Origin of the sequence: Streptomyces sp. NPDC059524 (assembly GCF_042749255.1) — a bacterium.
Classification (GTDB): Bacteria; Actinomycetota; Actinomycetes; order Streptomycetales; family Streptomycetaceae; genus Streptomyces; species Streptomyces xanthii.
In genome coordinates, this window is record NZ_JBHYTK010000054.1 from 1 (window position 1) to 46692 (window position 46692).

34 protein-coding genes, 1 tRNA gene and 2 pseudogenes are annotated in these 46692 nt (G+C 70.1%); 18 read left to right on the forward strand and 19 right to left on the reverse strand.

Features of this window, described 5'->3' with window-relative positions:
• Positions 1-48 precede the first annotated feature (48 nt).
• The 3 genes from ACFW9D_RS17385 to ACFW9D_RS17395 all read right to left on the reverse strand — a co-directional run bounded on the left by ACFW9D_RS17385 (position 49) and on the right by ACFW9D_RS17395 (position 1402).
• Complete coding sequence (locus tag ACFW9D_RS17385; protein WP_384622883.1) at positions 49-345, reverse strand: TM2 domain-containing protein; 297 nt, start codon at positions 343-345, stop codon at positions 49-51.
• A gap of 225 nt (positions 346-570) precedes the next feature.
• Entirely contained in the window at positions 571-978 is a 408-nt protein-coding gene (locus ACFW9D_RS17390) for a DUF2752 domain-containing protein (protein ID WP_384622885.1), read from the reverse strand.
• On the reverse strand, positions 962-1402 hold the full coding sequence (locus ACFW9D_RS17395) for a TM2 domain-containing protein (protein ID WP_188338234.1): 441 nt from the start codon (positions 1400-1402) through the stop codon (positions 962-964). The genes ACFW9D_RS17390 and ACFW9D_RS17395 overlap by 17 nt, the downstream gene beginning before the upstream one ends.
• Before the next feature lie 435 nt (positions 1403-1837).
• Between ACFW9D_RS17395 and topA the strand changes: the two genes are divergently transcribed.
• Positions 1838-4660, forward strand: coding sequence for a type I DNA topoisomerase (gene topA / locus ACFW9D_RS17400; protein ID WP_188338235.1), 2823 nt, complete (start codon positions 1838-1840; stop codon positions 4658-4660).
• Positions 4661-4793: 133 nt separating this feature from the next.
• Positions 4794-7916 carry a dTMP kinase gene (gene tmk / locus ACFW9D_RS17405; protein WP_384622887.1) on the forward strand — a complete coding sequence of 1041 codons (3123 nt, stop codon included), beginning with the start codon at positions 4794-4796 and terminating at the stop codon, positions 7914-7916.
• A gap of 26 nt (positions 7917-7942) precedes the next feature.
• Here the strand turns inward: tmk and ACFW9D_RS17410 are convergent, their stop codons facing one another.
• Entirely contained in the window at positions 7943-8413 is a 471-nt protein-coding gene (locus tag ACFW9D_RS17410) for a GNAT family N-acetyltransferase (RefSeq protein ID WP_384622889.1), read from the reverse strand.
• A 116-nt stretch (positions 8414-8529) separates the two neighbouring features.
• On the opposite strand from ACFW9D_RS17410, the gene ACFW9D_RS17415 reads away from it, so the two are divergent.
• The 7 genes and pseudogenes from ACFW9D_RS17415 (at position 8530) to ACFW9D_RS17445 (ending at position 15644) form a co-directional block, all read left to right on the forward strand.
• A complete protein-coding gene (locus ACFW9D_RS17415) occupies positions 8530-9735 on the forward strand; it encodes a DNA polymerase III subunit delta' (protein ID WP_188338238.1) in 1206 nt (401 codons plus the stop codon).
• 199 nt (positions 9736-9934) lie between these two features.
• Complete coding sequence (locus ACFW9D_RS17420; RefSeq protein WP_384622891.1) at positions 9935-11512, forward strand: alpha/beta hydrolase; 1578 nt, start codon at positions 9935-9937, stop codon at positions 11510-11512.
• 75 nt (positions 11513-11587) lie between these two features.
• A tRNA-Thr gene (locus ACFW9D_RS17425) sits at positions 11588-11661 on the forward strand.
• Positions 11662-12039: 378 nt separating this feature from the next.
• Positions 12040-12504: pseudogene (locus ACFW9D_RS17430) on the forward strand (mobilization protein); the annotation flags it as partial.
• Positions 12505-12664: 160 nt separating this feature from the next.
• Positions 12665-14263 carry a restriction endonuclease fold toxin-2 domain-containing protein gene (locus ACFW9D_RS17435; RefSeq protein ID WP_384622893.1) on the forward strand — a complete coding sequence of 533 codons (1599 nt, stop codon included), beginning with the start codon at positions 12665-12667 and terminating at the stop codon, positions 14261-14263.
• An 18-nt stretch (positions 14264-14281) separates the two neighbouring features.
• Positions 14282-14719 carry a hypothetical protein gene (locus ACFW9D_RS17440; protein WP_384622895.1) on the forward strand — a complete coding sequence of 146 codons (438 nt, stop codon included), beginning with the start codon at positions 14282-14284 and terminating at the stop codon, positions 14717-14719.
• A 67-nt stretch (positions 14720-14786) separates the two neighbouring features.
• Positions 14787-15644, forward strand: a complete 858-nt coding sequence (locus tag ACFW9D_RS17445; protein ID WP_384622897.1) for a hypothetical protein — start codon at positions 14787-14789, stop codon at positions 15642-15644.
• On the opposite strand, the gene ACFW9D_RS17450 is transcribed toward ACFW9D_RS17445, so the two are convergent.
• From ACFW9D_RS17450 to ACFW9D_RS17465, 4 genes are all read right to left on the reverse strand, one after another.
• On the reverse strand, positions 15623-16450 hold the full coding sequence (locus ACFW9D_RS17450; RefSeq protein WP_384622898.1) for an aldo/keto reductase: 828 nt from the start codon (positions 16448-16450) through the stop codon (positions 15623-15625). The two genes, ACFW9D_RS17445 and ACFW9D_RS17450, sit on opposite strands and share 22 nt — an antisense overlap.
• Positions 16384-17595, reverse strand: coding sequence for a JmjC domain-containing protein (locus tag ACFW9D_RS17455; RefSeq protein WP_384622900.1), 1212 nt, complete (start codon positions 17593-17595; stop codon positions 16384-16386). Before ACFW9D_RS17455 ends, ACFW9D_RS17450 begins: the two co-directional genes overlap by 67 nt.
• A gap of 96 nt (positions 17596-17691) precedes the next feature.
• The gene (locus ACFW9D_RS17460) at positions 17692-17862 is read right to left on the reverse strand and encodes a hypothetical protein (RefSeq protein ID WP_384622902.1); all 171 of its coding nucleotides are present in this window, start codon (positions 17860-17862) and stop codon (positions 17692-17694) included.
• 434 nt (positions 17863-18296) lie between these two features.
• On the reverse strand, positions 18297-18824 hold the full coding sequence (locus ACFW9D_RS17465) for an ATP-binding protein (protein ID WP_384622904.1): 528 nt from the start codon (positions 18822-18824) through the stop codon (positions 18297-18299).
• Between the two features lie 197 nt (positions 18825-19021).
• On the opposite strand from ACFW9D_RS17465, the gene ACFW9D_RS17470 reads away from it, so the two are divergent.
• From ACFW9D_RS17470 to ACFW9D_RS17480, 3 genes are all read left to right on the forward strand, one after another.
• On the forward strand, positions 19022-20383 hold the full coding sequence (locus ACFW9D_RS17470) for a transcriptional regulator (protein WP_384622906.1): 1362 nt from the start codon (positions 19022-19024) through the stop codon (positions 20381-20383).
• A gap of 76 nt (positions 20384-20459) precedes the next feature.
• Positions 20460-21632 (forward strand): serine hydrolase domain-containing protein, encoded by a 1173-nt coding sequence (locus ACFW9D_RS17475; RefSeq protein ID WP_384622908.1) that lies wholly within the window; start codon positions 20460-20462, stop codon positions 21630-21632.
• A 147-nt stretch (positions 21633-21779) separates the two neighbouring features.
• Positions 21780-22415: a hypothetical protein gene (locus ACFW9D_RS17480; RefSeq protein WP_384622910.1), complete on the forward strand. Its 636-nt coding sequence runs from the start codon at positions 21780-21782 to the stop codon at positions 22413-22415.
• A gap of 108 nt (positions 22416-22523) precedes the next feature.
• Here ACFW9D_RS17480 and ACFW9D_RS17485 read toward each other — a convergent pair whose 3' ends face one another.
• Both ACFW9D_RS17485 and ACFW9D_RS17490 read right to left on the reverse strand, forming a co-directional pair.
• Positions 22524-23738, reverse strand: a complete 1215-nt coding sequence (locus tag ACFW9D_RS17485; protein ID WP_384622912.1) for a hypothetical protein — start codon at positions 23736-23738, stop codon at positions 22524-22526.
• Positions 23735-25954: an ATP-binding protein gene (locus ACFW9D_RS17490; protein ID WP_384622913.1), complete on the reverse strand. Its 2220-nt coding sequence runs from the start codon at positions 25952-25954 to the stop codon at positions 23735-23737. Before ACFW9D_RS17490 ends, ACFW9D_RS17485 begins: the two co-directional genes overlap by 4 nt.
• 412 nt (positions 25955-26366) lie before the next feature.
• Here ACFW9D_RS17490 and ACFW9D_RS17495 point away from each other — a divergent pair, with 412 nt between their 5' ends.
• A complete protein-coding gene (locus ACFW9D_RS17495; protein ID WP_384622915.1) occupies positions 26367-28319 on the forward strand; it encodes a DNA cytosine methyltransferase in 1953 nt (650 codons plus the stop codon).
• Positions 28320-28413: 94 nt separating this feature from the next.
• Here ACFW9D_RS17495 and ACFW9D_RS17500 read toward each other — a convergent pair.
• Positions 28414-28782, reverse strand: a pseudogene (locus ACFW9D_RS17500) (very short patch repair endonuclease); the annotation flags it as partial.
• A 61-nt stretch (positions 28783-28843) separates the two neighbouring features.
• Between ACFW9D_RS17500 and ACFW9D_RS17505 the strand changes: the two are divergent.
• Positions 28844-29032 carry a hypothetical protein gene (locus tag ACFW9D_RS17505; protein ID WP_384622917.1) on the forward strand — a complete coding sequence of 63 codons (189 nt, stop codon included), beginning with the start codon at positions 28844-28846 and terminating at the stop codon, positions 29030-29032.
• 59 nt (positions 29033-29091) lie between these two features.
• On the opposite strand, the gene ACFW9D_RS17510 is transcribed toward ACFW9D_RS17505, so the two are convergent.
• From ACFW9D_RS17510 to ACFW9D_RS17530, 5 genes are all read right to left on the reverse strand, one after another.
• Positions 29092-31104, reverse strand: coding sequence for an AIPR family protein (locus ACFW9D_RS17510; protein ID WP_384622919.1), 2013 nt, complete (start codon positions 31102-31104; stop codon positions 29092-29094).
• A complete protein-coding gene (locus ACFW9D_RS17515) occupies positions 31097-32107 on the reverse strand; it encodes a PD-(D/E)XK motif protein (protein WP_384622921.1) in 1011 nt (336 codons plus the stop codon). The genes ACFW9D_RS17510 and ACFW9D_RS17515 overlap by 8 nt, the downstream gene beginning before the upstream one ends.
• On the reverse strand, positions 32104-34875 hold the full coding sequence (locus ACFW9D_RS17520; protein ID WP_384622923.1) for a Z1 domain-containing protein: 2772 nt from the start codon (positions 34873-34875) through the stop codon (positions 32104-32106). Before ACFW9D_RS17520 ends, ACFW9D_RS17515 begins: the two co-directional genes overlap by 4 nt.
• A gap of 63 nt (positions 34876-34938) precedes the next feature.
• A complete protein-coding gene (locus ACFW9D_RS17525; protein WP_384622938.1) occupies positions 34939-36414 on the reverse strand; it encodes an ATP-binding protein in 1476 nt (491 codons plus the stop codon).
• A gap of 548 nt (positions 36415-36962) precedes the next feature.
• On the reverse strand, positions 36963-38042 hold the full coding sequence (locus tag ACFW9D_RS17530; RefSeq protein WP_384622925.1) for a YeiH family protein: 1080 nt from the start codon (positions 38040-38042) through the stop codon (positions 36963-36965).
• A 111-nt stretch (positions 38043-38153) separates the two neighbouring features.
• On the opposite strand from ACFW9D_RS17530, the gene ACFW9D_RS17535 reads away from it, so the two are divergent.
• Positions 38154-39158, forward strand: a complete 1005-nt coding sequence (locus ACFW9D_RS17535; protein WP_384622927.1) for a LysR substrate-binding domain-containing protein — start codon at positions 38154-38156, stop codon at positions 39156-39158.
• A gap of 15 nt (positions 39159-39173) precedes the next feature.
• Here the strand turns inward: ACFW9D_RS17535 and ACFW9D_RS17540 are convergent, their stop codons facing one another.
• Positions 39174-39635, reverse strand: a complete 462-nt coding sequence (locus ACFW9D_RS17540) for a GNAT family N-acetyltransferase (RefSeq protein ID WP_384622929.1) — start codon at positions 39633-39635, stop codon at positions 39174-39176.
• Positions 39636-39820: 185 nt separating this feature from the next.
• Here ACFW9D_RS17540 and ACFW9D_RS17545 point away from each other — a divergent pair, with 185 nt between their 5' ends.
• The gene (locus tag ACFW9D_RS17545; protein ID WP_384622931.1) at positions 39821-40624 is read left to right on the forward strand and encodes an MBL fold metallo-hydrolase; all 804 of its coding nucleotides are present in this window, start codon (positions 39821-39823) and stop codon (positions 40622-40624) included.
• Here ACFW9D_RS17545 and ACFW9D_RS17550 read toward each other — a convergent pair.
• Together ACFW9D_RS17550 and ACFW9D_RS17555 are read right to left on the reverse strand one after the other, a co-directional pair.
• Positions 40606-42279, reverse strand: coding sequence for a bifunctional 3'-5' exonuclease/DNA polymerase (locus tag ACFW9D_RS17550; RefSeq protein ID WP_188338245.1), 1674 nt, complete (start codon positions 42277-42279; stop codon positions 40606-40608). The genes ACFW9D_RS17545 and ACFW9D_RS17550 overlap by 19 nt on opposite strands.
• A 60-nt stretch (positions 42280-42339) precedes the next feature.
• Positions 42340-43185 (reverse strand): nitrilase-related carbon-nitrogen hydrolase, encoded by an 846-nt coding sequence (locus ACFW9D_RS17555; protein ID WP_384622933.1) that lies wholly within the window; start codon positions 43183-43185, stop codon positions 42340-42342.
• Positions 43186-43292: 107 nt separating this feature from the next.
• Here ACFW9D_RS17555 and ACFW9D_RS17560 point away from each other — a divergent pair, with 107 nt between their 5' ends.
• On the forward strand, positions 43293-44429 hold the full coding sequence (locus tag ACFW9D_RS17560) for a DUF2786 domain-containing protein (RefSeq protein ID WP_384622935.1): 1137 nt from the start codon (positions 43293-43295) through the stop codon (positions 44427-44429).
• Positions 44430-44447: 18 nt separating this feature from the next.
• The gene (locus ACFW9D_RS17565; protein ID WP_384622937.1) at positions 44448-46565 is read left to right on the forward strand and encodes an FUSC family protein; all 2118 of its coding nucleotides are present in this window, start codon (positions 44448-44450) and stop codon (positions 46563-46565) included.
• Positions 46566-46692 lie beyond the last annotated feature (127 nt).

Here is a 46692-nt window from a genome sequence, read left to right on the forward strand (position 1 = left end):
CCGGTCGGTACCGGGGCGGGCGTCCTCGTACGTGGTGCGGGCGGAGCGTCAGCCGCGCAGCACGCGGCCCTGGCTGTCGGTGCGGTCGTTGCTCGTGAAGAACAGGATCGCGTCGATCAGGGCCCAGAAGCCGAGGCCACCGCAGGTCAGCAGCTGGGCGATGCCCACGCCGGTGTTGCCGACGTAGAAGCGGCCGATGCCGAAGCCGCCCAGGAAGAGCTGCAGCACGCCGGCCACGATCTTCGACTTGTCCGAGTAAGGACGGCCCTGCGGGTCGTAGCCGAAGGGGGCGTTGGGGTCCTGGCCGGGCTGGCCGGGCTGGCCGGGCTGGGCGGGGTGAGACACGTAAGGCTCCTTGGACAGCGAAAGGCGCGCGGTTCGTGGCCGCGTGCCCGAGCGGATGGCCGAGGCGGAATGCGCAGGTGGGGACTGTGACACAGGCTGCGCGAGCCTCAGATGGCCCCAAAATAAGGGCACTTGCGTGAGGTTCGGGCCACAGGCCTGATTTCGTGGCGGGTTTGTGACCTGCGGGAGGTTTCCGGACCCGGCGCCGCATCATGTGACGCGGCGTCAGATCAGGTTGCGCAGCACGGTCCACACGACGGCCGTGGCGAGAATCGCCACCTGGGCGCGCACACCGATGCCGGGCCGCCAGCGGCGCCCGCGCAGCCCTTCCCAGGCCCAGCGGCCGAGCAGCGCGAGGGCGAACGGGGCGGCGAGCAGCAGGGCGCTGTTGTCGTGCCAGGCGGCGGCGAACTCGCCGTGCATCAGGTCGTACGTCATGCGGGTCCCACCGCACGCGGGGCACAGCAGCCCGGTGACGGCCCGGAACGGGCAGCCCGGCAGCCAGTGCCCCGGCTCGTGCGGGTTGGTGCCGTACAGGTAGAACGAGCCCGCGAGACCGGCGGCGAAGACCCCGATGGGTGCCGCCGCCGGGTGCCGCAGGGCCGGCGGCAGGCGGTCAGCCGCGGAGGACACGGCCGTTGGAGTCCGTGGTGTTGCTGCTGGTCAGCAGGATGATGCCGTCGATGAGGGCCCAGATGCCGAAGCCGCCGCAGGTGAAGAGCTGGGCGAGGCCGATGCCGACGTTGCCGATGTAGAAGCGGCCGACACCCAGGGAGCCCAGGAAGAGCTGGAGCACACCGGCGATGATCTTCGACTTGTCCGAGTACGGACGGCCGTAGGGGTCGTAGCCGAACGGCGCGTTCGGGTCGTAGGCGGCCGGGACGCCGGGCTGCGGCTGGGCGTAGCCGCCGGCCGGGGCGGAGCCGGGGTACGGGTAGCCGTAGCCGGGCTGGCCCTGGGCGGCGCCGTAGCCGGGCTGCGCGCCCTGCTGCGGGTAGCCGTACGGGTTGTTCGGGTCCTGCGGGGGCTGCTGGCCGTACGGGTTGCTGTCGGACATCAGGGGCTCCTGCGGTCGGGATGGGCCTGCGTGGCCTTCGGGCCTTCGGGGACGAGCCGGAGGCCCCCCGTGGCGCAGTCGACAGACTCCCGGGCTCCCCCAGCCACCCCCCATCCTGTCAGGAGGAGATAAAGGTGTGGAGCACGGGCGCCGGACCGGGGCGTAATACAGCGCAACAGGGACGCTCGTGACAGAAACGTGGCACGCACAGTGATCTTCCGCTCACCCGGAGGCCGGGCGTCCGCTCCCCGGTCCGGGGGCAGGATCAAGAAGAGTCGGGTTACCGTTCCGAGTGGCTGCTGCGTGCTTTTCCCGTTTGACACACCGGCGGGAGGTACCGTCACACTCCGCAGCAGTGCCGCAGAAGCAGTGCGCCGCACACCGGACCCGACCGACCAGAACGGCCCGAACCGCCGACCGGAGAGAAGAGCGAAGTTGTCCCCGACCAGCGAGACCGCACAGGGCGGCCGCCGACTCGTCATCGTCGAGTCGCCCGCCAAGGCGAAGACGATCAAGGGCTACCTCGGCCCTGGATACGTCGTCGAAGCGAGCGTCGGGCACATCCGCGACCTGCCCAACGGCGCGGCGGAGGTCCCCGAGAAGTACACGGGTGAGGTCCGCCGCCTCGGCGTCGACGTCGAGCACGACTTCCAGCCCGTCTATGTCGTCAACAGCGACAAGAAGGCGCAGGTCAAGAAGCTCAAGGACCTGCTGAAGGACTCCGACGAGCTCTTCCTCGCCACCGATGAGGACCGCGAGGGCGAGGCCATCGCGTGGCACCTCCTGGAGGTCCTGAAGCCCAAGGTTCCCGTCCACCGGATGGTCTTCCACGAGATCACCAAGGACGCGATCCGCTCCGCAGTCGCCAACCCGCGCGAGCTGAACAAGCGCATGGTCGACGCCCAGGAGACCCGCCGCATCCTCGACCGCCTCTACGGCTACGAGGTCTCGCCGGTCCTGTGGAAGAAGGTCATGCCGCGCCTGTCGGCGGGCCGCGTCCAGTCCGTGGCCACCCGTCTCGTCGTCGAGCGGGAGCGCGAGCGCATCGCCTTCCGCTCCGCCGAGTACTGGGACCTGACCGGCACCTTCGCGACCGGCCGGGCCGGTGACCCGTCCGACCCGTCGTCGCTGGTCGCCCGCCTGAGCGCGGTCGACGGCAAGCGCATCGCCCAGGGCCGCGACTTCGACTCCCTCGGACAGCTCAAGGCCGGCTCGGCGAACACGCTGCACCTGGACGAGGCGAACGCGCGAGCGCTCGCCGCCGCCCTGGAGAACACGTCGTTCGCGGTCCGCTCCGTCGAGTCGAAGCCGTACCGCCGCTCGCCGTACGCGCCGTTCCGTACGACGACGATGCAGCAGGAGGCCTCGCGCAAGCTGGGCTTCGGCGCCAAGGCGACCATGCAGGTCGCCCAGAAGCTGTACGAGAACGGCTTCATCACCTACATGCGTACGGACTCCACGACGCTGTCCGACACGGCGGTGTCCGCGGCCCGCGCCCAGGTCACGCAGCTGTACGGGGCCGACTACCTGCCGGACAAGCCGCGCACCTACGCGGGCAAGGTCAAGAACGCGCAGGAGGCGCACGAGGCGATCCGTCCGTCGGGCGACCGCTTCCGCACGCCCGCCGAGACCGGTCTGACCGGCGACCAGTTCAAGCTGTACGAGCTGATCTGGAAGCGGACCGTCGCCTCCCAGATGAAGGACGCGGTCGGCAACAGCGTCACGGTCAAGATCGCCGGCACCTCCGCCGACGGCCGCGACGCCGAGTTCAGCGCCTCCGGCAAGACCATCACCTTCCACGGCTTCCTCAAGGCCTACGTCGAGGGCGCCGACGACCCGAACGCGGAGCTGGACGACCGCGAGCGGCGCCTGCCGCAGGTCGCCGAGGGCGACGCGCTGTCCGCCGAGGAGCTCACGGTCGACGGCCACGCGACCAAGCCGCCGGCCCGCTACACCGAGGCCTCGCTGGTCAAGGAGCTGGAAGAGCGCGAGATCGGCCGCCCGTCGACGTACGCGTCGATCATCGGCACGATCCTCGACCGCGGCTACGTGTTCAAGAAGGGCACGGCGCTCGTCCCGTCCTTCCTGTCCTTCGCCGTGGTCAACCTGCTGGAGAAGCACTTCGGCCGGCTCGTCGACTACGACTTCACCGCCCGCATGGAGGACGACCTCGACCGCATCGCGCGGGGCGAGGCCCAGTCCGTGCCGTGGCTCAAGCGCTTCTACTTCGGCGAGGGCGACGACTCCGGCTCCGCGTCCTCCGCGGGCAACGGGGACGGCGACCACCTCGGCGGCCTCAAGGAGCTCGTGACGGACCTGGGCGCCATCGACGCCCGAGAGGTCTCGTCCTTCCCCGTGGGCAACGGGATCGTGCTGCGCGTCGGCCGCTACGGCCCGTACATCGAGCGCGGCGAGCGCGACCAGGAGGGTTACCAGAAGGCCGACGTCTCCGACGACCTCGCGCCCGACGAGCTCTCCGTCGAGTACGCGGAGGAGCTGCTCGCCAAGCCGAGCGGCGACTTCGAGCTCGGCGCGGACCCCGTCTCCGGCAACCAGATCATCGCCCGGGACGGCCGCTACGGCCCCTACGTCACCGAGGTGCTCCCCGAGGGCACCCCGAAGACGGGGAAGAACGCGGTCAAGCCGCGCACCGCCTCCCTCTTCAAGTCGATGTCCATCGACACGGTCACCCTCGACGAGGCGCTCAAGCTGATGTCGCTGCCCCGCGTCGTCGGCACCGACGCCGAGGGCGTCGAGATCACCGCGCAGAACGGGCGGTACGGGCCGTACCTGAAGAAGGGCACGGACTCGCGCTCCCTGGAGACCGAGGACCAGATCTTCGGCATCACGCTCGAAGAGGCCCTGGCGATCTACGCCCAGCCCAAGCAGCGCGGCCGCGCCGCCGCCAAGCCCCCGCTCAAGGAGCTCGGCGAGGACCCGGTCAGCGGCAAGCCCGTCGTCGTGAAGGACGGCCGCTTCGGCCCGTACGTCACCGACGGTGAGACCAACGCGACACTGCGCTCGGCCGACTCCGTCGAGGACATCACGCCGGAGCGCGGCTACGAGCTGCTCGCCGAGAAGCGTGCCAAGGGCCCCGCCAAGAAGACGGCCAAGAAGGCCGCCAAGAAGGCTCCGGCCAAGAAGACCGCCGCCAAGAAGACGGCGGCGAAGAAGACGGCGGCCAAGAAGACCACCACCGCCAAGAAGACGACCGCGGCGAAGAAGACCGCGGCCAAGAAGACGGCGCCCGCCGAGTAGGACGGGTCCGCGACAGTGGAAAGGGGCGCCCTCAGGGCGCCCCTTTTCGCGTTCCCGGCGGCGTCCTTCCTGCTCCCGGGCATTTGTTCGGGCAGGGGCCATGGCTGTCGGCGCGTCCCGATAGGCTGGACGAATGACCCGTGCCGAGCAGCCAACGGCCCCCCACACGGCCCCCGACGACGCCCTGGTGGCGGATTCCCGAGAGCGTGCCGTGCGCGCTCTGCTCCGCGTACCGCAGCTGAAGCGGCTGTGGTCCGCCCAGCTCGTCGGCGGGGTCGGTGACGTACTCGGGCTGCTCGTGCTCGTGGTGCTCGCCCTGCAGGCGGCCATCGCCCAGGAGTCCTTCGGCGGCGGCTACCGGGGCGTGGCCTTCGCCGTCGCCACCGTGTTCGGGGCGCGGATCCTGTCGACGCTGCTGTTCGGCGCCGTGCTGCTCGGCCCCCTCACCGCGCTGACCACGCCCGGCGGCCCGCTCGACCGGCGCTGGACCATGGTCGGCGCCGACGGACTGCGCGCCGCCCTGCTGATCGTCGCCCCCCTGTGGATCGACTGGACGCCGGACAACGCCCTGGCGCTGCTCCTCGTGACGGCCTTCGTCTCGGGCGTCGCCGAGCGGTTCTGGACCGTCGCCAAGGAGAGCGCGGCGCCCGCGCTGTTGCCCGCGCCGCCCCCGGAGGGCGCCGCGATCCGGCCGCTGCCCGACCACCTGGACGCCCTGCGCCGCCTCTCGCTGCGCACCACGTTCCTCGCCGTGCCGCTCGCGGCCGCCGCCCTCGTCCTCGTCTCGCTCGTGCAGAACCTGATCGGCGCCGGCGTCGACTGGTTCTCGCTGCACCAGGCCGCGCTCTCCTCCTACGTGGGCGCGGGCCTGTTCGCCGCCTCCCTGTCCGTCGTCTTCTTCCTCGAGCTGCCGGACACCCAGACCCCGCGCGCCCGCTCGCCGCTCGAGGGCCTGCGCCGGCCCAAGACCGCGGCCGGCGTCGACAAGGGCCGCACCGGCGCGATCCCGCTGCTCGTCCTCGCCTGCGCCGCGATCGCCGGAGCGATCTCCGCCGCCGTCGCTGTCTCCGTGCTGCACGCCAAGGACCTGGGCGGCGGCCCCGTCACCTTCGGGCTGCTCGTGCTCGGCCTGACCGGCGGCACCGCCGTCGGCATCCGCACCGCGCCCGCCGTGCTCCCGGCGCTGTCCCGGCGCCGGCTGCTCGCCCTCGTCATCGCGCTGACCGGGATCGCCCTGCTCGCCGCCGGCCTCATCCCCGACGTCACCACCGTCCTCCTCGTCGTCGCCCTCGCCGGCGTCACCGCGGGCGTCGCGGCCAACACCGGCCACACCCTGCTCGACCAGGAGACCGAGGAGTACCGCCGGTCCCGCACCACCGAGCACCTCCAGGCCGTCGTACGGGTCTCCGTCGCGCTCGGCGTGCTGCTCGCCCCGGTCCTCGCCGCGCTCATCGGCCCGCACCGCCTGGAGAACGGCAAGTTCGTCTTCGCGCACGGCGGCGCCGCGTTCACACTGATGCTGGTCGGCGCGCTGCTGCTGCCCGTCGCCGCGCTCGTCCTCGCCAAGACCGACGACCGCAGCGGCGTCCCGCTCCGCCACGACCTGCGCGACGCCCTCCTCGGGGGGAACGATCCGGCGCAGGCCCCCGCCGCGACCGGCTTCTTCATCGCCCTGGAGGGCGGCGACGGCGCCGGCAAGTCCACCCAGGCCGAGGCGCTCGCCGAGTGGATCCGCGCCAAGGGCCACGAGGTCGTCGTCACGCGCGAGCCCGGAGCGACCCCCGTCGGCAAGCGGCTGCGCTCGATCCTGCTCGACGTCTCCAGCGCCGGCCTGTCCCACCGCGCCGAGGCCCTCCTGTACGCGGCCGACCGCGCCGAGCACGTCGACACCGTCGTACGGCCCGCCCTGGAGCGCGGCGCCGTCGTCATCTCCGACCGCTACATCGACTCGTCCGTCGCCTACCAGGGCGCGGGCCGCGACCTGTCGCCCGTGGAGGTCGCCCGGATCAACCGCTGGGCCACCAGTGGACTCGTCCCGCACCTGACCGTGCTGCTCGACGTCGACCCCGAGGCCGCGCGCGAGCGGTTCACCGAGGCGCCGGACCGGCTCGAGTCGGAGCCGATGGAGTTCCACGCGCGCGTGCGCTCCGGCTTCCTCACGCTGGCCGCCGCCGACCCCGGGCGCTACCTGGTGGTCGACGCGGGCCAGGAGCCCGAAGGCGTCACCACCGTCATCCGGCACCGCCTCGACCAGCTGCTGCCCCTCTCCGAGGCCGAGATCAAGGCCCAGGAAGAGGCCCGCAAGGCCGCCGAGGAAGAGGCGCGGCGCAAGGCCGAGGAAGAGGCCGCGCGCAAGGCCGAGGAGGAGCGCCTGGAGCGCGAGCGCCAGGAGCAGCTCGCCAAGCTGCGCGCCGAGGAGGAGGAGCGTCAGCGCCGCGAGCTGGAGGAGGCGCAGCGCGTCGAGGCCGAGCGCCAGGCGGAGGAGGCCCGGCAGCGCGCCGAGGAGGCCCGCCGCAAGGCCGAGGAGGAGCAGGCCCGTCTGCTCGCCGAGGAGAAGGCGCGCAAGGCCGAGGAGGAGCGGCGCCGCAAGGAGGCCGAGGAGGAGGCGCGGCTGCGGGCCGAGGCCGAGGAGCGCCGCCTGGAGAAGCAGCGCAAGGCCGAGGAGGCGCTGCTGCGCGCGGAGGAGGCCCGCCGGCTCGCCGCGCAGGCCGCGCAGGCGGCCCAGCGCAGTGCGCACACGCCGACGACGAACCTGCGCAAGGTCGAGCTTCCGGAGTCCGGCCCCAAGGCCGCCCCGGCCGCCCCTCAGACGCCTGCCGCGCCTTCCGCGCCTTCCGCGCCGGACGTTCCGGACAACGAGACGACCGTCCCGACGCCGATCGTGCGGCCCGAGACGGCCGGATCGGACGCCGAGGAGACCACGGTCATGCCGAAGCCGCCCGTGCGGGAGGCCGAGGAGACGGCGCAGCTGCCGCGCCCCGACGCCGACGAGACGGCCGTGCTGCCGCAGGTCCAGGAGACCTCCGACCGGGTCCCGCCGGGCTACTTCCGTGACGAGCGGCCCGCCGCGCCGGAGCGGGCGAACGAGCGCACGGCCGAACTCCCGCAGGTCGACGAGCAGGGCCGGCCGCGCCGCCCCCGCCCGGACTGGGCGGAGGAGACGCCGCTGGACGACCTGCCGTCCCTCGCGGACGAGCTGCTCGGCGGGCTGGACGACGAGCCCGAGGACGAGCGCGGGCGGCGCCGCCGTCGCTGAGTCCGCTTCTCCGGTGACGGTGGGGCTCAGGCCAGCCTGAGCTCCACCCAGTCCACGGTGTCGCCGTCCAGCCGGTACCGGTCGACCTCGACCGTGAACCCGGTCCGCTCGGCGAACCGCAGGCCCGAGGTGTTCGACGTCAGCACACAGGTCTCGATCGTTTCGGCGCCCCGCGCGCGGGCGGCGGCGAGCGCCCGCTCGTACAGCACGGTGCCGATGCCCTGGCCGCGGTGCTCGGGGAGCACGCGCGAGATGACCATGGCGGCGCCTCCGTCGCGGGGCGGCCGCACGGTCGTACAGCCGACGAGAGTGCCGTCGGCGGCGTAGGCGACCTCCATGAGGTTGCGCCCCGCGCGGTCGCGGACGTCCTCGGGGGAGAGCAGGGCCGAGGCGACGGGCACGACGGTGTTGTGCACGTGGCGCCAGTCGGCGAGTGCCGCGTCGCCACTGGTGGAATCGAGGGCCTCGACGCGCAGGCCGGTACGTGGATCGCTCATCGCCGTATCCAATCCCGCCGGGGCTGGGTTGTCAGCCGGAATTCGGGGGCCGTCGTTCGGGGGCTGTCAGTCGCGCCCGGCACAATGGCGGGAGTGCGAGGAAAGGGCGGTGGCGCATGACCGTGTGGGACGACCTGGTCGGTCAGGAGCGCGTGGCGGGGACGCTGGACGCGGCAGCGCGGGACGCGGACGCCCTGGTCACGGCGGCGGCGCAGGGCACCGAGCCGCCCGCCGCGTCGAAGATGACCCACGCGTGGCTGTTCACGGGGCCGCCGGGCGCGGGGCGGGTCACGGCCGCGCGCGCGTTCGCCGCGGCGCTGCAGTGCGTCAGCCCCGACCGTGCGCTGGGCGGGGCGCCGGGCTGCGGTTTCTGCGACGGCTGCCACACGGCACTGCTCGGCACGCACGCGGATGTCTCGACGGTGGCCGCGGTCGGCACGCAGATCCTCGCCGACGACATGCGCGACACGGTCCGCAAGTCGTACACGTCGCCGGCCGGCGGCCGCTGGCAGGTGATCCTCGTCGAGGACGCCGAGCGGCTGAACGAGAAGTCGGCGAACGCGGTGCTGAAGGCCGTCGAGGAGCCCGCCCCCCGTACGGTCTGGCTGCTGTGCGCGCCCTCGGTGGAGGACGTGCTGCCCACGATCCGCTCCCGCTGCCGCCTGCTCACCCTGTCGACCCCGGCGGTCGACGCCGTCGCCGACATGCTCGTACGGCGTGACGGCATCGAGCCCGAGGTCGCCGCCACCGTCGCGCGCGCCACCCAGGGCCACATCGACCGCGCCCGGCGCCTGGCCACGGACCCGCGCGCGCGGGAGCGCAGGGCCGCCGTCCTGAAGGTGCCGCTGCGCGTCGCCGACGTGGGCGGCTGCCTCAAGGCGGCGCAGGAGCTGGTCGACGCGGCGGCCGAGGACTCCAAGCAGCTCGCCGAGGAGGTCGACGCGAAGGAGACCGAGGAGCTGAAGGCGGCGCTCGGCGCGCAGAGCGGCGGACGCATGCCGCGCGGCACGGCCGGCGTGATGAAGGACCTGGAGGACAAGCAGAAGCGCCGCCGTACGCGTTCGCAGCGGGACAGTCTGGACCTGGCCCTCACCGAGCTGACCGGCGTGTACCGCGACGTGCTCGCGCTGCAGCTCGGCTCGCGGGTGGCGCTGGCGAACGTGGACGTCCAGGACACCCTGGAGCGCCTCGCCAGAGAGACCTCGCCCGAGTCGACCCTGCGCCGCATCGAGGCGATCGCCGCGTGCCGCGAGGCTCTTGACCGCAATGTCGCTCCGCTGCTGGCGGTGGAGGCGATGACGATGGCTCTGCGCGCGGGTTGAGTTTGCTGGGTGGGGGCTCGGGGCCGGTGGGCGGCCGCGCCTCATCGGGGAAATGCGACCCGAAGGGTCTGCATTTCAGGGGCGCGGGGAACTGCGCGACCAACCCCCACCGGAGCCGCGGCCGAAATCAAGCGGGCCCGCGCATGGACCGCCGGGTACGTAAAGTGACGGTCGGCGCGCGGAGCGTTACGCTCGCCCGATGCACTCCAGGCGCCTGACCCGACCCGCCCGCCGTCGACGATCCGCCCTCCTGGCCGCCGCCACGGGCCTGCTGCTGACGGGCATCGCGGCCTGTTCGCCGCAGCCCGCGGACTCCGCCGACGCCTCGCTCACCGCCCTGCCCCGGTCCACGCCGCAGAACCTGACCAGGTACTACGACCAGACCCTGAAGTGGCGCGAGTGCGGTGCCCCGGGCTTCGAGTGCGCCACGCTCAAGGCGCCGCTCGACTACGACAAGCCGGGCGCCGGGGACATCGACCTCGCCGTCTCCCGGAAGAAGGCCACCGGCCCCGGCAAGCGCCTCGGCTCCCTCCTGGTCAACCCGGGCGGCCCGGGCGGCTCGGCCGTCGGCTACCTCCAGTCGTACGCGGGCATCGGCTACCCCGAGCGGATCCGGGCCCGCTACGACATGGTCGCCGTCGACCCGCGCGGCGTCGCCCGCAGCGAGCCGGTGACCTGCCTTTCCGGGCGCGCCATGGACCGGTACACGCAGACCGACATCACGCCGGACGACGCGGCCGAGCGGACGGATCTGAGCAAGTCGTTCCAGGACTTCGCGCAGGGCTGCGCGACGCACGACCGGACCTCGCGGGACGTGCTGCCGCACGTGTCGACCGTCGAGGCGGCCCGCGACATGGACCTCGTGCGGGCGGCCGTCGGCGACGAGAAGCTGAACTACGTGGGCGCCTCCTACGGCACGTTCCTCGGCGCGACCTACGCGGGCCTGTACCCGGAGCGGGTGGGCCGCCTGGTCCTCGACGGCGCGATGGACCCGTCGCTGTCGGCGCGCGAGCTGAACATGCAGCAGACCGCCGGCTTCGAGACCGCGTTCCAGTCCTTCGCGAAGGACTGCGTCGAACGCTCCGACTGCCCGCTCGGCAAGGGCACCCCGGCGCAGGCCGGCGAGCGCCTGAAGAAGTTCTTCACGGACCTCGACGCGAAGCCGCTGGCCGCGGGCGACCCCGACGGACGCAAGCTCGGCGAGTCCCTCGCGACGACGGGCGTGATCGCCGCGATGTACGACGAGGGCGCCTGGCCCCAGCTGCGCGAAGCGCTCACCGCGGCCCTCGACAAGAAGGACGGCGCTGGCCTGCTCGCCCTCTCCGACAGCTACTACGAGCGCGACCCGGACGGCTCGTACACGAACCTGATGTTCGCGAACGCCGCCGTGAACTGCCTGGACGCGCCTCCGGCGTTCACCTCCCCCACCGAGGTGGAGAAGTCCCTGCCCGACTTCGAGAAGGCCTCCCCGGTGTTCGGCGCGGGCCTCGCCTGGGCGTCGCTGAACTGCGCGTACTGGCCGGTGCAGCCCACCGGCGCCCCGCAGCGCATCACCGCGAAGGGCGCCGCCCCGATCGTCGTGGTCGGCACCACCCGTGACCCCGCGACCCCCTACCCCTGGGCCAAGTCCCTCGCCTCCCAGCTCTCCTCCGGCCGCCTCCTCACCTACGACGGCGACGGCCACACCGCGTACGGCCGCGGCAGCACCTGCATCGACGGAGCGATCGACCACTACCTCCTGACCGGCACCCCGCCGAAGGACGGAAAGCGCTGCTAAAAGGGTGCGCGGAGCACCCCCGGGGACCGTGTAGGATTGGCGACGTTGCTGACGCACTCCGGTGCGCGCGGCGGCGCCGCCTTAGCTCAGATGGCCAGAGCAACGCACTCGTAATGCGTAGGTCTCGGGTTCGAATCCCGAAGGCGGCTCAGCTCAGAACCCCAGGTCGGATGCATCCGGCCTGGGGTTTTCTGTTGCTCAAGGCATGGCACGCCGTGCTCGCGTGAGCGCTCTTGCCGCTGCGGCCTCTTCCGGTCCGCCGGAGTTGGCTACCCACAGGGAGACGGGCGAGGTCCCGACCACCGGTGTTGAGGCGTGCGCGGTCAGACTCGTTGACGACGCCGTGCGAATGGTGCGTCCATTGCCGTCGCCAAGGTGGTGTTGGCCGCAGCCCAGAACGCGAGCTTGGCGTTCGCCCCATTGACCGTCCGCAACTTGCCGTTAGCGTGGCGACAGAACGAGTCGGGCGGGAAGTACTGCGAGACCGGGGTTCTGTGCATGCCATTGCGGAGCGACGTGTCGGCCAGGAGGCTGCCGCCCGGGCGCAGCGACACCTCCAAGCGGCTGCGGACAAGGCCGCCACTCCGGTGCTCGCTGACCTCAAGGCTCGCAGCCCACGAGAGGAGAGCCGTCGGGTCCTTGCTCGCGACGTTCGAGCCGCGGTCCCCGGTCACGCCGATCGAATCCTCGCCGACGACGCCTGGCCTGCCCTCGCCACTCTCCTCGCCGACGCCGAAGCCCTCGGCCACAAGCCCCACCAACTCATCAAGGAAGCTGCCGCACAGCGAGAGCTGGACACGGCACGCCGACCGGCCCGGGTCCTCATCGCACGCATCCAGCACACAGGCCGAAACGCTGCCCCGAACCCCTTCGCCGAAGCCGCCCGCCGACGCACCACCGTGGCCTGGAGCCGGGCGGGGGCACCACAGCCGCCGATCCAGCCGATCCCCCAGGGTGCGGGTCCGGATCCGGCCAAGCGGCCGCGTCGGTAGCGGGCCGGCGGGTACAGAACCTGCCCAATAGTGCGCGGCCTCTCACATGAGACCACTTGCTTAAGCAAAACCCGTCTGAGGTAGAACGGTTGTGCTGCGTGCGTGCGCGGGTGTCATCAACGGGGAGGCGAAACTGATGGGCATGCCTGCTGATCTAGGCATGATCACCAAGAACATGATCGGCGCGGCCATGGCCATGGTGAAGACGGTGATGCCAGGTGCTCGGGACACCGCCATCGCGCTCTTCCATGAGCTGGACCGGCAGAAGGGAATGGCGGGGGACGACGAGGCCGGGCACGAGTTTGCGAAGGTGTACCAGTCCGCAGCATCCACTGCCCTTGACAAGATGGGCTTCAGCGCCCTGGTCATGAGTGAGACCGGGCGGGGGCTGATGCACACAGCACGCGAGTTCATGGCGACAGAGAGTCATATTGCGTCGCAGATCCTAGGCCAGCAGGTCGACATGACCGACAGCATGGGCGACCCGTACGAGGACTGTGAGGAGAACTTCCTCGGGCGCGGCCAGGAGCTGCAAGGAGTCGTCGGCGACACGGCGTGGTACGACCAGTACGCGCCCGGCGGTATGAGCAGTAGGTTCCGGGGCTCACCCGAGAAGCTTCGAGACGTAGCCGAGTCGTGGCGCCGCGGTGGGAAGTTGATGTTGCGCTTCCTGGAGGACGCCCAGGCGTGCGCACACACTGCGGACAAGGCGCATAAGGGCGAGGCTGCGGAGTCGTTCCGTAAGTACTTCGCCGGCTTCGTGGGCTTCGCGGCGCCCCCGGACAACGCACACCCGGAGGAGACCCTGGTCGCGAATCTGGTCGCTGCCTGCAACCAGCTGGCGAAGGCGTGTGACCGCTACGCCGACCACGTCGAAGACGCCAAGGTGAAGATCCAGCAGCACGAACTGGATCTCTTCCGCATGGACATGCCCTGGGACTCTCCGATGTTCGGCGGCAACGGATACGACGGCGGCCTGAAGGACGCGGTCCTCAACGACCCCTGGATCCGCAGACTCGGTAACGTCGCGCACGCTCTCGACAGCTCCGAAGCGCGGGTGAAACTGCCGCCAGGGAGGGGCGAACGACCAGGGCTCCCCGGACTTCCGCTCATGCCGGTGCCAGTTCCGGTGCCAGTGCCGGTCCTCATCGCTTCCTATCGAGGCGGTACGACGGGTGTCATGCCCGCTGGGTATGTCGACCCAGACCCGAACATTCCCCACAAGGACCCTGTGCCCCCAGTCCCGGGAACGACCCGTCTGCTGAGCGTGGCCGAGCGCAAGAAGTTCGTCGCCTTCGTCAACAACCTCAAGCCGCTGGGCTTGGGCAGCAACGCGAAGAAGCCGACGACTCCTGAGAACGCCTACCAGCTGCGTACCGCCGGCTATCCCGAGCGCAAGATCCCTCTCCTGTCGACGTCGAAGCGTCCCTTCAAGGCCGCCGACGGCATGCGTCCTGCGGACGGCTACATGATCGACTCCAAGTACGTGAAGGACGACGGCAAGGACTGCTGGCGCAAGCCGGAGACGTTCGACCAGCTGGAGGACAAGTACAACGCCGACGGCAAGAAGAAGTGGAACAAGGGGGCCTTCTTCAAGGGGCTGGACGAGGGTGAGCTCGGCGAGTACCGCGACGCCATGACCGCGCACAAGGAAATCCGTGGGCTGGCGATCATCACCAACGACAAGGACGCAGTGGCGTACTGGCAGACCCTCATGGCGCAGCAAGGCGTCAAGGGAACCTCGCAGTACGTCCAGTAGCCGAGAGGGAGCACCCCCATGGAATTCGACGAGTACAACACCGCGTACCTGCTCTACGCGCCGGCGAAGAACCCGCAAGGGTGGAATCTGGATCTGGCCGCCTTCGGTCAGGCGCTCGACGACGCCTTCCCCGAGGTCCGCTACCGGCAGGAGGACGGGCACCCGGCTCGCCTGTCCTTCTGGGCGATGACGGCGGAAGGCGAGGAGTTCGACGGATTCGCCGACAACGAGTCCCGCGACACGATCGCCCTGAGCTCGACCACGGTCGACGAAGCGGCCTCATTCATCCTGTGGCTTCGCGACGCGTATCTGCCGGCCCCCGACCTCATCCGCTTCACCTCCGAGCTCGCGTACGAGCGGGAGATCGACACCGACTGGCGCATCCCGGCCGGCGGAGACCACGAGAGAGTCGCGGACGAGATCAAGCAGCACCTCCAGGTTGTCGTCGGCGGCTGATAACAGGGGCGACGCAGCCCGCCCAGGACGCCCGTTCGCCGAGTGGGTCGCTGCTACGGTCGCTCCCATGTCTCTCTCGATCCCCGCAGGTCGCGCTGTCGATCTCCGAGTCGAGTCGGTCGACGGAGCGCTCGCGCATGTTGAGCGGTCGTTCCAAACGCGCCTCGACCCGAACACCGTGGTGCGTAAGCGCCGATCCGTGGGGGCTCGGACGGACCGTGACACCTGGGTCCGGATCGAGAGGCGGCGGCTCGACAAGATCGGTGATCAGGGATGGAACGGCACCGAGTGCGCCGCCCGCCTGCGGGGCATCGCTCAGCCTGAGTGGCGAGGGTGCGTCGTCTGGCGTGACCCCGACGACTCCGTGATGTGGCGGGCCGACGAGACTGGTCTGCTGCCCGGGCGGCCGATCGGGACCGCCGTACTGGGGGAGGACCCCGAGCTGCCCGACGAATGGTGGCAGGCGTTCAACACCTCGCTGGACTCGCTCGCGGCCCAGACCACGAACCGCGTCGCCACGCCGGACACCGACACCATCACCCAAGACCTCGTCACCGAGTCTATTCGCGGCGCCGTGCCCGGAGATTTCGACACCACCATTGAGCACTGGGTGCCTGCCCATGCGGACCTGAACTGGGCCAACATGACCGGGCCGGTGTTCTGCCTCTTCGACTGGGAGGACTGGGGAAACGCCCCGCGAGGGTTGGACTCGGCGTCCCTGTGGGCGAGTTCGCTCGTCGTCCCGGCTCTGGCTGCTCGTGTGCGGCGGGAGCGGCACACGGACTTCGCGAGCCGGGACGGCAAGCTGATGACGCTCTTCGTGTGTTCGAAGATCCTTGGACCGGACGCGCACCCACAGGATCCGCGACGGGAGCCAGCCCGTCGGATGGCTGCGGAGATCGTTCAGGAGCTTCGGGCCGCCTGAGCGCTGGGGCGGCCGCGGAGAAGGCGTCGGTACTCACCTATCATCCGTTCGTCGGGCTCCGTGGCCAGTGCGCCCAGCAGCTCTCCCAGGTGTGCGGGTTCGTCCGTACCGACGGCCATGCTGGTGACCCGGGGCAGCTGGTAGGCGACGCGGAACGCGGCCTGCATGCGGGAGAGCCCGGCGCCGCTCCGGAGGAAGACCCGAGGGTCGATCCGGCTCCAGACCGGGGCCCTGACGCTGCCGCCGAATGGGCTCATTCCCCGTACCGAGGACGCATCCAGGCCCCAGGCCGTCGTCAGGGCTTCGGCGGCATCCAGGGTCCTGGAGCCGACCAGCAGCCCGGCACGGACCATGAGTACGGACGGCTTCGGCGTGGTCGGCTCGATCAGGGATGGCAGGGACGTCGGGTCCCAGGTCGCGATGCCCCAGGCCCTGCACAGCCCCTGTCCCGCGGCACGGGAGAGGGTTGCGCACGCCTGGGCCAGAAGATCCCGTGTTCGAGCACTCCCCGTCGGCAGGGAGTACTCGGGGTTGTGGAGGAACACCAGGTCCGGTTCCTTCCCGAGATCCCGGACCGCGTGTTCGACCCCACCAGGCTGCTGGAAGTAGCCCACCTTCGTGGAGAGCGTGAACTTCGGCAGCAGATCACCAGCAGTGCCTGCCAGGACCTCGTGGGAGCGGAAGCCGAGGTAGTTGGCGCTGGTGTCGATCGCGGTGACGCCGAGGTCCAACGCCCTGGTCAGGAGACGGCGTTCGTGACGAGACCTGTGTAGCCCGAGGACAATTCGGGGGTCAGAGTCGCGCACATCTCCTCCTTCACCAGGATCTCGGCCACCTCCACAGCTTCGGTTCCGACGAGTGCCGCCGCCCGTTCCAGCGGGACGGGACGGCCGCTCAACAGCAGACGCAGCGCCGGAACGGCCTTGGCGGCGAGGGTGAGCTTCTTGCCCGAGGCCACGATGTCGACCGTCTCGCCGTTCTCCTGGAGTCGGGGCGGGAAGTGTGTGGTGCACACCACGGCCTCGAGTGAGCCCAGGATGTTGAGGAACGGCACGTGCCGGGGCAGCGCCGCCGCCTGTTGGTAGGCGGCCAGGAAGTCGGCCGGCGAGCGTTCACCGATCAGGCGGGTGGCGGCTTCGACCAGGGCCTCGCTGCGGGCACCGTCCGGGCGGCCAAGGCCACGGCGATCCAGGTCGTGGCGGAAGATCTCCTCCTCGCGGCACCAGTCGGCCAGCCATGCCAGCCAGCTCGCGCCGGTGCGCTTTGTGATGCCGAACGTGACGTGGAGGCTCTTGCCCGAGCCGCTGCCCGTCCGGGTCGCCTGGTGCCAGTGGCCGCGGGGGATGTGCATGACGTCACCGGTCCTCATCACGCCGGACCAGACGATCTCGTCGGTCGGGGTCGTGTTGGGGTCGGCGTCGCGGTACATGGGTGCCGTGCGCGAGGTGCCGCGCACTTCCCACTCCTTCTCGCCGGCGAGCTGGACGATCACCACGTCGTGGTCGTCCCAGTGCAGCGGGAAGCCCGAGGCGTCGTTCGTGGTCAGGTACGCGTTGACCTGAACCCGCTCGTGCGACCACCACTGGAGTGCGCGGCAGGCGACCTCCATCGTCGGGTCGAAGGTGTTGAGCTGGTCGAGGATGAGCGTCGCGCCCTCGTCGAGCAGTCGACCGAGACTGCGCATGTTGACCATGGGGATGCTCTGTCCCCGTGGGCTGACGCTGTCGGTGTAGTAGATCGCCGGGTGGACCTCCTCGCCCTGCTGGAAGCACCGGAACTGCGGGCGGTTCAGGCTTCGGCGCATCGCGATGTCGAGCAGGCGGTTCGGGGTCAGGATGCGGGAGACGAGCGCGGGATCGCCCAGGTTGCCGTGAGCGAAGCCCTTGCCCAGCTCCTCCACCCCGGTCCAACCCAGCGCACGCTCGATGGCGCCGACCAACTGGTGCTCCATCACAGCCTCCTTGAGTAGTACGGCTTCAGTCATGCGACGACGCGTACGTGGCGGGGGCCGACACAGCGGACCGGGTCGGCCCCCGCCGCGCTGGTGCTACTCGATGTCGGTCAGGTTGCCGTCCCCGCCCGGCCAGGGCGCGTCGCCGGAGTTGCCCTGGTTGTCGGACCGGAGGCTGTCGTACCGGTCATGGACGGCGGTCAGTTCCTCCACCGCCACCAGGAGGCCACTCGGGGTCGGCGGCGTGGTCGTCGTGCTCTGTACCACCTCGTGCTCCTTCCTTTTCGGGTTCTCCCGTCCGGGGTTCCGGCGGGAAGTCTGTGATCGGGGAGGGTTCGATGGTTCGGTCACGCCACGCCCTCAGCATTGCGGGGGACCGGGCGTGGAGGGCGTGGCGGGCAGAGCGGCTAGGTCGCGGCGGATGTTGGATTCCAGGACCCGCTGGTCCAGCTCGTACAGGCAGGACCGGCAGGAGTAGAGGTCCGCGTGCATGCCGCTGGAGCACACGGGCCCGATCCACGTCACCTCGACGTCCGGCCGTCCGCACCAGAGCCAGCACCGGCCGCTCGGCTCCCACGCGTGGCGGTCCCAGAGCGCATCAGCTGTGGGCTCACTCGTGGACGGATCGATGTCTCTACGAGTCGGCCTGAACACCACACCGGAGTCCGGCAGACGAACCGGCCCTCCCCGGTGGCGGCCCATCAGGCCGTCGCCGAGCTATGGGCCTCGGACCCGGATCGGGCACGAGGACCCGGCCTGGCCAGGAAGAACCGGCGCAGAACAGCGGCGCGGACGGCAGGAGCTGCTTTGGGGAGAGCCACCTCCGCCCAGACTCGCTTGCCGTGCTCTACGGGCTCCCACCCTGACCGGACCGCAAAGAAGCCGACCAGCCCGAGTCCGCGTCCGCCTTCAGCACCCAAAGCCGGATGATCGACCTCCGGCATCGCCTCGCTGTTGTCGAGCACGCCGATGACCAGGCTGCCCGGCTGATGGCACAACTCCACGGTGACGGGGCCCACCCCATGGAGCACGGCGTTGGTGACCAGCTCGGAGACCACAAGGCGGATCGCGTCCGTCGCCTTGTCATCCAGGCGAACGCCCCACGCCCGAACCTTGTCCACGACCATGCGCCGGGCGGGAGAGACCTCCTCCTTGATGCCCGAGAGAACGAATCGAGTGACGAGGGTGGGCATGGTGAACGCCTCCGAAGGACTGGAGAGCGGCTCCATGCCCGATAGGGGGCGCAGACATGGAGCCGCCGATCTGGGAAGCCGCCCGGGTTGCGACGCCCTGCGCGCTGCCCGTGACGGCTGACACCAAGTCAACGTCCTGACCTGCAAGCCCGGAACGTTTCCAGGGGGCTCCTCTTGGGGACGCCCTTCCCTGCGCGCACAGGACCAGTAGCCTCGGAGCAACGCCGCGAGCGATGAACGGGAGTGATGACGTGCCCGGTGAGCCGTTAGCCGTCCACCCGCTGACCTTCGTCCGCCAGTCCCGCGGCTGGGGCAAGGCGGAGTTCGCCCGCCTCATGCAGGCCCACGGAAAGTCGCTCGGAATCCCGCTCGCGACCAACCGCACCACGGTATGGAAATGGGAGCAGGGCCAAGAGCCCGACGCAGACGCCCAGCGCGTCCTCGCAGATCTGCTGCGGGTCCCGAGTGAGCAGATGAGGGCCGAGCAGTGGCCTCGCTGGCTGCCCGTATGGGAGGTGACCGGGCTCGCAGCTCCCTGGAGCGAGGCAGGCACCGTCGAAGCGCTCGACGATCTGGTGGGCAGTGGCCGCCTAGACCGCCGAGGGTTCCTCACGATCACCGGAGCCGCTCTGACAGGGCTCGCGGCGAGCTGGGCCGAGGCGCCGTCCGCCTTCGCCTCGGCGCTCAAAGGCGATCGCGTCACCGACACGATGGTCTCGACGATCGAGCAGCGCATCACCACCCTCCGCACGCTCGACGACCAGCTCGGCGGCGCCCGGCTCCTGGAACAGTCGCGCGGCGACTTCGCCCTGATCGCCGGCCTCCTGAGCGCGGGCCGGTACTCGGACGAGATCTGCCTTCGCCTCTACGGGCTGGCGGCACAGGTGTCGCACCTGACCGGCTGGATGGCCTACGACGCCGGGCTCCGGTCCGCAGGACAGCAGTACTACGTAGGCGCCTTGCGCAGCGCCCGCACCGCCGGCGACGACGCGTTCGGCGCCTTCGTCCTAGCGGAGATGGGCGTCCACGTGTCCGAAGCCGGCCGGACCGCCGAACGCGTCGACCTCATCTCCACTGCCATCGACAACGCCCCTCGCACCCTGTCGCCCTACACCCAGTCCTTCCTTCACCTGCACAAGGCCGAAGCGCTCTCACGCGACGGCGACCACCAGCGGGCTGGCACGGCATTGAATCGCGCCGTCTCCTACTGGGACCGCCACACGGAGGGCGAAGACCCGGACTGGCTCGACTGGTTCGGTGAGGCACAACTCAAGTCGACCGAGGGCAAGGTGCTGCTCCGCGCAGGCCAAGTGGAGCAGGCGACAAGCCTGTTGGAGAGTTCGGTACAGAAGGCGACGCCCCGCGACAAGGCCGTCAGGTCCAGCCGCCTCGCCGAAGCCCGACTCGCCGGCCACGACCTGGACGGGGCACTCGACGCCGCGAACTACGGGGCCTCGCTCCTCGAAGACAAGGTCAGCTCCGTACGGGCACTGGATCGCCTGAAGGAGTTCGCCGAGCAACTCGAACCGCACAAGGCCGTCCCAGCAGTCCGCGAGTTTCGCGATCGCCTCCAGGCCCTGCCCGCCGCGTCCTGAACACACGCCCTGCGCTCGGGCACGAGAGGCAGCCCAACTTATGGAGATGGGCGAGTGGAGTGCCACGATGGGCGGCATGACGACGATCGGCGGTGATGTCGCGGCCGGGTTCGAGCCCGTACCCGAGGCGTTCGCGGAAAACTTCGCCCAGCACGGAGACATCGGCGCGGCGGTCTGCGTGTACCAGGACGGCCGACCAGTGGTGGACCTGTGGGGAGGTGTCGCCGACCGCGACACCGGTCGCCCATGGGAGCGAGACACCCTCCAGCTCGTCTACTCAGCAACCAAGGGGGCGACCGCGACCGCCGCACACATGCTGGCCCAGCGCGGCCTGCTGGACCTGGACGCGCCGGTGGCCAAGTACTGGCCGGAGTTCGCCGCGAATGGCAAGGCGGATATCCCGGTGCGCTGGCTCCTGTCCCACCAGGCCGGCCTCGTCACGCTGGACCGCCCGGTCCCACTGGCCGAGGCCCTTTCCTGGCACCCCATGACGGCCGCACTGGCCGCGCAACGCCCCGTGTGGCCCCCCGGGACCGCGCACGGCTACCACGGCCGGACCTGGGGCTGGCTGGTCGGCGAGGTGATCCGCCGCGTGTCCGGCCGCACTCCCGGCCGCTTCTTCGCCGACGAGATCGCGGCTCCCCTCGGCCTGGACTTCTTCATCGGCCTCCCGGCGAACGAACGCCACCGCGTGAGCCGCATGGCGTACCGAAAGCCGACCGTCGACCTCACCACCCTGTCCCCGGAGGCGGTCCCCGAAGAGTTCCGCGAGCAGGTTGCCGCCTGGCGCGACCCGAACTCCTTCAGCAACAGGGCGTACGCGGTCACGGACCCGGCCGCGATCGACTTCGACTCACCCGAGGTGCAGGCCGCGGAACTGCCAGCCTCGAACGGCATCGGTACGGCGCGTGCCCTGGCTCGGATGTACGCGGCGTTGATCGGCGAGGTGGACGGCGTGCGCCTGCTCAGCCCGGAGACCGTCGTCTCTGCGGCAAAGGAGCAGGTGGCCGGGATGGATGAGGTGCTGGTGGCACCGAGCCGGTTCGGGTCCGGCTACCAGCTGCCCACTGAGGACAACCCCATGAGCGGTCCGAGCGCCTTCGGCCACAACGGCCGAGGAGGATCCCTGGCCTTTGCTGATCCGGAGCGCGGCATTGCCTTCGGCTACGTGATGAACCACATCGTCAGTGGGGCCGATGACCTGCGGGCCGGGGCTTTGATCGACGCAGTCATCAGGTCACGGGGGTGATGAGAGCTCAGATATGTCGGCCGGGGTAGCCCACTGGCCTCGTTGATGTCAGTCGTTCAATTCGGTGGCGTGAACCGATGAGCAACAGAATTTCGTGACGCCACGCAGTCTTGATGGCTCAGGGACGCCCCCGTCATCATGGTGGCCATGATTCCGACGTTTGACGTGGAAATCGGTTACGCATACGAGATGGATCGGTTGCTCACCGGCCTGACGGCTGAAGATGTGGCGACTGGTTTCACGGATCACCATGAGTATGAGTGTCTCGGTGTACCGACCTGGGATGAGGCTGCTGAGTGCCTTGATAGTGAGGCGTTCGTCCTTGGGCGGGCGGCGGAGTCGGGTGTTCCCGACGGCATCGAGGCTGTGCTCGGCGACCTAAGTGATTCCGGTGATGGGGTGGCCTACGCGGAGCTCAACCAATCTCTCCACTGGAACGACGCCGGTGTGGCCGGCCTCAGTATTGCTCTTAGTGCAGCCCGCGCCGTCACCTTCTACTCCTGCTCCGCCAGCCTGGAACGGGGACGCCACCACGCCAGGTACCCGATGGTCGGCGTCGTGCCTGATGCGGACAGAGCAGAACTGATTGCTGACCTTGCGCGCAGCGCAGGGTGTGGGATTGGGCAGCACGAGGGGCGCTGGTACTTGTATGCCAAGAGTGTCACCGACATGCACCGCCTTGCCCATCTGATCCTTGAACAGCGTATGGCCTTCGACGCGATGCCCGTCCCCTGCTGGGTGCACGGCCTTGAAGCGGAACTTAAGGGAACAGACGGCTACTGATCACGGGTGCCTCAACCTGACTGATCATCGATTCGGAGACAGCGGCCACGAGGGGCCATGACTGCTGCGCCGCTTATGGGGAGAGGAAACGGTCCCGGTGGGCCGAGGTCAGTCGCTGATTGGTGCCGATGCCGTGCTGCGCGCTGTTGGCACGGACGGTTGGTTGACCTGCCGCGTGATTCCCTTGAGGCCGAGCTCTTCCTTCTGCCTTTCGAAGTCGATGTCAGGAGTTCCGATTCGGCCAACGGCCCGGCTGTGTCCGGTCAGCATCGCCTCAGCAAAGGGACTGTCGAGCGTGGCGGCCCTGCGCCATTCTCGAACCTCGTCCAACGGGTGCGACGTGACGTCCTCGAAGTCCACCAGCAAGTCCGGTACGTCGAGGTACTTCGGCAGCACCCGGTAACGGTTGTGGTCGGTCCGGAAGAGATCAGAGACCTTCTGTCGATGCTTGCTGCCTCCGTTGGCCTGCCAGTCTGCAACGGGGGGAGAAGTGTGCAGGACGTGGGCGCGCGCCAGCCGTACGAACTCCGCCTTGGCGCGGCGCCTCCTGACTCCCTCCGCCATGGGCGGGTCCTCGTAGAGGTCGCAGGCAGGCGTCAGCACGAGCCACCAGTCCCCGCTCGGCGAGGCAAGGACGTCGGCCGCGGTGACGTGGTGCGTCACCGGAGGCTTGAGGTAGACCCTCGCAGCAGAGGAGTGCCTGACGACGTTGCCGCCATTCGCCGCGATCACGGAGTCGAGCTCGCTAACTGCGTTCTCCTTCAGCCAGGCCGCCAGCTGGTTGATCAGCACGAGAGGGATCTCCTGCTGGTCCGACTCGGCCATCTCCTCCCAGTTCGGGGCGACGGTGTCACGGAGGAAGGAACGCATGAAGCGGTCGGTCAGCGCGCCGAGCTGACGCGTCAGCGAGGGGATGCCGGACTGGAGAGCTGCTCGCACGGCCTCGACCAGTTCGGACAGGCGGTTCTTGGTCACGACGTTCACTAGCGGCGGGCGCTTCAGACCCTCCACCCGCTGCGGGAAGCCGGTACAGAAGATCACCGGGATCCAGCACTTCTGGGCGACCCGTTCGTACATGTCCCGTCCACGTTCGTCCGCCGCAACATCGCCCAGACCCCCTCCGCCCTCCTTGACATCCAGGATGGCGAGATCGAACTGCTCGTTTCCGAGGCGGCGTTCGGCTTCATCGAAGTCGCTCTCGGTCTCGATGGTGACCGTGCCAAGATCCGCGAGTTTCCGCGCGAGGTGGCTCTGGAAACGCTCGGCGATGTCCGGCTCGTCGTCGACAATGAGCACCCGGAATCCAGAACCCGACAAGGTCACCCAACTCTCCTTCGTAGAACGGCTTTGAAACACGCCCCTGGAAGGGGGCCAGATGGAGCCAGGGACAGCTGACCGTCGTAGAAGTCCTTGACGACGCTTCCAGCGATGGTCAGTCCGAGACCGATCCCGTCGGGCTTGTCGCTGAAGTACGTGTCGAAGATGGCTTCCTCTATCCCCTGGCGTACGCCGGGGCCGCTGTCGCTGAACGTGATCTCGACCTCTCCTCCAGCTGTCCGTGCGGTATCGACACGGATAGCCCGGTCGTGGGTGTCGGGGGTGGTGGAGAGCCAGTAGATCGAGTTCCCGACAAGGTTGAGGACGAGTGTGTTCACGTCTCCCGGGGCGACGGTGACGGTGACGTCCTCCCCGCCGATCTCCAGATCGATGCTCAACTTGGCCAGATCTGCCTCGTGTACCTCGACGGCCGCCCTGATCTCGTCGTGCAGGGAGAGGGAACGGGGCCGACCGCGGCGACGTCCACTGAGCGGTTGGATCCGAGTGAAGAGATGATCAAGGGCCGCCTGCTGGGTACTGAAACCCGTGTGCAGCCTCACCAGCTCCTCCGCCAGTTCGGCGTGCTCTCCACTCAGCCCCTCGGCCAGCTCCTGCAGGTCTTCCAGGACGAAGGCGATCCGGGTGAGAGCCGCTCTGCCGTCGTGCAGCACCACGTCCACAAGCGTGCCGAGGGTGGCCAGGCGCTGGAACTGGGAGAGGACCTCTTGGACCTTGCGGACCCCATCAGTGATCTCTTCGGACGCCTTCTCGACAGCACGGCCGAGCACCACGTCGTCGGGGTGGCGCTGTTCGATTACTTCTCGCAGGGGGGCAAGACTGAATCCGGCAAAGAGCCCGCTTCCTGGCACTTCAGAGGGGAGGAGTGTCTCGTCTTGGAGTGCGGGGCGGCGCAGGCGGTAGCGCCAGGTCTCCAGGCGGCTGACGGCCTGCAGTATCCGTGCTTTGAGTTCGTCGTACTCCGGGGTGTCGATAAGCCCTTCACGGTTGGAGCGGTCCTTGAGCCCTGGGTTGCCGTCAGCCGAGATGTAGACGAACCCTGCCACCTGGTTGTTGGAGAAGCGCAGGGTCGGGTTGTTGACACGACGGAGGTCGAAGCCGAGCCAGTCGAACCCGGACTCACCAAACGGCTGCACCCGGAAACCGTCCCTGTACAGGGCCACGCCGCTGCTCCTGCGGATCAGCTGCCGGATTTCGCGGATGTTTCGAGCGCCCACGTCTATGTTGAGGAGTTGCCTGAGGGTGGCGCTCTCGAGGTCCCACATGCGGATATCGAGGGTCAGGGCGCCGCAGCTGGGCCCGGACGAGTCTCCGACAACGCTCTCGTCGATGACACTCTCGGCGTCACTGTGACTCGTCCACAGCTGGAGACGCGCATGCCCGCCGGCGTCCACCGTGCCGGTGAGGCGGTAGTGGGGATGCGCCAGGGTTTCACTGGCACCGACAAAACCAGTGTGATGTTCCAGCTCACCTGGCGGTGTCTCGATGTACACCGAGAAGTCGGGCCGGTTCGGGACGTCCAGGTCGGAAGGTGGCGCCGGCGGCAGGAGCCGGCTGAGAGACAGCTTGAGTCGGGTGACGGACTCCTCGTCCCACTGTTGACGCAGTCCTTCCAACCGGACCACGGTGCCGTGGTGTCCGAGGTCGTCAGGGCGCCCTTCGTCACGGAAACCCTGTGTGACCCCGTCAAACAAATACTGCGCAGGGCTGTCAGCGCCGAATGTCCGCGGAGTGCCGGAGGCCCAGTCGACCGGCACTTGGTCCAGATAGGCGTCGTCCTTGGTGAACCGGCCCCAGTCGACTCGTACGGTGACCTCTCGGGCGTCCCGTCGGCGTGTTGTCAGGGATGTCACCTGGGCCAGGCGGGCCGCCGAGAAGCGACCGATGCCCTTCGCCCCGAGGACCCGCCGACCGAGCTCCTCACTCCGGGGAGACCGGTGACGGTGTGGCGTGGCGATCTCCAGCCAGGTGCTGCGGACGGTCTCCGGAGACATGCCGTGCCCGTCGTCCCAGACCTCGACAGCGCCCACTCCTACCTGGAGGGGTTCGACGAAGCGGATCACGACGAGACTCGCGTCGGCGTCGTAGGCGTTTTTCACCAGCTCGGTGAGCGCGACGCGCTCGTTGCTGATCAGTTCCTCGCCCAACGTACTCATGAGGCGGGCCCGGGGCCGGAGATAGGCCTTGACGTTCTCGGACTCCATCCGCACCCCCTCGCCTGGAGACCTTCACATCGTTGCACCACGGATCCTGGTGAACTGGCGGGATTCTACAGCCGGTTCGCATGTGATGCGGGTGGCCGAAGTGAGTTGCTGGCCGATAGTATTCGGTGTTCCCGCGCCGACTCGGACGTGCCTTCTGCGCCCAGGATTCGTTAGCCGGACGGAGTGACCAATTACTCCCGCCAGCCGTGCGGATTCGCATGCCGGACTCCACTATGATCGATCGCTTGGAACACCGGGTCGATCCCGCAGGTCGCAGGGGTGCGCAAGCCGACCTGGGAAGCCACCGACACCCGGACGATCCCGGTGTCCGAAGTGCCGGAATCCTTGCTTCCACCAGCGGGTCTGTGATCTCCTGGTGCTCGTTCATGTCATGCGTACGGAGGGTTGTGCTGTGAAGAAGAGGAGCGGCTACGGCGTACCTCTTGAGCGCAGTGACTACCTCAAGCTTCCTCCGCACTCCGACAGCTGCACCCCGCAGTCGTTCCAGGAGTGGCTGGAAGGCTTCGGTAAGGGCAAGCGGCTGGCCGTCGACCTCTTCTCCGGCGCCGGGGGACTCAGCTCAGGTGTGGAGCGGGCGGGGTGGACGACCGCAGCGGCGGTCGACTTCGACGAGCGCGCGCTGGAGACCCACCGGGCGAACTTCCCTGGACTCAGCCTGCACATGGATCTTGGCGACCCCACCGAGCGCGACAGGCTGGTGGAGATCCTCACTCCGGCGAACATCGATCTCGTGGCCGGTGGCCCTCCGTGCCAGCCCTTCAGCCGGGCCGGGCGGAACAAGATCCGCGACCTGGTCAAGAACCACGGGCGTGATCCGGAGGACCGTCGGAAGGAGCTCTGGAGCGCCTACCTGGACATCGTCAAGCGGATCCGGCCCCGCGTGGTCCTCATGGAGAACGTTCCCGACATGGGACTGCACGACGACTTCTTCGTGATCCGGACGATCGAGGAGGAGCTGGAGGAGCTCGGGTACGCGACGCAGGTACGACTCGTCGACGCATGGAACTACGGCGTTCCACAGCACCGGAAGCGGCTCATACTCCTGGCGAGAAGGGACGTCGCCGAATTCGGCTGGCGTGCCCCCGACACCGACCACACCAGCCTGCGCGATGCCATCGGCGACCTCCCCGAACTGGATGTCGTGCCCACTGAGCGTGTCGGCGAGCGGGAGATGCCCTACCGCAAGCCGCGCAACCTGCCGCCGTTCGCGGAGATGATGCGGGACGGCGCTCCACGCGGTCGAGTGTGGGACCACATGACCCGCAGGGTCCGGAAGGACGACTACCGGCTCTTCGAGCTCATGGAGTCCAAGACGAAGTACTCGGACCTCGGCAAGCTACTGAAGACCAAGCAGGAGAAGAAGTACCAGCGCTACGCCACCGACAAGTACACGGACAAGTACAAGAAGCTGGACTGGCAGCAACTGAGCCGCACGATCACCGCTCACATCGCCAAGGACGGCTATTGGTACATCCACCCGGAGCAGCTGCGCACACTCACCGTGCGGGAGGCCGCACGCGTCCAGACGTTCCCTGACAGGTTCCGGTTCGCTGGCACTCGGAGTGACGCGTTCCGACAGATCGGCAATGCCGTCCCCCCTCTGTTGGGCGAGGCTGCCGCCGAGGCGCTCAAGCCGGTCGACGGCGCCTCTGGTGAGGGTGAGGGACTTCAGCCTCACTGGCGGGAGGTCCGGGGCGCGCTCACGGCGTGGGCGGAGCAGCGTCGGGACGGAGCGGACTGGTACCAGCTCCCGCGTCAGCCGGACGGGGAGCAGGTCTCGCTCCATGCCGCGGTGGTGGCCATACTCTCCGGCGCGAAGATTAAACCAGCGGCAATGGCCGAGCTGATGGACATCGTCCGACGATCGAAGACACTGACGTCGACGTTGCTCGTCAGGCTGCTCAAGGTGGCACCCACGGCGCCCGCCCGGTCCCGCCTTGACCGTCTGACCCCTCTGGTGGACAGTCCCTACGCGTGGCGCTGGGACAAGCGGCTTGACATCCCGGAGAAGCTGGGAATGAAGCCGGCCGAGAAGTCCCTCTATCTTCTGTTGATCGGCGAGGACCTCATGCTCGTCGGGCAGGGGACTCTGCGGGTCGCGGCCAGGATGAACGGTTTTGAGACGGATCATCCGAACCGGCTCAGCGAGGGGCGCGTCAACCTGGTGAAACTCGTGGGCGCGGGCACGGACGCTCCCCTTCGGATGGGTGCGCTCCGGCTCATCGGTTCCGACCTGTGCCGGGAGGACGGCCCCGTCTGCTCCGACTGCCCGTTGCTCTCGTACTGTCCCCGCCGGAAGGCGCGTACGGACGACCTGTTGACGCTCGCCGCCTCCCAGGAGTAGCCGAAGACCGACGTGGAGTTGCGGCGCCCCTGCCCGTGGCCTCCGCCACGCGCCTCGCGGCTGCCTCCACATCCTGACGGATCTCGCACTCCCAGACCCTGACCACGGTCCATCCGGCAGCCGTGGCCTGCTCCGTGTTGCGCCGGTCCCGGTCCTTGTTGGCGTTGATCTTGTCTCGCCAGAGGGAGGCGTTGGGGCCTCGGAACTCCCTGGGGCCGTGCTCAGGACAGTCGTGCCAGAAGCAGCCGTCGACGAACACCGCGACGTGGTGGCGAGGCAGGACGAAGTCGGCCGTGCACCGAGGGGCCACCTGCTGCTGGAGTCGGAACCTGAGGCCCAGCCGGTGGACGGCCTTCTTGAGCAGGATCTCCGGCTTCGTGTCCCGCACCCGGCGCCCACGCAGGTGCTCACCTCCGGCGGTGGAGACCCACTGCCGTCGCGCCCCACTGCTGTCCACGTTCATGATCAGTACCTCGGGTCAGCCCGTCGGCATGCTCCGAAACGGAGGGTGACACACTTTCCCCATGCTCCGGGAACCAGTCGAACTGAGGGTGGACGACCACGGCCGTGTCGAGTTGCCGCTCGGGCTGCTGGCCGAGGCCGGCATCTCCCCGGGTACCGAGCTCGTCGCGTTCAGCAACGGGGACGGTCGCATCGTGTTGAGGCGAGCGGAGGACTCGATCAGGGACCTGATCGAGAAGGGGCACCCCTGACCTGCTGTGGTGAGCCCGCGACCGGCTACCGCCGTATCGCGGGGGTTCGCCGCTGACGCCTACGGCTGCTCGGGGGTGAACCCCAGCCGCAGAGCCTCCTTGCGCGCGTGGAGTGCCTGCACGGCCTGTGTCTCGGGAACCTCGTCGCCGAGCTCGAGGCGCTTCCCCACGAAGTGAGCGAGCTGCCGCTGCCACGGCTCGAGGACCCGCGTCTCCTTGGCCCAGTCCTCGATCGCGTACCACTCGTCGGCAGGAACCAGAGCGGCTTCGTCACTCGCGCCCGCCTCGTCGCCGGTGCCGCCTGCAAGGGCGTCCGCGTCCAGCGGCTTGTCACGCAGTTCTCGTGAGAGTGCGGGGGGAACGGTCCAGGGCACCTCTGAAACCGCGTCCCAGCAGGCGACCTTCTTGGCCCACTCACCGACGTGGCTTCCCGCCAGCGGCGTGGTCACCGCCCGCATGACCCTGGGGCAGAGGTCGTGGACCGCGGCCGCCAGGACCGGCGAGAGGGACTGCTCCCGCCAGATCCGGTCCAGGTCGATCCTGCGGTCGGTCGCCAGGGACAGCCGGGCCACGGTGTACGTGGTGACCATGCTCTTGTGGCTGCCTGCGTTGTGGATCGCGGCGATGCGGTCCACCGCTTTGAACAGGACGGCCATGGCGATCAACCGCTGGCTGTACTGGAGGTCCACACGTGGCGGAGCCTCCTCGACACGCAGCATGAACTCCACGAAGTTTTTCTGGGCACCCCTGCTGACCAGGTAGGGCAGCTGGTGCCACGAGTGGACGTACTTGGCCAAGTCCGCCTTCGTGAACTTCTGCTTCGAGGGGTTCAGCTTCTTGAACTGCTTCTGCCGAGCAGGGGTCCGGGCCTTCGCCAGGGCGTCCGTGTACTGGCCGCGGGCCCGCTCGTAGAACCAGTGGGTCTCCTGGCCACTGCCGTCCGTCGCCGGCGCCCACAGGGATCGGGTGATCCGCTGGATCTCCACGTGGTACTCGTGGTTCGAGCTGAAGTCGACCTGGGTCACCCGGTTCTGGGTGTTTGAGTACTCCGAGATCTTCGGCACGATCTCCGCGAGACGGTCCGGTGCGACCTCGGTCAGCTTCATCTGGACCCATACCTCGGACAGCTCCGCCTTGTCCCGCGTCAGGGTGTGGTGGAGCGAGGCGGTGGTCTGTCCCCCGTTCACGATCTGGAGTCCGTGCACCCCTGCGATGTGGGTGGGCACACCGTCCGGCCCCCGCACGAGGTCTACCTTCGACGCGGTCGCCGTGATTCCGTTGTTGTAGGCGAGGAACCGGCCCGGCGCGTGGAGCAGGGTCTCCCGGATGCCCCGATTGACCGCGCCACGGGTCTGGAGGAAGGAACGTACGTTCAGTTCCAGGAGCCGGGTGTCGTACTCCGCGTACAGCTCAGCGAGCATCTGCCCGGGAACGACCGCCAGGACCACCGAATGGTCCTCCTCCGAGCTGGGAGCCACGACGCAGGGAAGCGGCGGGGCGAAAGGCACCACGATCGGCTCGCCGAGTGCTCCCGACGTCGCGTGACGGTGCAGCCGTGCCAGGTCCCACACCTCGTGGGTCACCGGCAGGCCGTCGAGATCCGTGGCAGGTACCTCGGTGAAGGTGGCCACCCTGTTGCTCAGCAGGAAAAGCCTGACTCGCTGGACCTCGGTGAGTGCCTTCTCGACAGCCGAGCACATGTCGTACACGTCGGAGAACGGCTCGAAGTCCTTCTGAAGCCCGTCCCGGCAACGCACCACGAACATCAGGAGGCGCCGGAAGAACGTCTCGACCTGTCCCTTGGTGAGTTTAGTGTCCAGAGGAGCGAGCTGGAAGTCCGTCACGAACAGGTCCAGGGACTCGCCCGACGCCCCGATGCCGTAGCCGTGCACGAGGAGGCCGTAAGCCTTGTGATAGGCGGTGAAGGCGTTGGAGACGACGCCGGCCTGCTCCAGATCCTCGAAGACGCGTCGGGTGAACGTCTCGGGAGTCGTCGCGGCCTCGGCGTCAGCCGTCGCCTGGACGTCGGCCACCAGGCTTCTGGAGAACTCCGTGAGGTCGAGCTCAGCCATCTGATCCCCCGATCAGGTCCTTCACCTCGTCGGTCTCTGCCCGGTAGGCGGCCAGAGCCGATACGTCCAAGCGGTACGAGCAGTCACCGATCCCCTCGGCGAGGTCGGACTCGACCAGCCTCGGGAAGTCGTCCCGTACGTGCCAGAACCTGAGGTCGCGGAGCGTGTAGCGAGGCTCGTCGTACAGGTCCCGGTGGCCGGGCAGGTATCCGGCCTGAATGAGCAGGCCGTCGAAGCGGGTTCGGGCGGCAGGGTCCGTGAGCTGCCTGCGTATGTGGTCCACCCGTCGGTTCAGGCTCTCTCCCGTGCCTCCCCGCCGCTCGTCGAGCTGGACGAGACCGAGCAGGAGTGCGGCAGTGCCCGTCCCGTCGAGCTGGCGCTCGCTGGCGATCCGGACGCTCCGGGTGCGCTTCGCGGTGCTCGTCTTTGTCTCGAGAGCCACGTCGGCGGTCTCGAAGTCCTGGTTGGTGCCGGTGGGTCCCGTCCACGCCGCAACAGCCTCGGCCGGGGACAGCCGGGTGAACAGGACGTCGCCCAGTACCAGCAGCTCTCCGTAGAGCCCCCGGCGCGCCTCTGCGGTCAGTCCGTCACTGCCCACGGCGCTCAGGAGCTCCTGCCACCTGCCGAACCGCTGCACCGCGGCGGACAGGGCCCTGCTTGCGTCAGGGGCGTCCTTCGCGACGTCGGCGACGTCGGCGACGAGCGGGTTGAACACCTCGTTGAGATCGTTGGCGGTCAGGACCAACTGGAGCTCGTACTCGACGCGCGACACCGCGCTCAGGTTCATCTCGATCCCGGCGGCCCGGGGCAGACGCCCGACCGACCGCACGATCGGGTCAGCCGAGCGGGCGTCCGTGCGCAGGACCAGCATGCGCTGACGGCCGGGGTGGGAGACGGAGAGGTGAATGTCTAGGGGGGACTCCGGGTGCAGGCGGATGCTGGACCGCCCCGGAGCGTCCTGCGGGCTCTCCAGCTTGTGCCACTCCTCCTCGGTGACCGTCACTCGTCGTCCTCCTCTGCGAGGGTGTAAACGTCCTCCTGGAACCAGATCGAGTTCGCGACGTACTCGGTCTTGGACTGGTGCTCGGAGTGGGGGAAGCTCAGCTGGAAACCGACGAGGGGCGTCTTCGTGCCCGCGCTGTCGGCATCCGGGACCACCAGGGGGTAGATCAACAGCAGTCCCTGGTCGGTGCGGCGCTGCCGCCGGATGTACTGACCAGCCGGGGTCTTCGCCACCGACCGTTTGTCCGCCTCTTCCGCTACCCGCGCCGCAGCCTTCTTCGCTGCTGCCACCTGGTCGTCGTCGAGGTCGATCAGTTCGTCCGGCGGGCTGAGCACACGACGGATCGTGTACCTGCCCTCGGGCCGGAACTCCTCGTTGAGCGCCCGGCGAGTCACAAGTCCGACGGTGTGGCCCGCGATCTCCCCGAGAGTCTTAGACGTCGTGCTGCCCACCAGGACCACGGTCCAACTGTTGAGTTCGTCAACCTTGGTGCACTGCTCGATGTACTTGGCGATGAGCCGAGGTCGTACGGTCTGTGCCATACGGTCGGCCTCGTAGGAAGTCAGGAACTCCGCGACAGCTTCAGCCGGCACACCGTCCCATCGGACCTTGCCGTTCGTGGAGGGCTGTGTGGCTTCCGCGCTCTCGTCCAAACGGCGAAGCAGAGCTTCGAGCACCCCGAAGTTGTGGGCAACAGCCCTGTCGGCGAGGCTGAACATCACGGTCTCCGGTCCCTTACCGGAGTAACTGAGCAGGACCTTCGTGCCCTGACGCATCTTGTTCGGCGCGGTCACAGTGAGCCCCAGCGAGGAGGATCGGACCTTCAGGCCGAACTCCGTCGGAGTGAGGCCGCGGGTGGCCATCTCCTCGACCTCCCTGCGGAGCTCGTCCGTCGCAGAGGTGACCTCCACGTAGGCGTCCTCGATCGCAGGAGTGGTGTACAGACGGCACAGGTCCTCGTGACGGGGGCGGTAACCAAACCACCGACCCATCTGCAGGAGGGAGTCGTAGCTCTTCGAGTTCCGCAGGTAGTAACTGACCGTCAGCCCTTCGAGCGTGAGGCCACGGGAGAGCTTCTGCCCTCCGATGGCGATCACGGAGAGCCCGTTCCTCCGGTTCTCGTAGTAGTCGAGTGCGTCCTTCGAGGTGCCGTTGACGGTCTTGACCTGGATCTTCCTCAGGGCGGGCAGGAGCTGTTCGGAGACCTGCTCCCAGGTCACACGCTCGGCCTGGTCTGTGGGGAAGTAGTCGGTGGTGGGCTCGAAGTCCCTTTCCCAGAGGGCCCGGAACTCGGCGCGCAACTCTGGCGCTTTCCCGTACCGGTCCCGGATCGTATCCACGATAAGCCGCAGATGGTCGTCGACCTGATCGTAAACACGGTCCTGTACCGAGGTGAAGCGGGTGACGTGCACCAGCATCGAGTTGTGCACCTTGGTCTGCCCCCGGGCCCGCCGGGCGGCGCAGGAGAGCACGAACGAGAGGATCGCCTCGCGCAGCGATCTGGGAAGGGTGTCCCCTGGAACAGCGTTGGCCTTGTGCTTGGGTGGTAGCCAGGTGTCCGCGTCGTTCACGTGCCGGACGAGAGGGAGAGGTTCGACGTCGTCCTCGTCCTCGTCGTCCACCATGAGTCCGAAGACCCTTTCGGGACCGAGGTAGTTCGTCGGCGAGGGAAGGCTGCGGATGAAGCTGGCAGGGAAGAGGTCCTCTCCTGCTTCGGAGTGTTCCGCATCCGGGTCGATGTAGATGTTGGCGAAGGGGGTTGCCGTGTAACCGACGTAGGCGGACTTGTCGAAGCTCCGCATGAGCTTGCGGATGGCCGCGTTCGTCTTGGTCGGGTCCGCCTCGGGATCGCTCACCGTGTTGATGGAGGCGTTGTCGGCCTCGTCGTCGATGACGAACAGCGGGAGGTCCTTGACGGTCTTCTCGCCGTTCTCGTCCTCGGTCCCGTGGACGTCCAGCACCCACTTGCGGACGTACTCGAGGATCTTGTAGTGCTTCTTGACCACCAGGACGACGGGGAAGCTGCCCAGGGGGAAGTTGATCGCCTTGGCCGTGGCGAGTCCGAAGTCGCCCTTCTCCCCGCTGTTGGTCGGCGACGCGATCTTGAGCTTCTTGGCCAGTGGCATCTTGCCCACGCCCATGGCGCGGGACCGGCCGTCCTGGTCCGACCGGCTCTGGTTCTGGGTGTCGAAGCCCAGGAGGCCCTCGTCGATCCGGAGCTGGGTCTGGCTGCGGAGGTCGTTGTGAATGCCCGCGAGAACCACGACGAAGCGGTACCCAGCGTCCACCGCCTTCGCCGCGAGACCGATGTACTGGCCGGTCTTGCCGGACTGCACCTGTCCGATGACGAGCCCCCTGCGCCGCCACGGACCGGGACGCCGCGGGTCCTCCAGCTGGCTCAGCACGTCGTCCGAGGTCTGGTCTAGGCGGCGGACCACCCAGGGCGGGAGGCTCACGACGTCCTCGAGGTACCTGCGGTACCGCTCCCAGAAGTCCCAGTCGCGGTCGATCTTCGCCTCGGGGAGCCACGGCTCGTGTCCCTTGGCGTCCGTGAGCGCGAGGGACCGCTCCTGGAAGACCGCGGTGAGTGTCTCGATCTCCTTGACCAGCAGCTCCCGATCAAGGTCCTCCCCCTGGGCGGCCAGCATGGTGAAGATGGCGTCGACCGCGGTCTGCACCTCGTCCGCCCTCGGTTGCCGATCCTGAGGCAGAAAGCCGAGGACCAAGCGCTTGGCCTTGGCCATTGAGTCGTCGGACACGTCGCTCACGGAGACCTCCAGCAGGACATGGACGGAACGTACGGAGCGTAGGGGTGACCACTGACAATCGAGTCACCTGCTCCAGAAACCCTGAAGCTGGTCGAAGGGCGGCATCGTTCGGAGTCTCTCCCGCGCGGCGGCCGGCGAACGCCCGCCCAGGACCAGCGACTCGTAGATGCGCTGTGCGACCTCGACCGCCTCGGTATCGGCGACGCCTGGACCACCGAACGGCTCGGGGTCGTCACTGCTGTCCGCCTCGTGCATCACCCGGAGAGCCGCGACGGGGATCGTCTCCTCGAGGAGACGGATCAGGGCATGCACGTTCGCAGCGCTGGTTCCTCCCGGGCGCAGGGCCGTCTCCACCAGCGGGTGGCTGCGGTTGATCTTGCAGACGACCCTGTCGTCGGGGCGGCGTACCAGCCACGCGTACGACAGGGGGTCGCCGTGCGTTCGCGCGGCCACCTGGCCACGGTGCCTCAGGACGTCGGCGGCGGTGGACCGCGCCTTGCGCGCGATGCGGAGGAGGTGCGGCCTGAGACCGACGGGCGGGACGACACTCGACTTCCTCACGTCCACGCCCCACTCCGCGTCCATCTCGGCGGGAATGTCCACGGCTATGCGCGCCAGGTTGTACTTCTCCTCCCTGCGCATGCCCCGTTGTCCCAGCCAGTCACCCGCCAGGATCAGCCGGTTCCTGCGGTAGACGTAGAACCCCTGCTGGTCGAGCCAGCCTCCGGGGCCGGCAGCCCGGTCGTGCTCCTCCGGGGTGAGCCTCTGCGCGCTGGGCAGGACGAATGCCTCGACCCTCACGAGGCTGCCGTTCAGAGGGAGTTCCTCCTCGGGTAGACGCTGCACGGAGGGATGACTGCTCATGAACGGGTCCCAGGGTTCCACCGGGGTGCCCCGGACCTGGAGTTTCCGGCGACGGGCCCCGGCGAGGAAGCGGGCGAACACCATGCCGAGGTGTGACTCCGTGCGCGTCGCCTCGGCGTAGAACTGCTTCTGCGTGCGCTCGTCATCCGTGCTGACGCCGTCGGTGCGGTATCCGTTAAGCCGCCTCCACAGCACGACGGTGCCGTGGTCGGACGGTCCTCGAAGTCTGTCGAGCACGGCCGTGGTGTCGTCGTCGGCCCCGTGAAGAAGGCGCCACTGGCCGGATGCCTCGACGACGTCGAGGTCCCATGTGCGCGTGTGCCATTTCCCATCCCTGGCCGTGGTCACGGTCAGCTGCCTGGCCTGGGAGAACGAGGCCGACTTGAGGCCGACCCCGAAACGTCCCAGGTCGCTGGACGTGCGTGCGGTCGCGGGTCCGCGGGCAGCCACGGTCATGGCCGTGACTAGCTCCTCGGCGGTCATGCCCCAGCCATCGTCGACCACAGCGATCCACGAGTCTGATCCCGCCCAGGTGAACTCCACGTCGATGTTCTTTGCCTCGACGGAGATGCTGTTGTCCACCAAGTCCGCGACGGCCGCGGGTAGTGAGTATCCGAGAGAGCTGAGCGAGGCCACCATGCCTGCAGGCTCGGGCGCCGCGATGTCGTACGCGATGGGTGTTTCCAATGCTCCCTCGTTACGGACGCGTCTTAGCGAAGGCTGTCCCGGAGATCCAATGGAGCAGACGGAGCAAGCACCTCTGAGCAGGAGACAGCTCGCACACACGTGAGCCCACCCCCAACCTGATGGTACTGAAGCCCTCAGCTGTGGTTACGGGGTTCCGGGGCTTTTCCGGTAAGGAGCGACTGAGTATGCGTTTCCTCGCGCTCGTCGCTGTTCCTGGCCGCGCTCTGCAGCCCGTAGCACGGCCGTCGTGCGTGAGCGCAGCGTGAGCGGACTGGGTGACACGAGGGCCGATCAGGCGCCATGCTGATCAAGGTAGCGCACCTCTGAGCAGCGGAAACGGGATTCGGGGGCACCCTCTGACACCACCCGTCATGATCTTGCAGGCCCTCGTAATGCGTAGGTCTCGGGTTCGAATCCCGAAGGCGGCTCACCTAAGAACCCCAGGTCGGATGCATCCGACCTGGGGTTTTCTGTTGTCGACGAGTTGCCGTGAGCTTGTGCTCAGGGTGTCGACAACAGGTGGTTGGTCCCGGCGGTCAGACCGTCAGCAGCACCCCCGCGTACGACACCCCCGCGACCAGCACCCAGGACGCCAGGCCGAGCAGGGCCGTGCGGGCGCCGCCCGTGCGGGCCAGGGTCGGCAGGTGGACGGCGCTGCCGAGGCCGAACAGGGCGGCGGCCAGGAGGAGTTCCTGGACGAGGGCGGCCGCGTCGAGGAGCGGTGCGCCGAGCAGGCCCGTGGTGCGCAGGGCGACCATCGCCAGGAAGCCCACGACGAAGAGGGGGAGCAGAGCGGGGCGACGGCCGGACGCGGCCGGGCCTGTGTGGGCCCGGCGGCTCAGGGCGACGCCCGCGACGAGCGGCGCCAGCATCGCGACCCGGATCAGCTTGACCAGGACGCCCTCGGTCAGCGCCTCGGGGCCGGCCGTCTGGGCGGTGGCGACGACCTGCCCGACGTCGTGGACGCTCGCGCCGACCCAGCGCCCGAACTCCGTGGGGTCCAGGCCGAGCGGGGTCCGCAGCAGCGGAAGCACGGCTATGGCGAGCGTGCCGCAGAGCGTGACCAGGGCGACCGAGGAGGCGACCTCCGCCTCGCGCCGCTCGTCGTTCCCGTCCTTGCCGGACCCGCCGCCGAGCACCCCGCTGACCGCGCCGATCGCGGACGCGCCGCAGATCGAGTAACCCGTGGCGACCAGCAGGGACTGATCGGCGGAGAGGCCGAGCCGGCGGCCCAGCCACTGGGTCCCGAAGAACGTGACCAGGACGACGCCGGCCACCATGACCAGCGCCCGCCACCCGAGACCGGCCACGTCGCCGAGGCTCAGCTTCAGGCCGAGCAGCACGATGCCGAGCCGCATCAGCCGCTTGCCCGCCATGGACAGCCCGGGCCGCGCGACACCTCGTACGAGGGTGGCGGCGCCCGGCAGATGGGCCGCGGCGATGCCGAGGACGACGGCCGCGGTGAGCATCGGTACGGCGGGCAGCAGCCGGTGGATCCCGTACGCCGACGCCACCCCCGCCGCGGCGAGCGCGAGGCCCGGGGCGAGGCGCTCCGCGCGGGGCGCGGCGGGCGGCGCCGTCGTGCGGCGGGGGCGTGACGGACCGATGAGAACCATGGATCTCAGCGTGCGCCGGGCCCGGGGGAGCCCACTAGACGCGATCTTGTGGGCAGGTCATAGGGTTCGGCTATGACCGTAGGGTTCGGCTATGACCGTACGAGCCTGCCGATGACCTCGGAGTCAGACCGATCCGTCGACCGCCCCATCGACCGGCCGGCTGACCGTCCCGCCGACCGTCCCGCCGATCGCTCCACTGATCGCGCCGCCGACGGCACCCCGCGCCCGCTCCCCGACCTGCACGCCCTCCAGCTGCTGGTCTGCGTCGCCGAGACCGGGAGCCTGGGCCGGGCCGCCGCACGGCTGCGGATCAGCCAGCCGTCCGCGAGCGCCCGGATGCGGACGCTGGAGCGGCGTCTGGGGCTGAGGCTGCTGGACCGTTCGACCTCGGGCTCGCGGCTCACGCCCGCCGGCGCCGTCGTCGGCGACTGGGCGCGCTCCCTGCTGGAACAGGCGGAGGCACTCGTCGCGGGCGCCGCCGCGCTGCGCTCCCGGCAGGACCACCGGCTCCTGGTCACCGCGAGCCTGACCATCGCCGAGGAACTGCTGCCTGGCTGGCTGGTCGCGCTGCGCGAGGAGGCGCCCGACACCCACGTCGGGCTCACCGTCACCAACAGCTCCGGGGTGATCGAGGCGCTGCGCCGCGGCAGCTGCGACCTGGGGTTCGTCGAGGGGCCCTGGGTGCCGGACGACCTGCACCGCACCGTCGTCGGCCGCGACCGCCTCGCCGTCGTCGTGGCCCCGGGCCACCCCTGGACCCGGCGCCGCCGCCCGCTCACCGGCCGCGAACTCGCTGACACGCCCCTGCTGTTGAGGGAACCCGGCTCCGGCTCCCGCGAGACGCTGGAGAAGGCGCTGCGCCCGTACGACGGTGTGGCGGTGCCGATACTCGAACTGGGCTCCACCGCGCCCCTGCGCAGCGCGGCCGCCCAGGGGCTGGCCCCCGCGGTGCTCTCCGCGCTGGCCGTGCAGGAGGACGTGGACCACGGCCGGCTGCGCGAGATCGAGGTCGACCCGGCGGTCCCGCTGCGCCGCCTGCTGCACGCGGTGTGGCTGAAGGGGCGCGAACTCCCGGACGCGGCCGTGCGTCTGCTCGGTGTGGCACAGGCCGCGTGAGAGGACCGCGCGCGGTCACAGGGGGAGCTTGAACCCGTCGTGGCTGCGTGCGAAGCCCAGCCCCGCGTAGAAGCGGTGGGCGTCGGAGCGCTGTTTGTTGCTGGTGAGCTGGACGAGGGCGCAGCCCCGCGCGCGGGCGCGGTCGATCGCGCGGGCCATCAGGGCCCGGCCGAGGCCCGTCCCTCGCCGGTCGGCGCGCACCCGCACCGCCTCGATCAGCGCGCGCTCGGCGCCGCCCTTGCCGAGCCCCGGGATGTACGTGGCCTGGAGGCAGCCCACGACCGTGCCGGTCGGCTCCACGAGCACCAGCATCTCGTTGCGCGGGTCCGCGTCGATCGCCGCGAAGGCCCGCTCGTAGGCCTCCGTCACGACCACGGCCGCCGGGTCCACGACCCGGTCCTCGTCGGCGAGCAGGGCCAGGACCGCGGGCAGGTCGGCGCGGGTCGCGGGGCGCAGGGCGTGATCGTCGGGGCGCATGGGCCCGACCTTAACGGGAGGCGGGAGGCCGCCGCCGAACCGATGCTGCGGAGAGCGCCGCCGAGCCGATGCTGCGGAGGCCGCCGCCGAACCGAGGTCGCGGATGTCTCCGCCGAAACCGATGCGGCGGAGCCCTCTGCCGAAACCGATGCGGCGGAGGCCTCCGCCGAAACTAAGGTCGCGTCATGGCTGATCAGACGCTGCACCTCACGGTCCTGGGATCCGCGACGCCCTACCCGAGCGCGGACAACCCCTGCTCCGGCTATCTCGTGACCGGCGGCGGCGCCCGCATATGGGTCGACGCGGGCAGCGGCACGCTCGGCCCGCTCCAGCGCTGCACGCGCCTCGACGAACTCGACGCCATCTGGATCTCGCACCTGCACGCCGACCACAGCGCCGACCTGCTCACCGCCTACTACGGCGCGCTCTACGCCGACCTCACGCTCGCGGCGCCGATCCCGCTGTACGGCCCGCCCGGCATCGCCGACCGTCTCGCCGGCTTCCTGACGAACGGTGCGGCCCGCAGCCCGGTCGAATCCGCCTTCGCCGTCACGGAGTTGCACGACGGGCACCGGGTGGACGTCGGCCCGCTCCGCCTGACCAGCCGGGCCGTCGCCCACGGCATGCCCGCCTTCGGCCTGCGGATCGACGGCGCGGGCGGATCCCTGGCGTACTCCGGGGACACGGCTCCGTGCGCGAGCCTCACCGAACTGGCCGCCGGATGCGACGTGTTGCTCTGCGAGGCCGACAGCGACCGGCACCCGGCGCGGACGGCGGAGTCCGAACGCGTCCACCACACGCCCGAGGACGCGGGCGAGACGGCGACGAAGGCAGGTGCTCGGCGGCTGATCGTCACGCACGTCGGGCGCTCGCTCACCCCGCGCGCGGCTGTGGAGCGGGCGTCCGCACGCTTCGACGGCCCCGTCGAACACGCCTCACCCGGCGCCGAGTTCAGCATCAAGGGCGACGCTCACTTCGCGTCGGCGTAACACTCCACCCCCGCCACCGAGAACGGGAACCGCACCGGCGTCTCCCCGAAGGTCAGTCGCCCCGCCGTCGCCGCCGCCCGCTCGATCGCCTCCGTCACCTCGGGGACCTCGTGCTCGGGGCAGTGGACGATGACCTCGTCGTGCTGGAAGAAGACCAGTTCGGCGGCGAGCGGGGCCAGGGCGGAGCGGAGGGCGGCGAGCAGCAGGAGCGCCCAGTCGGCGGCGCTGCCCTGGACGACGAAGTTGCGGGTGAAGCGGCCCCGGGCGCGGGAGTTCGTCGAGGCGTAGCCGTACGGGGAGTCGGGGGCGGCCTCGTCCTGGGGGAGGCCCGCCTCCTCCGCGCCGGAGGCGCCCGCCGCCGGGGGACAGGTGCGGCCCAGCCAGGTGCGTACGAGCCGTCCTTCCTCGCCGGCCCGTGCCGCCTCGTCGACGTACGCGACCGCGCGCGGGAAGCGGCGGCGCAGCAGTGCCAGGTTCTTCAGGCCGTCGCCCGAGGTCTGCCCGTATATGGCGCCGAGGACGGCGAGTTTGGCCTGGTCGCGGTCGCCGGAGAAGGCCCGGTCCGAGACCGACTGGTACAGGTCGCCGGACTGGGCCGCGACCTCCATGAACGCCGGGTCGCGCGAGATCGCCGCGAGCACCCGGGGCTCCATCTGCGCCGCGTCGGCCACGACGAGCCGCCAGCCCGGGTCGGCGACGACGGCGCGGCGGATCACCTTGGGGATCTGCAGCGCCCCGCCCCCGTTCGTCGTCCAGCGGCCCGAGACCGTGCCGCCCGGGAGGTACTCGGGGCGGAAGCGTCCGTCCCGCACCCAGTCCTGGAGCCAGGACCAGCCGTGCGCCGTGTAGATGCGGTACAGCTTCTTGTAGGCGATCAGGGGCGCGACCGCCGGATGGTCGACGGACTCCAGCTCCCAGCGGCGCGTCGAGGTCACCTTGACGCCGGCCTGGGCGAACGCCTTCACGACGTCCGCCGGCAGCTCGGGCCGCACCCGTCTGCCGAACGCGGCCGACACCTCGTCGGCCAGCTCCGCGAGCCGCCGCGGCTCGCCGCCGCCCGCGTACCGCTCGCCGAGCAGCTCCGCGAGCACGGCCCGGTGCACATCGGCCCGCCACGGCAGGCCCGCCGCGCGCATCTCCGCCGCGACCAGCATCCCGGCCGACTCCGAAGCGGTGAGCAGCCGCATCCGCTCCGGCCGTTCGGCCGCCGCGTGTCTGCGCTGCTGCTCCGCGTACACCTCCAGCAGGTCCGGAAGCGGCACGTCGACGGGTGGGCGCGGCTCGAAGAGGGAGGACTGGGAGCCGGGGGCGGCCGTGCGCGGCGGCGGGTCCGCGGGGACCGGGGCCTTGCGCAGGCGGGCCAGGGCGGCGGCCGCCGAGCGGGGTTCGCCGTGCCGCCCCTCGTGGCCGAGCAGCAGGTTCTCCGCCGCCTCGATGTCGTAGCAGCGCTCGACGCGGACGCCCGCGGCGAGCAGCCTCGGGTACACGGTGTGGGTGTCGCGCCAGACCCAGCGGGTGACGCCGGGCCGGGAGCGGACCGCCTCGGCGAGGTCCGGCTCGCGCACGACGGGGCCCGCGGCCAGCCCGTCGTCGCCCAGCGGCGCGAGCTCCGCGCCGCCGGACTCGGTGGGGGCGAGCACCCAGCGTCCGGTCATGCAGCGAGTGTCACACCGGCCACTGACAATCCCCGGGCAGGCCGGGTCCGGGTACCGGGTTCAGCTGTCGCCGCCCTCGTCGATCAGCCGTCTGACCTCCCGGTCGACGAGCCCGAGGCGCGCCTCCGCCACCAGGGGCACCGCCCGCCGCTGCCGCCGCGCCTCGTGCACCTCGACGTCGACGGTGACCAGGGCCCGCTCCCATTTCGGGGCCTGCGCGACGACGGTGCCGCGCGGGTCGACGACCCGGGACCCGCCCCAGAACGACGCCCCGTTCTCGTTCCCGACCCGGTTCACGAAGACGACCCAGCACTGGAGCATCTTCGCCGTGTACGCGAGCAGCGTGTCCCAGTACAGGCCCGTGTCCATGGCCTCGGGGTCGAGTGTGGACGCGCTGTTCGCGGGCACGATCACGACCTCCGCCCCGTCCTGCACCGCGAGCCACGGCAGCACCGGCTGCCACGCGTCGTTGCAGACGAGGGTCGCCGCCCGGCCGCGCCCGCCGGGCAGGTCGTAGGCGCGCAGCTGCTGCCCGGGGCTGACGTGCTTGCGTTCCTCCCAGGCCAGGTAGTTCGGCAGGTACAGCTTGCGGTGGGAGTGCACGAGGGCGCCGCGCGAGTAGAGGGCGGAGGCGTTGTACGCGCGCAGGCCGGTGTGCTCGTGCAGGCCGACGAGCGCGTCGGGTCCGCCCCGCTCGGAGGTCAGCGCGAGCAGCCGTGGGTCGTCGACGGCGATGGAGGTGTCGGTGGCGAGCGCGCCCAGGTGGTAGCCGTGCAGGCTCAGCTCGGGGAAGACGACCAGGTCGGCGCCCTGGGCCGCGGCCTGCGCGAGCTGCTCGCGGGCGGTGGCGAGGTTCGCCTCGACGTCGCCGAGCACGCAGTCCGTCTGCGCCAGTGCCACTCTCATGTCCCGAGCGTCCCAGGCCCGCCCCCGCCCGGCATCCCGAGCGGACCCCGCCCCTGAGATCATCGAAGCCGGGCAGACGACCGGGCGACCGAGAGGAAGACAGACAGATGAGCGAAGGCACCGTCGATCGCGCCTTCGCCGAGGCTCTGTACGGATCCGAGGGCGACCTGGACACGGCCGCTTCCCTCCTCGCTGCGGACCCGGCGTCCGACAGCGAGCTCGCCCGGCGCGGCCGCGAGCTCGTGCGCCGCGCCTGGGAGCGCGGCTGGCAGCCCGCCGACCTGCACCGCATGGTCGTCCGCGACCTGGGTCCGGACACCGCGCACACCCGCCTCGCGGCCCGCCTGATCCGCGCCGAGACCGGCCGCTACGACGTCCTGCCAGCCCGCTGGACGGGCCAGCTCGACGCCCTGCCCGCCGGGGAGGCCCCCCGCACCGACCGCTTCTCGGCCGCGACGGCCACCCTGGAGCTGTACCGGCTGCTGCTGCGGCTGCCCGCGATCGAGCCGGTCGGCCCGGTGCCGGGTGAGGCGCTGAGCGTGCCCGTGGCCGGTGAGCCGCGCACGTTGGCCCGGATCCGCGCGCTGCTCGCCAAGGCGGAGGCGACCGGCTACCCGCCGGAGGCCGAGGCGCTGTCCGCGAAGGCGCAGGAGCTGATGGCCCGGCACTCGGTGGACGAGGCGCTGCTCGCGTCCCGTACGCACGCGAAGGACACGCCCGCGGCCTGCCGGATCGGCGTCGACGCGCCCTACGAGACGGCGAAGGCGGTGCTGCTCGCCGCGGTGGCGGGGGCGAACCGCTGCCAGGCGGTGTGGAACAGCGCGTTCGGCTTCTCCACGGTCGTCGGCTTCGAACCGGACCTGGAGGCGGTGGAGCTGCTGTACACCTCGCTCCTGGTGCAGGCCACGACCGCGATGACGCGGGCCGAGGCGGAGCAGCGGGCGGGCGGCCGCAAGCGTACGAAGACGTTCCGGCAGTCGTTCCTGGCCGCGTACGCGCAGCGGATCGGCGACCGGCTCGCGGCGGTCGCGGACGAGGTCACGGAGGAGCGCGGCGAACTGCTGCCGGTGCTCGCCGCGCGGGACGTGGCGGTGACGGGCCGCACCGAGGAGATGTTCCCGGAGACGGTGACGACGCGGATGCGCGGCGTCTCGGACGAGGCGGGCTGGCACGAGGGCCGCTCGGCGGCGGACCGCACCCGGCTGTCCGGTGCGTCACGGTCTGAAGCGATTGATCCGGCTTAGTCCCCGTATTCTTGCCGAGTGAGCTGGTACCGGGCGCTGAAGGACACCACGCGCTCGGGCCTGAGCGTCGAGCGCAAGCGGCTCGAACCGCTCATCGCGGTGCGCGGCGCCGCCGGACTCGCCCTCGTCATCGCGATGAGCCTGTGGCTGTTCGGACCCGAGGTGGCGGCCGGTTCGGCCTTCGGCGCGTTCCAGGCGGCCATCGCCACGTTCCAGCGCAGCTGGCGGCCGCGCCCCGAGCTGGCCTTCGCCTCCGGCGCGAGCCTCGGCGTCTCCACCTTCGTCGGCTACCTCACCGGCTCGCACCTGGCCCTGTTCCTGCCGCTGCTCGCGCTGTGGACCTTCCTCGCCGGACTGGCCTGGGCGGCGGGCCCGACCATCGGCCTGATCTCCTCGTCGAACGTCGCGATGATGCTCGTCACGATCACCCTGCCCACCTCCGTCGCGGGCGCAGCCGCACACGCCGCGATGATGATCGTCGGCGGCCTGGTCCAGGCGGCCCTGGTGATCCTCTTCCCCGTACGGCGCTGGGGCGCTCAGCGGGACGCGCTGGCCGACGCGCTCGCCGCCGAGGCCGACTACGCGCGCCGGCTGCGCCACGACCCGGTCGCCCCCTTCGACCCCGAGCCGCTCATGCTGGCCCGCAGCGCCGCCGCGCTCACCCCGCGCCAGGCCCGCACCCGGCCCGCCCAGCTGCGCGGCACGCGGGGGCTCGCCGAGCGGATCAGGCCCGTCCTCGCCTCGCTCGCCGACCCGGCCGTCGGGGTGCCCGAGGAGGGCCCGGAGCGGGACCGGGTGCGGGAGCTGCTCGCCGGCTCCGCCTCGATCCTGGACGCCGCCGCCCGCGCCATCCGGCAGGGGCAGCCCGTGACGATCCCGGGCGGCGCGGTCGCCGCGTTCCGCAGCCCGGACACCGGATCGATCCTCACCGGTCCCGCCCAGCGCGCGGCGAAACGGCTCGGCTCGCTGCTGCGGGACGTCGTGGAGACGGCCGGAGGCACCCGGCCCGAGGACGACGACGTCCGCCGCCGCCCCGCGGACCCGGCCGCCTCCCTGCGCCGCCCGTCCCTCTTCCGGCTGCTGCCCGCCGCCGTGCGGGCGGTCCGCCGTGAGGCCCGGCCGGGCTCGCCGATCCTGCGGCACGCGACCCGGGTCACCGCGGTCGCCCTCGCCGGGTACCTCCTCGGCAACGCGCTGCCCTTCGGGCACGGCTACTGGGCGCCCATGTCCGCCGTCATGATCATGCGGCCCGACTTCTCGCAGACGTACTCGCGCGCGGTCGCCCGGTTCGCCGGCACGCTCGTCGGGGTGGCCGTCGCCACCGGCATCGTGCGGATCGCCCACCCGGGCACGTACACGGCGGCCGCGCTCGCCGTGGGGTGCGCGGGACTGATGTACCTGCTGATGCGCACGGGACAGCTCGCGGCGCAGGCCTGCATCGCGGCGTACGTCGTCTTCCTGCTCGGCATGGGCGGCGAGAGCTGGGACCAGACCGTCGTCGAACGGGTCGTGCTCACCCTGGTCGGCGGACTGCTCGCCATGCTGGCCTACGCGCTCTACCCGGCCTGGGAGACCCCGCGCCTGCGCACCCGGCTTGCCGACCGGCTCGTCGCCCTCGGTGAGTACGCGGCGGCCGTCGTCGGGCACTACGCCCGGCCCGAGGGCAAGGCCTGCCCGGACGTGCGGGAGGCGCTGCTCAAGGCGCGGGACGCGCACATCGCGTGGGAACAGGCGCTGGCCCGGGCCAAGACCGAGCCCGTCCGCAGCCGGGGCCTCACGCGGGCCGCGGCCGACGACGCGGCCGAGGCGCTGCACCATCTGGGGCGGGTGGCGATGCTGATGGAGGCGCATCTGCCGGAGCGCGGGGCGACGCCGGTGCCCGCCGCGTCCGTCCTCGCCGACGCGCTGATCAAGGCGACCCGGGACGGGGCCCGGGCGATCCGTGAGCGTCGGGTGCCGCGCTGGGGTCCCGTGCGGGAGGCGCTGGCCGCTTGGGACGGGGACGGGGTGCCGGATCGTGTGGTGCGGCGGGGGGCGGGGTTGTTGCTGGAGACGCTGGGCGATCTGTCCGATGCGCTGGACACGGAGGCTCCGCCGATGACCCTGAAAGGTGAGCGGGAGCGGACAGCGCCGTAGCTCCGCCGGTTCGTCGCCGGGTGCGGCTTCGTCGTGGCTGGTCGCGCAGTTCCCCGCGCCCCTGAAGGCATGCGCTGCGCGCAGCCTTCATCGGGGAAATGCGGCGCGCAGCGCCATGCATTTCAGG

Coding starts and splice junctions, on each gene's coding strand:
- ACFW9D_RS17455 (WP_384622900.1), bottom strand. CDS start 17,595: ATGGAGCACCAGTTGGTCGGCGCCATCGAGCGTGCGCTGGGTTGGACC.
- ACFW9D_RS17475 (WP_384622908.1), top strand. CDS start 20,460: ATGACGACGATCGGCGGTGATGTCGCGGCCGGGTTCGAGCCCGTACCC.
- tmk (WP_384622887.1), top strand. CDS start 4,794: ATGACCCGTGCCGAGCAGCCAACGGCCCCCCACACGGCCCCCGACGAC.
- ACFW9D_RS17435 (WP_384622893.1), top strand. CDS start 12,665: ATGATCACCAAGAACATGATCGGCGCGGCCATGGCCATGGTGAAGACG.
- ACFW9D_RS17415 (WP_188338238.1), top strand. CDS start 8,530: ATGACCGTGTGGGACGACCTGGTCGGTCAGGAGCGCGTGGCGGGGACG.
- ACFW9D_RS17440 (WP_384622895.1), top strand. CDS start 14,282: ATGGAATTCGACGAGTACAACACCGCGTACCTGCTCTACGCGCCGGCG.
- ACFW9D_RS17480 (WP_384622910.1), top strand. CDS start 21,780: ATGATTCCGACGTTTGACGTGGAAATCGGTTACGCATACGAGATGGAT.
- ACFW9D_RS17535 (WP_384622927.1), top strand. CDS start 38,154: ATGACCTCGGAGTCAGACCGATCCGTCGACCGCCCCATCGACCGGCCG.
- ACFW9D_RS17545 (WP_384622931.1), top strand. CDS start 39,821: ATGGCTGATCAGACGCTGCACCTCACGGTCCTGGGATCCGCGACGCCC.
- ACFW9D_RS17410 (WP_384622889.1), bottom strand. CDS start 8,413: ATGAGCGATCCACGTACCGGCCTGCGCGTCGAGGCCCTCGATTCCACC.
- ACFW9D_RS17550 (WP_188338245.1), bottom strand. CDS start 42,279: ATGACCGGACGCTGGGTGCTCGCCCCCACCGAGTCCGGCGGCGCGGAG.
- ACFW9D_RS17470 (WP_384622906.1), top strand. CDS start 19,022: ATGAACGGGAGTGATGACGTGCCCGGTGAGCCGTTAGCCGTCCACCCG.
- ACFW9D_RS17505 (WP_384622917.1), top strand. CDS start 28,844: ATGCTCCGGGAACCAGTCGAACTGAGGGTGGACGACCACGGCCGTGTC.
- ACFW9D_RS17530 (WP_384622925.1), bottom strand. CDS start 38,042: ATGGTTCTCATCGGTCCGTCACGCCCCCGCCGCACGACGGCGCCGCCC.
- ACFW9D_RS17445 (WP_384622897.1), top strand. CDS start 14,787: ATGTCTCTCTCGATCCCCGCAGGTCGCGCTGTCGATCTCCGAGTCGAG.
- ACFW9D_RS17420 (WP_384622891.1), top strand. CDS start 9,935: ATGCACTCCAGGCGCCTGACCCGACCCGCCCGCCGTCGACGATCCGCC.
- ACFW9D_RS17510 (WP_384622919.1), bottom strand. CDS start 31,104: ATGGCTGAGCTCGACCTCACGGAGTTCTCCAGAAGCCTGGTGGCCGAC.
- ACFW9D_RS17555 (WP_384622933.1), bottom strand. CDS start 43,185: ATGAGAGTGGCACTGGCGCAGACGGACTGCGTGCTCGGCGACGTCGAG.
- ACFW9D_RS17465 (WP_384622904.1), bottom strand. CDS start 18,824: ATGGAGCCGCTCTCCAGTCCTTCGGAGGCGTTCACCATGCCCACCCTC.
- ACFW9D_RS17490 (WP_384622913.1), bottom strand. CDS start 25,954: ATGGAGTCCGAGAACGTCAAGGCCTATCTCCGGCCCCGGGCCCGCCTC.
- ACFW9D_RS17560 (WP_384622935.1), top strand. CDS start 43,293: ATGAGCGAAGGCACCGTCGATCGCGCCTTCGCCGAGGCTCTGTACGGA.
- ACFW9D_RS17395 (WP_188338234.1), bottom strand. CDS start 1,402: ATGTCCGACAGCAACCCGTACGGCCAGCAGCCCCCGCAGGACCCGAAC.
- ACFW9D_RS17540 (WP_384622929.1), bottom strand. CDS start 39,635: ATGCGCCCCGACGATCACGCCCTGCGCCCCGCGACCCGCGCCGACCTG.